General features: G+C 69.9%; 53 protein-coding genes and 3 tRNA genes (2 of these 56 running past the window's edge). 27 read left to right on the top strand and 29 right to left on the bottom strand.

Annotated features, from left to right (window positions below):
- On the top strand, positions 1 to 1,093 hold the 3' portion of the coding sequence (locus tag DN771_RS30070) for a plasmid pRiA4b ORF-3 family protein (protein ID WP_205528597.1). Its footprint begins 35 nt before the window's first position; only the last 1,093 of its 1,128 coding nucleotides appear in the window; the start codon falls outside the window, past its left edge; the stop codon is at positions 1,091 to 1,093.
- On the opposite strand, the gene DN771_RS14590 is transcribed toward DN771_RS30070, so the two are convergent.
- The gene (locus DN771_RS14590) at positions 1,064 to 2,041 is read right to left on the bottom strand and encodes an aldo/keto reductase (RefSeq protein ID WP_116998276.1); all 978 of its coding nucleotides are present in this window, start codon (positions 2,039 to 2,041) and stop codon (positions 1,064 to 1,066) included. The genes DN771_RS30070 and DN771_RS14590 overlap by 30 nt on opposite strands.
- A 222-nt stretch (positions 2,042 to 2,263) precedes the next feature.
- Here DN771_RS14590 and DN771_RS14595 point away from each other — a divergent pair, with 222 nt between their 5' ends.
- From DN771_RS14595 to DN771_RS14610, 4 genes are all read left to right on the top strand, one after another.
- On the top strand, positions 2,264 to 3,076 hold the full coding sequence (locus DN771_RS14595) for an alpha/beta fold hydrolase (RefSeq protein ID WP_116998277.1): 813 nt from the start codon (positions 2,264 to 2,266) through the stop codon (positions 3,074 to 3,076).
- A gap of 147 nt (positions 3,077 to 3,223) precedes the next feature.
- The gene (locus DN771_RS14600) at positions 3,224 to 4,042 is read left to right on the top strand and encodes an alpha/beta hydrolase (protein WP_116998278.1); all 819 of its coding nucleotides are present in this window, start codon (positions 3,224 to 3,226) and stop codon (positions 4,040 to 4,042) included.
- Positions 4,039 to 4,851 (top strand): MBL fold metallo-hydrolase, encoded by an 813-nt coding sequence (locus DN771_RS14605; protein WP_116998279.1) that lies wholly within the window; start codon positions 4,039 to 4,041, stop codon positions 4,849 to 4,851. Before DN771_RS14600 ends, DN771_RS14605 begins: the two co-directional genes overlap by 4 nt.
- Positions 4,852 to 4,921: 70 nt before the next feature.
- Positions 4,922 to 7,645: a helix-turn-helix transcriptional regulator gene (locus tag DN771_RS14610; RefSeq protein ID WP_116998280.1), complete on the top strand. Its 2,724-nt coding sequence runs from the start codon at positions 4,922 to 4,924 to the stop codon at positions 7,643 to 7,645.
- 33 nt (positions 7,646 to 7,678) lie between these two features.
- Here DN771_RS14610 and DN771_RS14615 read toward each other — a convergent pair whose 3' ends face one another.
- Positions 7,679 to 8,488: an alpha/beta fold hydrolase gene (locus DN771_RS14615; protein WP_116998281.1), complete on the bottom strand. Its 810-nt coding sequence runs from the start codon at positions 8,486 to 8,488 to the stop codon at positions 7,679 to 7,681.
- Positions 8,489 to 8,622: 134 nt separating this feature from the next.
- On the opposite strand from DN771_RS14615, the gene DN771_RS14620 reads away from it, so the two are divergent.
- Positions 8,623 to 9,531: an alpha/beta fold hydrolase gene (locus tag DN771_RS14620; RefSeq protein WP_116998282.1), complete on the top strand. Its 909-nt coding sequence runs from the start codon at positions 8,623 to 8,625 to the stop codon at positions 9,529 to 9,531.
- 125 nt (positions 9,532 to 9,656) lie between these two features.
- On the opposite strand, the gene DN771_RS14625 is transcribed toward DN771_RS14620, so the two are convergent.
- Entirely contained in the window at positions 9,657 to 10,436 is a 780-nt protein-coding gene (locus tag DN771_RS14625) for an AraC family transcriptional regulator (RefSeq protein ID WP_205528598.1), read from the bottom strand.
- A gap of 54 nt (positions 10,437 to 10,490) precedes the next feature.
- Here DN771_RS14625 and DN771_RS14630 point away from each other — a divergent pair, with 54 nt between their 5' ends.
- The 3 genes from DN771_RS14630 to DN771_RS14640 all read left to right on the top strand — a co-directional run bounded on the left by DN771_RS14630 (position 10,491) and on the right by DN771_RS14640 (position 12,892).
- Positions 10,491 to 11,459, top strand: coding sequence for an ABC transporter substrate-binding protein (locus DN771_RS14630; RefSeq protein WP_116998283.1), 969 nt, complete (start codon positions 10,491 to 10,493; stop codon positions 11,457 to 11,459).
- Positions 11,459 to 12,259 (top strand): (2Fe-2S)-binding protein, encoded by an 801-nt coding sequence (locus DN771_RS14635; protein ID WP_116998284.1) that lies wholly within the window; start codon positions 11,459 to 11,461, stop codon positions 12,257 to 12,259. Before DN771_RS14630 ends, DN771_RS14635 begins: the two co-directional genes overlap by 1 nt.
- A 90-nt stretch (positions 12,260 to 12,349) precedes the next feature.
- Positions 12,350 to 12,892 carry a nitroreductase/quinone reductase family protein gene (locus DN771_RS14640; protein WP_227462359.1) on the top strand — a complete coding sequence of 181 codons (543 nt, stop codon included), beginning with the start codon at positions 12,350 to 12,352 and terminating at the stop codon, positions 12,890 to 12,892.
- 150 nt (positions 12,893 to 13,042) lie between these two features.
- Here DN771_RS14640 and DN771_RS14645 read toward each other — a convergent pair.
- Positions 13,043 to 13,128: transfer RNA gene (locus DN771_RS14645), tRNA-Leu, on the bottom strand.
- 230 nt (positions 13,129 to 13,358) lie between these two features.
- Here DN771_RS14645 and DN771_RS14650 point away from each other — a divergent pair.
- The 7 genes from DN771_RS14650 (at position 13,359) to DN771_RS14680 (ending at position 23,032) form a co-directional block, all read left to right on the top strand.
- On the top strand, positions 13,359 to 14,159 hold the full coding sequence (locus tag DN771_RS14650) for an FhaA domain-containing protein (RefSeq protein WP_227462360.1): 801 nt from the start codon (positions 13,359 to 13,361) through the stop codon (positions 14,157 to 14,159).
- A 54-nt stretch (positions 14,160 to 14,213) separates the two neighbouring features.
- The gene (locus tag DN771_RS14655; protein ID WP_116998287.1) at positions 14,214 to 14,708 is read left to right on the top strand and encodes an FHA domain-containing protein; all 495 of its coding nucleotides are present in this window, start codon (positions 14,214 to 14,216) and stop codon (positions 14,706 to 14,708) included.
- Entirely contained in the window at positions 14,705 to 16,279 is a 1,575-nt protein-coding gene (locus DN771_RS14660; protein ID WP_116998288.1) for a SpoIIE family protein phosphatase, read from the top strand. Before DN771_RS14655 ends, DN771_RS14660 begins: the two co-directional genes overlap by 4 nt.
- A 21-nt stretch (positions 16,280 to 16,300) precedes the next feature.
- Positions 16,301 to 17,707, top strand: coding sequence for an FtsW/RodA/SpoVE family cell cycle protein (locus DN771_RS14665; protein WP_227462355.1), 1,407 nt, complete (start codon positions 16,301 to 16,303; stop codon positions 17,705 to 17,707).
- A gap of 105 nt (positions 17,708 to 17,812) precedes the next feature.
- Positions 17,813 to 19,309, top strand: a complete 1,497-nt coding sequence (locus DN771_RS14670) for a peptidoglycan D,D-transpeptidase FtsI family protein (RefSeq protein ID WP_162941964.1) — start codon at positions 17,813 to 17,815, stop codon at positions 19,307 to 19,309.
- Between the two features lie 367 nt (positions 19,310 to 19,676).
- Complete coding sequence (gene pknB, locus DN771_RS14675; protein ID WP_116998290.1) at positions 19,677 to 21,677, top strand: Stk1 family PASTA domain-containing Ser/Thr kinase; 2,001 nt, start codon at positions 19,677 to 19,679, stop codon at positions 21,675 to 21,677.
- Positions 21,678 to 21,679: 2 nt separating this feature from the next.
- The gene (locus tag DN771_RS14680) at positions 21,680 to 23,032 is read left to right on the top strand and encodes a class II fumarate hydratase (protein ID WP_116998291.1); all 1,353 of its coding nucleotides are present in this window, start codon (positions 21,680 to 21,682) and stop codon (positions 23,030 to 23,032) included.
- Positions 23,033 to 23,197: 165 nt separating this feature from the next.
- Here the strand turns inward: DN771_RS14680 and DN771_RS14685 are convergent, their stop codons facing one another.
- Positions 23,198 to 23,758, bottom strand: coding sequence for a DinB family protein (locus tag DN771_RS14685; protein ID WP_116998334.1), 561 nt, complete (start codon positions 23,756 to 23,758; stop codon positions 23,198 to 23,200).
- A gap of 42 nt (positions 23,759 to 23,800) precedes the next feature.
- Entirely contained in the window at positions 23,801 to 24,391 is a 591-nt protein-coding gene (locus tag DN771_RS14690) for an anthranilate synthase component II (protein WP_116998292.1), read from the bottom strand.
- 62 nt (positions 24,392 to 24,453) lie between these two features.
- On the opposite strand from DN771_RS14690, the gene DN771_RS14695 reads away from it, so the two are divergent.
- Positions 24,454 to 24,783, top strand: a complete 330-nt coding sequence (locus DN771_RS14695) for a cell division protein CrgA (protein ID WP_162941965.1) — start codon at positions 24,454 to 24,456, stop codon at positions 24,781 to 24,783.
- 63 nt (positions 24,784 to 24,846) lie between these two features.
- Positions 24,847 to 25,113, top strand: coding sequence for a hypothetical protein (locus DN771_RS14700; RefSeq protein WP_162941966.1), 267 nt, complete (start codon positions 24,847 to 24,849; stop codon positions 25,111 to 25,113).
- An 86-nt stretch (positions 25,114 to 25,199) separates the two neighbouring features.
- Here the strand turns inward: DN771_RS14700 and DN771_RS14705 are convergent, their stop codons facing one another.
- The 3 genes from DN771_RS14705 to DN771_RS14715 form a co-directional block, all read right to left on the bottom strand.
- The gene (locus DN771_RS14705; RefSeq protein WP_116998295.1) at positions 25,200 to 26,366 is read right to left on the bottom strand and encodes a thiolase family protein; all 1,167 of its coding nucleotides are present in this window, start codon (positions 26,364 to 26,366) and stop codon (positions 25,200 to 25,202) included.
- Positions 26,367 to 26,490: 124 nt separating this feature from the next.
- On the bottom strand, positions 26,491 to 26,946 hold the full coding sequence (locus tag DN771_RS14710; protein ID WP_116998296.1) for a MarR family winged helix-turn-helix transcriptional regulator: 456 nt from the start codon (positions 26,944 to 26,946) through the stop codon (positions 26,491 to 26,493).
- A 4-nt stretch (positions 26,947 to 26,950) separates the two neighbouring features.
- The gene (locus DN771_RS14715) at positions 26,951 to 28,228 is read right to left on the bottom strand and encodes an NAD(P)/FAD-dependent oxidoreductase (protein ID WP_205528600.1); all 1,278 of its coding nucleotides are present in this window, start codon (positions 28,226 to 28,228) and stop codon (positions 26,951 to 26,953) included.
- Positions 28,229 to 28,257: 29 nt separating this feature from the next.
- On the opposite strand from DN771_RS14715, the gene DN771_RS14720 reads away from it, so the two are divergent.
- The gene (locus DN771_RS14720; protein ID WP_116998297.1) at positions 28,258 to 28,695 is read left to right on the top strand and encodes a PaaI family thioesterase; all 438 of its coding nucleotides are present in this window, start codon (positions 28,258 to 28,260) and stop codon (positions 28,693 to 28,695) included.
- Entirely contained in the window at positions 28,692 to 29,513 is an 822-nt protein-coding gene (locus DN771_RS14725; RefSeq protein ID WP_116998298.1) for a TrmH family RNA methyltransferase, read from the top strand. Before DN771_RS14720 ends, DN771_RS14725 begins: the two co-directional genes overlap by 4 nt.
- Positions 29,514 to 29,549: 36 nt before the next feature.
- Here the strand turns inward: DN771_RS14725 and DN771_RS30075 are convergent, their stop codons facing one another.
- The 5 genes from DN771_RS30075 to DN771_RS14750 form a co-directional block, all read right to left on the bottom strand.
- Complete coding sequence (locus DN771_RS30075; RefSeq protein WP_205528601.1) at positions 29,550 to 30,233, bottom strand: peptidoglycan-binding domain-containing protein; 684 nt, start codon at positions 30,231 to 30,233, stop codon at positions 29,550 to 29,552.
- Entirely contained in the window at positions 30,230 to 30,805 is a 576-nt protein-coding gene (locus DN771_RS14735) for an RNA polymerase sigma factor (RefSeq protein WP_116998299.1), read from the bottom strand. The genes DN771_RS30075 and DN771_RS14735 overlap by 4 nt, the downstream gene beginning before the upstream one ends.
- 273 nt (positions 30,806 to 31,078) lie before the next feature.
- Positions 31,079 to 31,151 (bottom strand) — tRNA-Ala (locus DN771_RS14740).
- 66 nt (positions 31,152 to 31,217) lie between these two features.
- Entirely contained in the window at positions 31,218 to 31,409 is a 192-nt protein-coding gene (locus DN771_RS14745; RefSeq protein WP_116998300.1) for a hypothetical protein, read from the bottom strand.
- 11 nt (positions 31,410 to 31,420) lie between these two features.
- Entirely contained in the window at positions 31,421 to 32,077 is a 657-nt protein-coding gene (locus DN771_RS14750) for a hypothetical protein (RefSeq protein WP_116998301.1), read from the bottom strand.
- Positions 32,078 to 32,131: 54 nt separating this feature from the next.
- On the opposite strand from DN771_RS14750, the gene DN771_RS14755 reads away from it, so the two are divergent.
- The 3 genes from DN771_RS14755 (at position 32,132) to DN771_RS14765 (ending at position 36,064) form a co-directional block, all read left to right on the top strand.
- Complete coding sequence (locus DN771_RS14755) at positions 32,132 to 34,243, top strand: molybdopterin-containing oxidoreductase family protein (protein ID WP_162941967.1); 2,112 nt, start codon at positions 32,132 to 32,134, stop codon at positions 34,241 to 34,243.
- Positions 34,244 to 34,319: 76 nt separating this feature from the next.
- Complete coding sequence (locus DN771_RS14760) at positions 34,320 to 35,570, top strand: magnesium transporter MgtE N-terminal domain-containing protein (protein ID WP_116998303.1); 1,251 nt, start codon at positions 34,320 to 34,322, stop codon at positions 35,568 to 35,570.
- The gene (locus tag DN771_RS14765) at positions 35,570 to 36,064 is read left to right on the top strand and encodes a DUF1003 domain-containing protein (RefSeq protein ID WP_116998304.1); all 495 of its coding nucleotides are present in this window, start codon (positions 35,570 to 35,572) and stop codon (positions 36,062 to 36,064) included. The genes DN771_RS14760 and DN771_RS14765 overlap by 1 nt, the downstream gene beginning before the upstream one ends.
- On the opposite strand, the gene DN771_RS14770 is transcribed toward DN771_RS14765, so the two are convergent.
- Entirely contained in the window at positions 36,039 to 36,533 is a 495-nt protein-coding gene (locus DN771_RS14770) for a winged helix-turn-helix transcriptional regulator (RefSeq protein WP_116998305.1), read from the bottom strand. The genes DN771_RS14765 and DN771_RS14770 overlap by 26 nt on opposite strands.
- Positions 36,534 to 36,573: 40 nt before the next feature.
- A complete protein-coding gene (locus tag DN771_RS14775; protein ID WP_116998306.1) occupies positions 36,574 to 38,841 on the bottom strand; it encodes a molybdopterin-dependent oxidoreductase in 2,268 nt (755 codons plus the stop codon).
- A 150-nt stretch (positions 38,842 to 38,991) separates the two neighbouring features.
- On the opposite strand from DN771_RS14775, the gene DN771_RS14780 reads away from it, so the two are divergent.
- Positions 38,992 to 39,954, top strand: coding sequence for an ABC transporter substrate-binding protein (locus DN771_RS14780; protein ID WP_193615372.1), 963 nt, complete (start codon positions 38,992 to 38,994; stop codon positions 39,952 to 39,954).
- Between the two features lie 25 nt (positions 39,955 to 39,979).
- Here DN771_RS14780 and DN771_RS14785 read toward each other — a convergent pair whose 3' ends face one another.
- The 3 genes from DN771_RS14785 to DN771_RS29540 are packed head-to-tail and all read right to left on the bottom strand — an operon-like array spanning position 39,980 to position 41,641.
- Complete coding sequence (locus tag DN771_RS14785) at positions 39,980 to 40,519, bottom strand: pyridoxamine 5'-phosphate oxidase family protein (protein ID WP_116998307.1); 540 nt, start codon at positions 40,517 to 40,519, stop codon at positions 39,980 to 39,982.
- A gap of 34 nt (positions 40,520 to 40,553) precedes the next feature.
- Entirely contained in the window at positions 40,554 to 41,477 is a 924-nt protein-coding gene (locus DN771_RS14790) for a saccharopine dehydrogenase family protein (RefSeq protein WP_116998308.1), read from the bottom strand.
- A complete protein-coding gene (locus tag DN771_RS29540; protein ID WP_162941968.1) occupies positions 41,474 to 41,641 on the bottom strand; it encodes a hypothetical protein in 168 nt (55 codons plus the stop codon). The genes DN771_RS14790 and DN771_RS29540 overlap by 4 nt, the downstream gene beginning before the upstream one ends.
- Before the next feature lie 83 nt (positions 41,642 to 41,724).
- On the opposite strand from DN771_RS29540, the gene DN771_RS14795 reads away from it, so the two are divergent.
- Positions 41,725 to 41,801: transfer RNA gene (locus DN771_RS14795), tRNA-Ile, on the top strand.
- A gap of 122 nt (positions 41,802 to 41,923) precedes the next feature.
- On the opposite strand, the gene DN771_RS14800 is transcribed toward DN771_RS14795, so the two are convergent.
- From DN771_RS14800 to dnaA, 10 genes are all read right to left on the bottom strand, one after another.
- Complete coding sequence (locus tag DN771_RS14800) at positions 41,924 to 43,153, bottom strand: YibE/F family protein (protein WP_116998309.1); 1,230 nt, start codon at positions 43,151 to 43,153, stop codon at positions 41,924 to 41,926.
- Between the two features lie 144 nt (positions 43,154 to 43,297).
- Positions 43,298 to 44,548 (bottom strand): hypothetical protein, encoded by a 1,251-nt coding sequence (locus DN771_RS14805; protein WP_116998310.1) that lies wholly within the window; start codon positions 44,546 to 44,548, stop codon positions 43,298 to 43,300.
- Between the two features lie 278 nt (positions 44,549 to 44,826).
- Positions 44,827 to 46,416 (bottom strand): DUF3566 domain-containing protein, encoded by a 1,590-nt coding sequence (locus DN771_RS14810; RefSeq protein ID WP_162941969.1) that lies wholly within the window; start codon positions 46,414 to 46,416, stop codon positions 44,827 to 44,829.
- A gap of 43 nt (positions 46,417 to 46,459) precedes the next feature.
- Entirely contained in the window at positions 46,460 to 46,852 is a 393-nt protein-coding gene (locus DN771_RS14815; RefSeq protein ID WP_116998312.1) for a pilus assembly protein TadG-related protein, read from the bottom strand.
- 130 nt (positions 46,853 to 46,982) lie between these two features.
- On the bottom strand, positions 46,983 to 49,439 hold the full coding sequence (gene gyrA, locus DN771_RS14820) for a DNA gyrase subunit A (protein WP_116998338.1): 2,457 nt from the start codon (positions 49,437 to 49,439) through the stop codon (positions 46,983 to 46,985).
- A gap of 237 nt (positions 49,440 to 49,676) precedes the next feature.
- Complete coding sequence (locus DN771_RS14825; protein WP_116998313.1) at positions 49,677 to 51,752, bottom strand: DNA gyrase/topoisomerase IV subunit B; 2,076 nt, start codon at positions 51,750 to 51,752, stop codon at positions 49,677 to 49,679.
- Between the two features lie 251 nt (positions 51,753 to 52,003).
- Positions 52,004 to 52,342, bottom strand: coding sequence for a DciA family protein (locus tag DN771_RS14830; RefSeq protein ID WP_116998314.1), 339 nt, complete (start codon positions 52,340 to 52,342; stop codon positions 52,004 to 52,006).
- Between the two features lie 19 nt (positions 52,343 to 52,361).
- Positions 52,362 to 53,435 (bottom strand): DNA replication/repair protein RecF, encoded by a 1,074-nt coding sequence (gene recF, locus DN771_RS14835; protein ID WP_162941970.1) that lies wholly within the window; start codon positions 53,433 to 53,435, stop codon positions 52,362 to 52,364.
- 165 nt (positions 53,436 to 53,600) lie between these two features.
- Positions 53,601 to 54,722 (bottom strand): DNA polymerase III subunit beta, encoded by a 1,122-nt coding sequence (gene dnaN / locus DN771_RS14840; RefSeq protein ID WP_116998316.1) that lies wholly within the window; start codon positions 54,720 to 54,722, stop codon positions 53,601 to 53,603.
- A 319-nt stretch (positions 54,723 to 55,041) separates the two neighbouring features.
- Positions 55,042 to 56,481, bottom strand: coding sequence for a chromosomal replication initiator protein DnaA (dnaA, locus tag DN771_RS14845; RefSeq protein WP_227462356.1), 1,440 nt, complete (start codon positions 56,479 to 56,481; stop codon positions 55,042 to 55,044).
- Between the two features lie 548 nt (positions 56,482 to 57,029).
- Here dnaA and rpmH point away from each other — a divergent pair.
- Both rpmH and DN771_RS14855 read left to right on the top strand, forming a co-directional pair.
- Complete coding sequence (rpmH, locus tag DN771_RS14850; RefSeq protein ID WP_116998339.1) at positions 57,030 to 57,167, top strand: 50S ribosomal protein L34; 138 nt, start codon at positions 57,030 to 57,032, stop codon at positions 57,165 to 57,167.
- A gap of 53 nt (positions 57,168 to 57,220) precedes the next feature.
- Positions 57,221 to 57,521, top strand: the 5' portion of a protein-coding gene (locus tag DN771_RS14855; RefSeq protein WP_240394211.1) for a ribonuclease P protein component. The gene runs 20 nt beyond the window's last position; the window shows 301 of its 321 coding nt (coding positions 1-301); its start codon is at positions 57,221 to 57,223; its stop codon lies beyond the right edge, outside the window.

Below are 57,521 nucleotides of genomic sequence, written 5' to 3' on the forward strand. Positions count from 1 at the left end.
CCGCATCAAGACGTCCGGGGTGGCGACCGACGTTGCGTCGACAACGGTGCTCGGGGACTGGTTCGCCACGGCGTTGTTCTGGAGGCCGCAGGTCGCCTTGCTGGTGAACCAGCGCACGTTCGTGCCGGTGTTCGTACCACTCGCTCCGGCTGCGACACTGCTCGACCGAGTCCCCGCGGCGATCGCCGCGGTGCTACAGCGGCTCGGAGCCGCCGAATCCTTCATCGGCGCCGAGCTCGACGCCATGCGCGAGACGCGGATCGCACCGACGAACGACCGCAGCGTGGTGGGCGTGATGAACGAGTTCGCGTTCCACGGCGAGCTCCGGTGGCACGACGGCATCGGCTCGCTCGAGGATCTCGCCGTCGACCTGGCCGGCATGCCGCTCGGTCCGCTCCGCAACAGGAGCGGTTTCCCCGACCGCGAGCTCGCCGTCGTCCTCGGGATCGAAGACTCTGCCGGCCGGCAACTCCTGCGGGTGGTTGGTCCCGCATCGACCCCCGCGACAGCGACGTCGCGAGTGTTCCAGCTGAAGGTGACGCTCAAGGGCACCAAGCCACCGATCTGGCGGCGCGTGCTCGTCGAGTCGTCAGCGACGCTCGATCAGTTGCACGAGGTGATCCAGGCCGCCTTCGGTTGGTGGAACTACCACCTCTACGAGTTCGAGGTCGGCCGCTCCCGGTACGGCGTCCCCGACCCCGACGGCTTCGACGTCGGACCACCCACCCGTGACGCCCACGAGACACGGCTCGACCAGGTGGGCGGCGTCGGCTCGTCGATTGCCTACACCTACGACTTCGGCGACAACTGGGAGCACACGATCATCGTCGAGAAGGTCCTCGACACGTCACCCGTCGTCTCACTGCCGGCCTGTACCGGCGGCCGCCGCGCCGGCCCACCCGAGGACTGCGGTGGCGTGTGGGGCTACGAAGCCCTGCTCGCGGTCCTCGCCGATCCGTCGCATCCCCTGCATGCCGAGCGGGCCGAGTGGGCGAGCGCGTGGGGAGGCGCCGGCCTCGATCCCGATGCCTTCGATCCGAGCGACTTCGCCGACAACCTCCAGTCACTCCAGCTCGCGCGCTTCGACGACTGATCTCTCGTCGAAGAGGGCACGGATGGTCGCGACGTGCTCCGCGGAGAGACGTGGGTCGGTGACCGCCGAGACGTTCGCGGCGATGTGAGCCGGGGTCATCATCGACGGGACCGCCACGCTGACACCGGTGTCGGTGAGTGCCATGCCGAGCACGACCTCGGCGAGCGTCCGGTCGTCGGGCTCGGTGAGCAGCGTCTGCACATCGGCCGGTAGATGCGGGGCCAGCGTCTTCAGCACCGAGCGCGTCCGGGCAAGGCCGTCCACTCCACCGAACAGGTGGTTGGCGATGAACAGGCGGTCCGACGATCGCGCCACCCGGAGAGCCTGCTGGTTGAAGGGATTCACGTTGGTCTGGACGACCTGCATCCGCTGAAACGTCTCATCGTCGTGGTCGATGAGGTCGGCGGGGCCGGAGAATCCCGTCGCCCGCACCAGGCCGTCGTCGACCAAGGCCGCCAACTCTGCCCTCAACGCGTCGTCCTCGATGGCTTCGGGGGTAGGCCCGTGCAGCAGCAAGACGTCGATGTAGTCCGCGCGCAGCGCCCTCAAGCTGGCCTCGACGGACGGCCGCACGAGCGACGCCGCGAAGGCAGGGGGTGAGTGTGAGGCAGCAACCCGCCGAACCGCCGAACGGGCCCGAGGAACCAGCCTCAACAGCGCGCGCACTGCCGGCTTGAAGGCGGTCAGCCGGTGCGCGGCGGGTCGCGGTGCCTGACCGAACTTGGTGACCACCAACGCTTGCTCCCGCCGGCCGGACAGAAAAGTCCCCAGCAGCGCCTCGGCCTCGCCGAAACCGTAGGACGGCGCGACGTCGAACACGGTCACCCCGTGATCCCACGCCTGCCCCATCGCTCGCAACGAGTCCGCTCGGCCGACCCGCCCGAGCATCGACCCGCAGCCGAACCCCAGCACCGATCCGGTCAACCCCGCCCACGTGAAGTACCGCATCTGAACCCCCACGGTTCGTCCCGCCAACCGAACATTCGCAGCACCGGAATACCCCAACACCCGCGTGCTCAGACCGTAACTCACCCGCCACGTCAGAAGGGGCGGGCGGGGGCGGGCGGGTCGGGGCGGCGGGTGAGTCCGGCCGCGATCCACTCGGCAGGTATGTCCTTGGCGCGACGCGTCATTGCTGTGAAGATTGTCGGACCGGACAAAGGAGGGCGCATGGCCACGGTCTCACGCGCGGACGGGACGACGCTGCACTATGAAGTCGTCGGCGACGGGAATGCTCTTGTCCTGGTCCATGGCTCGTGGGGCGACTCGACGGGGTGGGCCTTCGTCGTTCCGGGTCTGGCTGAGTCCTTTCGTGTGGTGACGTACGATCGGTGCGGACACGGGGCAAGCGGCGGACCGCCGGCCGACGGCACGGTTCACGACGACGTTGCTGATCTGGCGGCGTTGATCGAACACCTCGATCTCGGGCCGGCGCACGTGTGCGGCAACTCGTACGGCACGAACATCGCCCTGCGCCTCGCGATCGAGCGGCCCGAGCTCGTTCGGCGGCTCGCCGGGCACGAGCCTCCCCTGCTCGGTCTCCTCCGGGGTCGAGCCGAGCACGCTGCCGCGCACGATGAGGCGCGCGCATCGTTGGACGCGGTCCGCCAGCACCTTGAAGCGGGCGACAACGCTCGTGGGGCGGAGCTGTTCGTCGAAGACGTGGCGATCGGCAAAGGAATGTGGGCCCTCCTCCCGACGGAGATGCACGACGTGTTCACGGCCAACGGACCGACGTTCCTTGGTGAGCTCCGTGATCCCGATGCGCTCACGATCGATCTCGACGCTCTGGTCGCCATCCCCATGCCGCTGTTGCTGACCGACGGGGACGCCAGCCCGCCGATGTTCGCTCCGATCATGGCTTGCCTCACGGCGTCGCTGCCCGGCGCCCGGCGCCACACTTTCGCGGGCGCCGGCCACGTGCCCCAGCTGACGCACCCCGACGAGTACGTCTCGACCATCACAGACTTCCTCACGGCCTGATCTCAGATCGAGCGCCGCGCGGTGGTGGGACTGCGCGAAGAGTCCGGCCCGCGCCAACTACGCGGATCGCGGGATTCGCACGCGGGCGCTCGGCACGAGGATTCGGATGGTGGCGTCATCGGGACGCCCGACCGAAAGGATCGATTCGTGACCGAGACGCAACCCGACACCATCGTGCTGATCCATGGCTTCTGGGTGACCCCTCGAAGCTGGGAGGGCTGGATCGGACACTACGAGCAGAAGGGCTACCGCGTCCTGGCCCCGGCCTACCCGGGCTTCGAGGTGGAGGTCGACGCTCTCAACGCCGATCCCACGCCGATCGAACAGGTCACGATCCCGGCGATCGTGGAGAAGATCGAAGGCATCATCGACCCCCTCGACTCGCCACCGATCATCATCGGTCACTCGGCTGGTGGCGCGATCACGCAGATCCTGCTCGACCGCGGGCGTGGAGCGGTCGGCGTGGCCATGAACTCGGCGCCGACCGAAGGCGTGAAGGTCGCACCCTTGTCGCAGCTCAAGTCGACGTTCCCCGTGTTCAAGAATCCGGCCAACCGCCACCGCGCCGTCGGGCTCAGCTTCGAGCAATGGCGGTACGCGTTCACCAACACGTTCGAAGAAGATGAGGCTCGCCGTCTGTACGAGCGCTACCACATCCCGGCCCCGGGCGGCATCGTGTGGGGTGGCGTGCTCGCCAACCTCACGCCCGGCCACCAGGACGTGTGGGTCGACTACAAGAACGACGCCCGCCCGCCGCTCCTGTTCGTCTCGGGTTCCGAGGACCACATCATGCCGCCCAAGGTCCAGCGCTCGAACGCCCGCCACTACAAGTCGGACACGATCACCGAGATCCGCGAATACGAGGGGTACGCCCACCTGCTGCCGGCCCAGGACGGTTGGCAGGAGATTGCCGACGACGTGCTCGACTGGGCGGTCCAGCACGTCGGGTCGTCCGCAGCCGCATGAGCGACCTGGCCCTGACCCACATCGGTGGGCCGACGCTCCTCATCGAGGTCGCCGGGTGGCGCATCCTCACCGATCCCACCTTCGATCCGCCAGGACACCGCTACCACTTCGGGTGGGGCACGGCGTCGACCAAGACGACCGGACCGGCCGCTACAACGGCCGACATCGGACCGGTCGACGCCGTGCTGCTCACCCACGATCATCACGCCGACAACCTCGACCGGACCGGCCGCGACGTGCTGCGCCAGGCCGACATCGTGCTGACCACGACGTCCGGTGCCCGGCGGCTCGGCGGTTCGGCGCGGGGCCTCGCCAACTGGGAGACGACCACGTTGTCCCGAGCGGGTCGTCCGTCGCTCGGCGTGACGGCGACCCCGTGCCGGCACGGTCCTCCCCTCAGCCGGCCGATCGTGGGCGACGTCGTGGGGTTCGCGATCACGAGCGCAGCACAGCCCGACGGCGCGTTGTGGATCTCCGGCGACACGGTGCTGTTCGACGGCTTGGAAGAGGTCGTGGAACGAGTGCGGGTCGACGTCGCCGTGCTGCATCTCGGTGGTGTCCGGTTCCCGATCTCGGGGCCACTGCGCTACACGATGACCGCCGACGACGGGCTCGAGCTGTGCCGACGACTGCAACCTCGCCTCGCGGTCCCCGTCCACTACGAGGGATGGTCCCACTTCAAGGACCCAGCGACGGCGCTGCACACGCCGGGCGGGGCACCCGACTCGTTCGACTACACCGTCCTGCCGATCGGCGAGCGAACGTCGATCGGCCGTCTTGGCACGGAGCCCTCCGCCGGCGGCGGCTGACGGCAACCGCCATCTCCGGCGCCATCCTGCGAATCGAGCGGCCTCGGAGCAGCAGCAGTAACGTCCGGCCATGCAACTGCTCGGCCGGGCGAGCGAACGAGAGCGCCTCCGAGCAGTGCTCGACGACGCGCGCGCTGGTCGCGGCAACGCGCTGGTGGTCCGGGGCGAGGCGGGCATGGGCAAGACCGCCCTCCTGGCCGACGCGATCGCGTCCCAGTCCGAATTCACCGTCACTCGCCTCGATGGGATCGAGTCCGAGATGGAGCTCCCGTATGCCGGGCTCCACCGGCTGTTGTTGCCGTTCATTAACGTCGTCGACGAGCTGCCGCAACGCCAGCGCGACGCCGTGCACTCGGCGTTCGGGACCGGCGATGCCCCGGAGGCACCCGATCGGTTCGCAGTCGGCTTGGCCACGCTTTCGATCCTGGATCGCGCCGCCACGAGGTCCCCGTTGCTCTGCGTTGTCGACGACGTCCAGTGGGTGGATCGAGACTCGCTCGATGCGCTCGCCCTCGCCGGCCGCCGCCTCGGCGCAGAGCGGGTCGCGATGCTGTTCTCCGGGCGGGAGGACGTGCAGTGCGCGTCGCTTGACGGCCTCCCGGTGCTCCACGTCGACGGTCTCGCTGCCGACGATGCGGTCTCGCTGGTGCGGCACGCCGTCGACGGTGGGCTGCCCGATCACGTCGCCGCCAACGTCGTCCGCGCGACCGGCGGTACACCGCTGGCGATCATCGAGCTCGGGCGGGCGTTCAGTGCCGACCAGCTGTCGTGGCGCACCATGCTGCCCGAACCACTCCCGATCGGCCCGCACCTAGAGGCCCACTTCCTACGCGCCGTCGCCCACCTCCCCGAACGCACGCAGACCTATCTGCTGCTCGTCGCCGCCGAACCCTCCGACGACTCCGGCGTCGTGAGCAACGCCGCCGCGGCGCTCGGCGTCAGCGGCGCTGACGCTGACGCCGCGGTCGACTGCGGTCTGCTGACCCAGGCCACACCGCCGCTCTTCCGCCATCCCCTGATCCGCTCGGCGGTCTACCGCGGCGCCAGCGCAGCCGAACGGCGGCGCGTGCACACATCGCTCGCCGAGGCCACGGTGCTCGAGATCGACGCCGACCGGCGGGCGTGGCACCTCGCCGCCGCCGCCGAGGGGGTCGACGAGTCAATCGCCTGCGATCTCGAGTCGAGTGCCACGCGCGCCCGAGCACGCGGCGGTCACGCGGCAGCCGGGATCTTCTTGAGCCGCGCGGCCGAGCTCACCCCCGATCGGGAGCGACGGGCAGAGCGAGTGCTCGCGGCAGCGACCAGCCACCTCGCCGGCGGCCAGCCCGCACGAGCCAGGGCGCTGCTGGCCGGCGCAGACCTTCGATTCCAGAACCCCGTGCATCGCGCCCAGGCCACGCGCCTCGAAGGGGCGATCGACTACGCCTCTGGTGACATGCCCCGAGCGATCGACTCGCTCATGCGGGCTGCCCGGACGTTCGCCGAGTTCGACGTCCCATTGGCTCGCAGGACGCTTCTGCAGGCCACGGCCGCAGCCCGGTTCGCCGGCGTGTTCGCGCCGGTCGGTGGCCGTCCCGAGGACATCGCCCAGGCCGCACGGCAGCTGCGCCGACGCGCTGGAGACAGTACCGCGGCGCCCGACCTGCTGCTCGAGGCCTACGAGTCGCTTCACCTGGACGGCCACGCGACAGCACTGCCCGTCCTGCGTCGAGCGCTCCGGGCGGTCGCCGCGGTGGACTCGAACAGCGAAGAGTCCCTCCTCTGGCTCGAGGTCGGGGCGTGGGTCGCCAGCACGATCGCCGACGAGGAAGCGTTGTACACGCTGTCCAAACGCTTGGTCGACGCCGCCCGCGAGCAGGGCGCACTGGTGCATCTGGCTCACGGACTCCTGTACCGGGCGATGTCGAGCTTTCTCGGCGGCGCCCTGCGGGCGGCGCGGATCGACTTCAGTGAACGGAGCGAGCTCCTCGCCGCGCTCGGTGTGCGCGCCGATGTCGGAACGATGATCCTCGCCGCTTGGGCCGGCGAGGCCGACGAGACCCTCGCCCGAATCGCCGACGTGGAGCGCTACGCCATCGAGCACGAGCTCGGATGGATGTTCGTGTTCACCGAGTACGCCCGCGCCATCCTCGGCATCAGCTTCGGCAACTACGAGGCCGCGCTGGCGGGTGCGTCGACCCGCTACAACGACGACTCCTTCCTCGTGGTCATCGCCTACCCCAACATCGTCGAAGCGCTCGCGAGGGCGGGCCGTATCGCCGAGGCCCAAGAGGCGCGCGACGTGTTTGCCGAGCGCGTCGCTGCGATCGGGGGCACGATCGGTCTCGGCCTCCTCGCCCGCCTTGACGGTCTGCTCGACGACGCCCGCGGCGAGCAGCACTTCCGCAGCGCGATTGCGCTCCTCGAGTCGAGCCGCGCCGAACTGCAGCTCGCCCGAACGAACCTGCTGTACGGCGAGTGGCTACGCCGTCGGAAGCGGCTCACCGAGGCTCGTGCACATCTGCGCACGGCGCACGAGGCGTTCACTCAGCGCGGCCTCGCCGGCTTCGCGACTCGCACGCGCATCGAGCTCGAAGCCGCGGGGGAGGTTGTCGGCCCGGCCGACAACGGACCGGCCGTCGATCTCACCTCGCAGGAAGCACAGGTCGCCCGCCTCGCCGCAGACGGGCTGACAAACCAGGAGATCGCCAGCAAGCTGTTCCTCAGCGCGAGCACCGTCGACTACCACCTCCGCAAGGTGTTCCGGAAGCTCGGCATCACCACCAGGCGGAGGTTGCGCGAAGTGCTCGCCTGAGGTTCGCACGCCCTGAATCAGCCGGTCCGGCGGTCAGCCGGTGGCCATGGCAGCGCCGATGATGACGTCGGTGACCGCGTCGGCGTCCGAGATCATCGCGACGTGCGACGTGGGGACCTCGACGGTGACCGAGCCGGCCCGCTCGGCCATGAACCGCTGGGTCGCCGGCGGGATCAGGTGATCGCTGGCGGCGACGACGTACCACGAAGGGATCGTCCTCCACGCAGGCGTCGCGGAGTGGTCGCTCAGAGTGGCCGCATCACCCGGGCGCTGCGTTGCGGCCATCACGGCCGCCTGCTCCGTCGAGAGATCCTGGGCGAACACGTCGTGAAACGCATCGGGGTGCACGTAGCCGTCGACCCCGGTGGGGTGCGGCCGGAAGATCAGCGCCTCCTCACTCAGGTGGCTGCCGGGGTTCATCGCCAGCAGGTCGGCCAGGTTCTCGTCGAGGTCCGGCGCGAAGGCGGCGACGTACACGAGCGCTCGAACGTTCGGGGCGCCGGTCGCGGCGTTCGTGATCACCGCCCCGCCGTATGAGTGCCCGACCAGCACGACCGGCCCGTCGACGCTGTCGACCACACTGCGGATGTACGCGGCGTCGAGCTCGAGCCCGCGGAGTGGGTTGGACGGCGCGAGGACGGGGTAGCCCTCGGACTGGAGGCGCTCCACGACACCGTTCCAACCGGAGGCGTCGGCGAACGCACCGTGGACCAGGACAACTGTCGGCTTCGGCGTCGAGCTCAGGGCGTCGTGTGCTGACGCGGCCGTGGCGACTCCGGCCAACGCCACCAGTGTGACGACGACCGACACGAGTGTTCGTCGGATCGATGGGAAGAGGGACATGACCGCTCCTTGTGTGTTGCCGCGGCGAGTGCCGGGGAGTGGGTGGTCACCGGACGGTGCACCGTTCTCCGGGCCGTTCGAATCCCTCATCTCGCGTAGTCACCTGCTCGGCGCGTGACTACGCGTCGTCCGGGATGCGAGGTGGCGGCGCCCTGTTCAAGGTGGTGACCGAGACCGCCGCAGCGTGCGGCCGTTCCGATCACCTCGAGGAGCATCCAATGAGCTACATCACGACCTCCGACGGCGCGGACCTCTTCTACAAGGACTGGGGGATGGGTCAGCCGGTGGTGTTCAGCCACGGCTGGCCGCTCAACTCCGACAGCTGGGAGGCACAGATGCTGTTCCTGGCCTCCAACGGCTTCCGCTGCATCGCCCACGACCGGCGGGGCCACGGCCGATCGACCCAGACGTGGGACGGCAACGACATGAACACCTACGCCGACGACCTCGCCGCGCTCCTGGATGCGCTGGACCTTCGTGATGCGACGCTGATCGGATTCTCCACCGGCGGCGGCGAGGTCGCCCGCTACGTCGGTCGTCACGGCACGGACCGTGTGTCCAAGGTGGCGTTGGTCGCCGCCGTCCCACCGTTGATGGTCCAGCGCGATGACAATCCGGGCGGCGTACCGATCGACGTGTTCGACACGATCCGTGCCGGCTCCCACGCCGACCGGTCCCAGCTCTACAAGGACCTCGCCGACGGGCCGTTCTTCGGGCACAACCGGGACGGCGCCGACGTCTCGCAGGGCATCCGTGACGCGTTCTGGCTACAGAGCATGCAGTCGGGCCACCGCAACGCGCTCGAGTGCATCAAGGCCTTCTCGGAGACCGATTTCCGCGACGATCTGCGAGCGATCGACGTGCCGACGCTGATCATCCACGGCGACGACGACCAGGTCGTCCCGTTCGAGGTCGGCGGCAAGGCATCCGCCGGGATCATCGCCGGTGCGACGCTGATCGTGTACGAGGGCGCCCCGCACGGCATCACCGACACCCACAAGGAGCGTCTCGGCCGCGACCTCCTGGACTTCGTCAAATCCTGACACTTGACCGTCTCCGCGTCGAACGACGGCCACGCGTGCGGGCACAGCCTCGTGAGGTCCTCGAGATCACGGCGGCATGGCGCCGGCTCGTCCGGAACGTCAGGGTTCGCCGTTGACCTGCAAGGTCATGGCCGGACCGCTGGGCCGCATTCCGCTCGAGCGCCGGCCGCCCACGTCGCGGGCGGCCGACCAGCCGTCATCCTGAACGCCCGCACGAACGCGCTCGGCGTGTGGTAGCCGACTCGTCGTGCCGTGCTCGCGACAGTCGCACCGGCCGCGAGCAGCAGCATCGCCTCGGCGATGCGAAGTCGCGTGCGCCATTGTCCGAAGGTGAGACCCGTCTCGGATCGAAAGACCCGAGCCAGTGTCCGCGAACTGGCGCCGACTGCTCGCCCCCACTCGCCGATCGTGCGCTGATCCGCAGGATCGGCGACGAGCGCGTCGGCGACGGCGATGGCGCGTGAGTCGAATGGCCGCGGCAGGGTCGGAATCGCTGACGACGCCGGCGTGAGTAGGTCGAATGCCAGCCGTACCGACCGGGCTCGGACGTCGTCGCGCAGGCCGGGGCGTTGGTGGGCGTGGAGCAGGAGCGCGGACGCAGCCGCCGGCACGTGGACGAGGACGGGTTCGGCGGCGTCGAGCCGGAAGTCCCTGGCGTCGAAGCGGGTCGATCGGTAGTGCACGCCGGCCGCCCCGTCACCACCGTGCATTCGCTCGCTCGGGACCAACACTCCCATGAGTGGCGGAACGTGCCACAGTCCCTCGTCCGTGGTGACCGTGAACCGACCGGTCGTGTCCCAGAGCAGTTCGTGGCCCCGGTGAACGTGCGGTTCGAACGCATGGTCCTGCCGCAGTACGACGGAGTCGGTCCGGCATCTCGCCTCGACGTGACAGGATCCGAACACAAATCGGCAGCTTACGACAGGCTATGTGGCTGACCTAACACGTAGGGTTCGGCTATGCATCTCCGACGTTGTCTCATCACCTCGTTCGTCACTGCGGCGTTCGTGCTTCCGGCTGCGGCCGGGTCGGCATCGGCGCCGCCGACGGGCGACTCCGGTGGTGCCGCCGGACCGGAGACACGTGTCGTCACCGATGCGCTCGGGGTGGAGGTCGAGATCCCGACCGGTCCACTGCGGATCGTCGTCGCCGACGACATCGCCTTGGGCAACCTCTTGGCCCTTGGTGTCACCCCGATCGCCACGGGCGTCAACACCAACTCGATCCCCGACTTCCTCGGCGACCAGTTGGACGGCATCGAGGACATCTCGACCGCCGACTCGCTCGGGATCAACATCGAGCGGCTCGCCGCGCTCGACCCCGACCTCGTGCTCACCGTCGGCGTCGATTGGAACGAGGACAACTGCAATCGCCTCCGCGAGGTCGCCACCACCTTCTGCTACGCGTACGGCTACACGACGATGGAGGAGATCGAGACGAACATGACCGAGGTCGGTCGCGCGCTCGGCATGGAGACCGAAGCGGCCGCTGAGGTCGCCGAGCTGGAGCGTCGGTTGGTGGAGATGGCCGATCGCGTCGAGAGCAACGGTCTGACCGACTCGCCGGTGTCGGTGCTGAGAGTGACGGGCGACGGCTACTCGGTTCGCTTCGGCACGGTGGAGAGTGCCCTGATGCGCGCGCTGGGGATGGCCCGACCGGAGAACCAGCAGCACTACCAGGACTTCGCGTTCGACCTCAGTCCCGAGAACCTGCTCGACATCGACGCCTACGGCATCTACGTGTATGTCGACACCGACGGCGCCGATACGTATGCACAACTCGAGGCCAATCCGCTGTGGTCCCAGCTCGAGGCTGTGCAGAACGACCGCGTGTGGCTCGTCGACGGCGGCGTGTGGAACGGCATCTCCCTCCCAGCCGCCCACGCGATCTTGGACGACATCGACGAGACCTTCATCACCGGCACCTGATGGACACCGGGCCAGGCCGATGGATCGTCGGTGACGCCGATTCCGTCGCCGCCGACCTCGACTCGGTGCCGGCGTCGTGGCTGGATCGGCTGGTTCCCGTCACCTCGCACGACGACCCCCGCGCCGGATGGGTGTCGTGGCACCGGATCGAGGCCGGCGACGATGCCGTGACACGGCGGTTGCTGCAGGCGATGCGGTCGGCCCGACAACTCCCCGACGACCGGCTCCTGCTCGGATCGACCCTGGTACTCGTGAACGCCTCGTTCGTCGCGCCGATCCTCGCTCTCGCACTGCTCGACCGTCCCGTCGTTCGGCTCCGACCGGACCGGACGGCCGCGCTCGTCTCGGCCGCCGGCAACACCAAGGCGCTGGCCGTCGGACCGCACCCCGAGATCTCCTCCGGCATCGACCCGCCAGGGACAGCGGCGCAGTTGTCGATCACGGAGTACGCCACGCCGCTGATCGAGTCGGTGCGGAGACTGACGCGGCTCCCCCGCCGGGCCGCCTGGGCGCTCGTCGCCAGCGTGGCCACCGAGACGATCATCGACCTCGGGCGAGATCTCGGCGACGAATCCCGGGCCGCGGCGCTGATCGATGACCTCCTCGCTCCTGGCTCGATGCTCGCCCTCGCTCCGCCCACCCGCCACTCCGTCACGGTCGACGGCGTCGACCATCTCTGGTCCTGCCGATCGGTCTGCTGCCTCTACTACAAGGCGCGCGACTACTGCACCACCGTGTGCCCACTCGTCTCGGAGGAGGAGCGGCGGGACGCGATCGCCGACCTCATCCGTACCCGCTGACGGCGTCGGCTCCAGGCAGCGCGGCATCACTGTCGACCCGGCACGGCGACGATCGTCGCCGTGAGCGGTGAGGCAGCGACATTGCCGGTCGTGGTGGGCCGTTGTCGTTCGGGACGTACGTCCCTTCACAGACGGTTGGTACAGCGCGACCGTGGACGCATGGACACGACCGATCGGCTCGATACGCCCAAATCGGCTGTCGACGATGCGACACGTCGACGCCGCGTGCGCTTCGTTCAGCGCTGGATCCTGAACCCTCCGATGAAGGCCGCCACCTGGCTCGGGCTGGTGCCGGGACACGTGCTGATTGAGACCATCGGCAGGGTGAGCGGCAAACGCCGCCGCAACGTCGTCGGGATGCACGTCGACGGCGATGTCGGCTGGATCGTGGCAGAGCAGGGCCGGCACTCGGGCTATGTCCGCAACGTCGAAGCGAACCCACAGGTTCGAGTTCGAGTCCGTCGACGCTGGCGCACGGCGACCGCTGTCGTCGTTGTTGACGATGACCCCCAAGCCCGCCTCGACACCTTCGCCATGGCCCGCCACGCCGCTGCTGTGCGCCGATTCGGCACCGACCTACTCACCGTACGCATCGACCTCGCGCCCGGCGCCGGTCCCGACCGGTCCCGCTGATACAGGCTCACGACGCCGACGCGATCCCACTCGAGATGCTGCGCTCAGCGCAACAGCGAATCGCCGCTGTACTCACCACGCGGAGGCAACTCCGTACCGCAACGATCGCCACCACGACCTTTGCCGGTCCGGGTTCGAAATACGACTGGTTGGTGGGCGAGGGGGGACTTGAACCCCCACGAGGTTGCCCTCACTGGCACCTGAAGCCAGCGCGTCTGCCATTCCGCCACTCGCCCGAGTGGAAGCGCAACGCTACCAAGGCGCAGCGCCAACTCCGACCGGTGTTGCGCGATGAGCCTGAGCCGCAGCAGGCGCTGTTCGGGCTCATCGCGGCGGGCGGGGTCGATGGTGCGATGAGCCACGACAGCGGATGGTGCGGCCGAGGCTCATCGCGGCGACGAGATCACGTGATCGGGCTGCCCTGCCGTCAGCGCTGCCCGCCCCTAGAATCCCCACGTAGATGGGCATGCAATCACTCGAGCGCACTCTGGAGCGTATGGTCGTTGGCGTGTTTTCCCGTGGCACGCGCACGAACATCCGGCCCATCGAGCTCGGGCGTCGGCTGGTGCGCGAAATGGACGACCAGCGCTCGGTCGACGTCAAGGGCCGGCGCGTCGTCCCCAACGACTTCGTGCTCAAGCTCAGCCCCAAGGACTACGAGGGGTTCGCCGAGATCTCCGACGTGCTGCAGACCGAGCTCGTCGAGGCCGCCCGCGAGTATGCCCGCAGCGAGGGCTACCACTTCATGGGGCCCGTCCGCGTCGAGCTGACCGTCGAGGAGACACAGAAGCCCGGTCGCTTCGACGTCGTCGCCACGCTGCGCCAGGCGGCCACCGCAGCACCGGCAGCACCCGCAGCATCGGCGGTGCCCGCGGCGCCGGCATCGGCCGATGCCGCCGTCCCCCCGGCCCCGACCGCCCCCGCCCCCGCCCCGTCGTCCGACGAGCTCGAGTGGAGCGAGGCCGGATCGGCCCCGGCGGTTGCCGTCGAGTCGCGCCTGATCCTGCCGTCGGGCGAGAAGATCCGCTTGGGCGACGTCGTCGTCACGGTCGGCCGGCTGTCGGCGAGCACCATCCCGCTCAACGACCAGAACGTCAGCCGCAAGCACGCCGAGATCCGCCCCAACCGCAGGAACTACGTCGTCGTCGACCTCGGCTCCACCAACGGCACGATGGTGAACGGCACCCGCATCCACGGCGAGACCACACTGAGCGACGGCGACATCATCAGTTTCGGCTCCACGTACGTACGCTTCGAGGCCTCGTAGCCTCTGCCCGAACGGCCGATCCGCTGGAGACGCCGACCCCGCCCGGCACCGCCCATGCGCACCGACCTCGCACTCGACATCCTCAAGATCACGCTGCTGTTCTTGCTCTACCTGTTCTTCGCCCGCGTCCTGTGGGCGGTGTGGCAGGAGGTGCGCACCGACCGTCGGGTGGTGGCCCCGCACATCGTCAACGAGCGGGCTGAGACTCGCCCCGCGCCGGTTCCAAAGGCCCGCAAGGCGCCCAAGGGCAAACGCGGCCGCGTCGGCCGCCTCGTCATCCTCGAACCCAAGGCCCGCCGCGGCGCGACCTTCCCCCTGACCGGTGACATCACCATCGGCCGCGACCCGGGGTGCACCGTGATGATCGAAGGGGACACGTTCGTGTCACAGCGCCACGCCCGCGTCTACCTGTTGGAGGGCCAGCCGATGGTGGAGGATCTCGGATCGACGAACGGGTCGTTCCACAACGGCAACCGCCTCCACGGGTCGCGCCTGTTACACCCCGGCGATCGCGTGCAGGTGGGCTACACCGTCCTGGAGGCGCAATGACCGGCGCGGCGACCGGCTCCACGCAGATGCTCCGATGGGGTCGCAGCACCGACCCGGGACGGATTCGCCAGCAGAACGAGGACAGCCTCCTCACCAACGACACGATCTTCGCCGTGGCCGACGGCATGGGCGGCCACAAGGCCGGTGAGGTCGCCAGCGCGCTGACCGTCGAGCTCCTCGGCCGCCGCCTCGGCGGGCCGACGAGCACGCTCGACGAGGTGCTCGCCGCCGTCGTCGACGCCAACAGCGAGATCTTCACGGCCGCCACGGCCAACGTCGACCACCAGGGCATGGGCACCACGCTCACCGCCCTGTTCGTGATCACGGCACCGACCGTGAGCCCACCGGCCGCGGCACCGCCGGAGTCGGCGACAACGACTGACAGTGCACCGCCGCCACCCCCGGCGTCCGACGCGGCTGGGGCCGACACGGCCACCGACGAGGCCAACGCTCCTGCGGTGGCCGACGCCGACGTTCCCGCCGTCACCCCCACCAACGCCTTCGCCCTCGTCAACGTCGGCGACTCCCGCACCTACCTCCTGCGTCACGGGCGCCTGCGCCGCGTGACGATGGACCACAACTACGTGCAGGAGCTCGTCAACACCGGTCACATCACCGACGACGAGGCGCGCACCCACCCGCGCCGCAACATCATCACCCGGGCGCTGGGCATCGACCCGGCGGTGCGCGTCGACGCCTGGACGCTGCCGATCGTGCGCGGCGACCGTTTCCTGCTCTGCTCCGACGGCCTCTCCGACGAGGTCCACGACACCGAGCTGCACCACATCCTCACCACCGTCACCGACCCGCAGGCATGCGCCGACGAGCTCGTCGCTGCGGCCAACCGCCACGGCGGACGCGACAACATCACCGCCGTCGTGGTCGACGTGCTGGAGGGCCTCGACCCGCCGGCGCCGGCCGAGGAGCTCGACATCGAACCGGTGTGGGCGCAGCCCGAGACGTCGTCGACGTGGGCGCTCGACGACCCGACGCCCACCGAGCCGGCCACCTACGACGACCTCGCCGCCCTCGCCACCGCGCAGGGCGCCAAGATGGCCACGCCGCCCGCCGGCATCCGCGCCATCACCGAAGAGGTGCCGGTCATCGGGCCCAAGCCCAAGCGCCGGCGCGTCGCCGGCTTCATCGGGGGCATCGCCTTCGTCGCCGTGCTCGTCGGCGCCTTCGCCCTCGCCGCCGCCTACGCCCGCAGCGACTACTTCATCGAGTTCGACGACGAGGGCCAGGTCGTCGTGTACAAGGGTCGCGAGTTCCTGTGGTGGAGCCCGACCGTCGAAGGCTTCGGTCAGTACGACATCGACCAGCTCGACGAACGGTCCATCGAACGGATCGACGATCGTCCCGAGTTCAGCGATCTCGACACCGCCCAGCGGTACCTGATCGACAACGTCACGCCGACGACCACAACCACCACCACCACCACCACCACCACCACGACGACCACGACGACGACGACCACGACGACGGTGCCCCGCACCACCACCACCGAGCCGTCGCGGCCCGGCACCTCGACCACTCGGCCCAACGCCACGACACGTACGACCGTCCGGTAGCGGACGGGCGGATCACTCGCCGTGACACCGACGTCGCCGCTCGCACGGTCCCGCCGCCACACCGAGCTGTCGCTCGTGGTCATGGCCGGCATGATCACGGCCAGCGCCTACACGGTCGCGTCCCTCGGCAAGTTCACCGAGATCCCGGCCCGGGTGGTGCCGTTCCTCTTCTCGCTCCTCGCCACCCTGCTGCTCGCCCACCTCGCGGTCCGCTGGTTCGCCCGCGGCGCCGACCCGACGATCCTGCCGGTCGCCGCCCTGCTGCACGGCATCGGCTACGTGATGATCACGCGCATCAGCGACCGCCTCGCCGGCCTGCAGGCGACGTGGAGCATCATCGCCGTGGTCGGGTTCGTGTTGACGCTGGCGATCGTCCAGCGCGCCCCCAACCTGGCTCGGTACCGATGGACGTTCCTGTTCATCGGCATCGTCCTACTCGTGCTGCCGCTGGCCCCCGGGCTGGGTACCACCAAGGGCGGCGCCCGCATCTGGGTCAGCATCGGCCCGGTCAACTTCCAGCCCGGCGAGTTCGCCAAGATCGCCCTCGCCATCTTCTTCGCCAGCTACCTCGCCGACAATCGCCAGCTCATCGCCAGCGGCACGTGGAAGGTCGGCCCGTTCCGGTTGCCCGAGCCCCGCTACCTTCTCCCCGTCGCCGGCGCCTGGGCCTTCGCCGTGCTCGTGATGGTGGCCGAGAAGGACCTCGGCTCGTCGCTGCTGTTCTTCACGCTCTTCGTGGTGATGCTCTGGGTGTCCACGGAGAAGGCGATCTACCTCATCATCGGCGCCGTGTCGTTCGCCGCCGCCGCGTTCATCTCGTGGCGGATGTTCAGCCACGTGCAGGTCCGTGTCGACACGTGGCTCGACCCGTGGTCACGCCGCAACGACGACGGCTACCAGCTCGTGCAGGCGCTCTACGGGCTGGCCGACGGCGGGCTGCTCGGCACCGGCCTCGGGCGGGGCAACCCCCAGATCGTGCCCGTGGCGACGAGCGACTACATCTTCACGTCGATCGGTGAGGAGCTCGGCATGTTCGGCGGCGCCGCCGTGCTGATGGCCTTCCTCCTGCTCGTCGGCGCCGGGTTGCGCATCGCCCTGCGCACCGAGAACGCCTTCGAGAAGCTGCTCGCCGTCGGCCTCACCACCACGCTCGGCGTGCAGGCCTTCATCATCGTCGGCGGCGTCATCAAGCTCATCCCGCTCACCGGCGTGACGCTCCCGTTCGTCAGCTACGGCGGCTCGTCGCTGCTGTCGAACTACGTCGTGCTGGCGCTGTTGATCCGCCTCAGCGACTCGACGGCCCGCCGTCTCCGCGAGGTGCCCGACACGCCCACCACCGCCGAACGCTGGGCCGCCCGGCGTCTCCGGCGTCAGCAGCGCCGTGCCCAGAAGCGCGGCCGCCCGATCCCCGGACTGGGCAGCCTGTGATGTGGTTCAGCGAGCGCAGCGAGCGTCCCGAGGTTCGAGCGGCCGAGGCGTGCGGAGCGCCAGCGGAGCATGCCGTGCGCGCGGCCTGCGTGGCCGAGGAACGCAATGAATAGGAAGATCCGTCAGTTGGCCTTCGGGTTGATGGGGTGCTTCGTGTTGCTGTTCGTCGCCCTCAACTACTGGCAGGTGGGCCGCGAGTCCGATCTCAACGCCGACGCCGGCAACACCCGGGCGATCCGGCGCGAGTTCGGCCGGCCGCGCGGCGACATCATCACGCGCGACGGACGCGTCGTCGCCCAATCCGTCCCCACGCCCGACGGCAGCGACTTCCCGTTCCAGCGCGTGTATCCCACCGACGAACTGTTCGCCAACGTCACCGGCTACTACACCCTCGCCTACGGCGCGACCCAGCTCGAGTTCACCCAGAACGACGTGCTCACCGGCGACACGGCCCGCCAGCGCATCGGCAACCTCGACGACATCGTCAGCGGCGGCGACGGCACGGGCTCGGTGCGCCTGACGCTCGACTACGACCTCCAGCTGCGCGCCCAGCAACTCCTCGAGGCCGGCAACTACGTCGGCTCGATCACGGTCGTCGACACGCAGACGGGCGCCGTGCTGGCGATGTACAGCAACCCGACCTTCAACCCCAACGTCGTCGCCTCGTTCGACACCAACGTGGCCGGCGAGTACCTCGCCGAGCTCAACGATGCCCCCGACAACCCGCTGCTCGCCAACGCCTACCAGGATCGCTTCGCGCCCGGCTCGACCTTCAAGGTGCTCACCACGTCGATCGCCCTCGACGACGGCGTGGTCGACACCAACACCACGTTCCCGGTGGAGAGCGAGTGGGAGCCGCCGCAGACGAACAACCCGATCCAGAACTACAACGGCAACTCCTGCGGCGGCACGCTGGTGGAGGTCTTCACGCGCAGCTGCAACATCCCCTTCGCCCGCATCGCCGTGGAGCACCTCGGCATCAACCGGTTCATCAACGGCGTCACCCGCTGGGGCGTCGGTCAAGCCATCCCGATCGACCTGCCCCGCCCGGCCGCCAGCTCGTTCGGCCCTGTCGACGACCTCGACCAGAACCTGCCACTGCTCGCCATGCGCGGCTTCGGCGCCGAGAGCGTGCAGATGGTGCCCCTGCACACGACGATGATCACCGCGGCGATCGCCAACGGTGGTGTGATGTTCCAGCCCTACGTCGTCGGCGCCACGCTCGACAGCGACGGCGACGTGCTCGAGGTGAACAGTGGCGGCGACGTCTGGCTCACTGCCATCTCGCCGCAGACGGCGGCGACGATGACCGACCTGATGGTGAGCGTCGCCGAGCGGGGTACGGCGTCGTGCTGCATCGCCCTCGACAACGGCATCTCGGTCGCCGCCAAGACCGGCACCGCCGGCCTCCCGCGGGTGGACGGCGAGCAGCGGTCGAACATCTGGATCACGGCCTTCGCCCCCGTCGACCAGCCCCGCTACGCCGTCACCGTGACGATCCTCGGCCGCGACGGCACCGTGTCCGAGCAGACCGGCGGTGGCCTCGCCGGACCGATCGCCAAGGAGATGCTCGACGCCGCCTTCCAGGACGAGACGACATGATGCGTTCCCCGGCCACGCAGGCCGGCGCGCCGGCGACCTCCGCTAGCGCTGCGGCCGCCTACCCCCTCGGACCTCGGGACGCTCGCTGGCGCTCGCTGAACCGGCACTGTCCGCGCGACCGGAATTTCTGCGCTGGCCCGCTGGGCCCTTCGGCCGCCGCGGTTGACGTGTCGCGGGCGACTTCCTCGGGTGATGGCCGCGACCCCGGGCGGATGCGGAACGTCGGTATCCTCAGGCTGCTCCGTGTACCGGCTTCCGAGCCGGGTGGGTCACGGACACTCGAGTACCGAATCACCATGTCCCGACGCGATCCCCTCCTGCGCCTAGGCCCCGCGGCCGCCCAACCGCCGCACCGGCAGGGATCGCGATGAGCACCCCGCCGCCGGTCATCAACGATCGCTACGAGGTGATCCGCCGCATCGGCCGCGGTGGCATGGCCGACGTCTTCCTCGGTCGCGACCGCCTGCTCGACCGCCAGGTGGCGCTCAAGGTGCTGTTCCCCGAGTTCGCCGTCGACCCCAACTTCGTCGAGCGCTTCCGCCGCGAGGCCCAGGCCGCCGCCAACCTCAACCACCCGAACATCGTCAATGTGTTCGACTGGGGCAAGAGCAGCAGCACGTACTACATCGCCATGGAGTACGTGGAGGGGCGCACGCTCGCCGACATCCTGCGCTCGAACCGCCAGCTCACGTCCAAGCAGGCGGCCGAGATCGCCGGCGAGGTGGCCGCCGCCCTCGGCTTCGCCCACTCGGCCGGCCTCGTTCACCGTGACATCAAGCCGGCCAACATCCTCATCGGCACGGCCGGCTCGGTGAAGGTGGCCGACTTCGGCATCGCCCGGGCGCTCAACTCCCCCACCGAGTCGAACCTCACCCAGGCCGGCGCGGTGATGGGGACCGCCACGTACTTCTCTCCCGAGCAGGCCCAGGGCGCCCAGCCCGACCCGCGCAGCGACCTCTACTCGCTCGGCGTGGTGATGTACGAGATGATCGCCGGCCGCCCCCCGTTCACGGGCGAGAACCCGGTGTCCATCGCCTACAAGCAGGTGCACGACTACCCGACACCGCTGAACAAGCTGGTCGCCGACGTGCCGCGGGCCTTCGAGGCCATTGTCGCCAAGCTGCTGACGAAGGACCCCAACGTCCGCTACTCCACTGCCGATGCGGTGCGCGAGGACCTGCGCCGCTTCCGCAACGGCGAAACCCCCGTCGCCCTCCAGGCGGCCGGGGCGGCGCGCAGCACCGCCCAGACGCCGACGGTGGTCGGGCCGGTTACACCCGGCACCGGGCCGGGCAACGGCCACAACCGGCCGAGTCAGCAGATGACCGCCGTGCAGCGAACGCAGGCGGGTGGACCCGGCGGTCCCCGCACCGCGCAGCGGCCCCCCACCGGCAGCCTGCCCCAGGTGGGCTACGACGAGCCGCCGAAGCGCACCGGCTGGTACGCGCTGGCGGCGTTCTTCGCCATCATCGCCCTCGGCATCGGCGGCTTCCTACTGTTCAACACGCTCACCGGCGACGGCGACCCACCCGACAGCCGGGCCCTGCCGAACTACGTGGGCCAGGAGCTCCAGGCGGTCAAGGACGACATGACCAGCCGCGGCCTCGTCCCCGTGCCGATCTCCAACGAGAACGACACCAACGAGAACGGCGAGAGCGCCAACGTCGAACCGGGCCAGGTGTACCGCACGGATCCGGGCCAGGGCGTCGTCATTGCGTCGGGGTCGTCGGTGCGCGTCTTCTACCGCGAGATCGAGACCACGGCGACGATCCCCGACCTGCGGGGCCAGACCGAGGCGGCGGCCCGCGCCGCCCTCGAACAGCTCGGCTTCGTCAACGTCACCGTGCAGTTCGAGGTGAACGACGACGAGCCCGACGGCACGGTGATCGCCACCGATCCCGCAGCCGGCCAGGAGATCCGCGTCACCGACGAGATCACCCTCACCATCGCCCGGGCCAGCGGCGATCCCGGAACGGACACCGAGGCGCCCACCACCACCGCTCCCGACAACCAGGTGTCCGTCCCGATGGTCATCGGTCAGTCCGAGAACCGGGCCCGACAGCTGCTCAGCGACGCCGGCCTGGAGTTCGACATCAGCTACTTCGAGACCCGGGACAACCAGTGGATCGGCAACGTCATGGATCAGACACCGCGCCGGGGCGCCACAGCGCTGGTCGGCGACACGGTGCAGCTCACGATCGGCGTCGAGCCCGACGAGCCCGCGCCCACCAATCCGCCGCAGACGAACCCCCCGCAGACCAATCCGCCGCCGACGAACCCCCCGCCGACGCAGGCGCCCACCACCACGGCGGCGCCGACCACCACGCAGGCGGCGACCACGACCACGACGGTGCCCGAAGGAGGGTGACGATGAGCGGCGACGAACGGCTCTGGGGACGACAGACCGATCTCGCCGTGGGGAATTTCCCCATCGCTCATCGCCCGCTGGACGTGCGGGTCGCCCGCGCCCTGGCCACCATCAAGCGGCACGCGGCCGTGGTCAACGCCTCGCTGGCTGTGCCGGGCGTCGACGCTGACGTGGCCGAGGCCATCGGGCAGGCAGCCCAGCGGATCGAGGCAGGCGAACTCGACGACCAGTTCCCCGTCGACGTCTTCCAGACCGGCTCGGGCACGTCGACGAACATGAACGTCAACGAGGTGATCGCCACCCTGGCCGGCGAGTCGCTCGGTCGGGCGGTGCACCCCAACGACCACGTCAACGCGTCGCAGTCGTCGAACGACACGGTGCCGACGGCGATCCGCATCGCCGTGATGCGCGAGCTGCGTGACGCCACGCATCCGGCGCTGCAGGGGCTCGTCGATGCCCTCGCTGCGCTGTCGGCGAGGACATGGAGGGTCGTCAAGGCCGGCCGGACCCACCTGATGGACGCCACGCCGGTGACGATCGGTCAGGAAGCCGACGCCTGGTCGGGCCTGCTGGCCCGGGCCCTGTCACGGTCGGCGTCCGACCTCGCCGCCCTCGGTGAACTGCCGCTCGGCGGCACGGCCGTGGGAACCGGAATCACCGCCCCGGCCGGGTTCGCCGCCGGCGTCATCGAGGCGATCGCCGCTGAGACCGACCTGCCCCTCCGCCCGACGCCGAACCCGATGGTGCACATGGGTGGCCAGGGCGCCATCGCGGAGGCATCGAGCGGCCTGCGTGGCGTCGCCGTCGCCCTGACGAAGATCGCCAACGACATCCGCCTGCTGGCGAGCGGCCCCGCCGCCGGGTTGGGCGAGCTGCAGCTGCCCGAGCTGCAGGCCGGCTCGTCGATCATGCCCGGCAAGGTGAACCCGGTGCTGTGCGAGTCGGTCAACCAGGTGGCCGCCCGGGTGATGGGCAACGACGTCACCGTCGGCTACGCCGCGTCCCAGGGCATCCTCGAGCTGAACACCTACCTCCCGGTGATGGCCGACGCCGTGCTCGAGTCGGCGACGCTGCTCGGCAACGTGGCCACCGTGTTCGCCGACAAGTGCGTCGCCGGGATCGCCGTCGACGAGGCCAGGACCCGTGGCTATGCCGAGCGTACGTCCGCGTTGGCGACGGCGTTGAATCCGATCATCGGCTACGAGCGCGCCGCCGCCGTGGTGCACACGGCCCAGGACTCGGGCCGTTCGATCATCGACGTCGTCGTCGCCGAGGGACTCCTCGACGAAGCCGACGCCCGCCGCATCCTCGACCCCCTCCGCGCCGCCGGCATCGACCCCGACGCGCCGACCTGACGGTTGGTGCCTGGCACGGTGAGCGAAAGGGCGTGCGAGGCGGAGGGCCGTCCGCTGGTCGCCGTCCCGACCGGAGGGTAATTACCGGACGCTTCGGTGGGGTATTTACCCTCCCGTCCGTACGCGGCGCTGACCGGCCACCCGGCCCGCCCATGGCACCAACCGTCAGGCGTGGTGGGCGTAGAGGTCGCGCAGGAGAGCGATCTCGGCGAGGTGGTGGATCGCCTCGCGGTGGATGTGGAGGACGAGCACCGCGTAGGGCTCCTCGGCGAAGGGGCCCTCGGCCGGACCGACGGGAGCCGCGAGCCCGTCGGCGTCGAGTGATCGCACGCCTTCCACCCACCGTTCGTACTCGCCGTCGAGCGCGGCGAGGGCTCCGTCGGCGGTCGGCGACCACTCGACCGAGCCGTAGTCGATCGGTGCCCGCCCGAAGTGCGAGGCGTTGCGCTGGCCGAATACGCCGACGATGAGATGGCCGAGGCGCCAGGCGATGGTGGTGACCGGCGCCGGCGAGGGTTCGGGCTGATCGAAGTCGATCACCCAGTCGCCGCCACCGTCGGCCAATGCGGTCAGGGCCTCACCCCGCCGTCGCAGGTTCCACGCGCCCGGCACCGGCTCCCAGCGGTATTCCTCGTCGGTCAGCCCGTCGAGGCGGGGCCGGGCGTGCACGTTCCAGTGGAACGTCAGCTGTTCGAGCAGTCGTTCGGTCCAGTCGATGGTGGCCATGGCCCACATGTACCCGTCAACGAGGACGGCGACCGTCCGGGTTCAGGCGGGAGTGCCGGCGCGGGCGAGGAAGTTGCGCAGGAGGTCGTGGCCGGCGCCGGTGAGGATGCTCTCGGGGTGGAACTGCACACCTTCGACCGGGAGCTCACGATGGCGCACGCCCATCACGGTGCCGTCGGTGGCCGTCGCCGTCACCTCGAGCACGTCGGGCAAGGTGTCGGGCTGCAGCGTGAGCGAGTGGTAGCGCGTGGCCGTGAGCGGGTTCGGGAGCCCGGCGAACACACCGACGCCGCGGTGGTCGATCTCGGATGTCTTGCCGTGCATCAGCGTGGCCGCACCGACCACCGTGGCGCCGTAGACATGGCCGATCGCCTGATGCCCGAGGCACACGCCGAGCACGGGCGTGGGCCGCGCGGCAAAGGCTCCGACGGCGTCGCAGATGATGCCGGCGTCCTCGGGGCGACCGGGCCCCGGTGAGAGGAGCACAGCGTCGGGGGCGAGAGCGACCGCCTCGTCGACGGTGAGCGCGTCGTTGCGGTGCACGACTGGCTCGGCACCGAGCTCGCCGAGGTACTGCACCAGGTTGAACACGAAGCTGTCGTAGCTGTCGATCACGAGGACGCGCGGGCTCACGGACTCACCCTAATGACGGGTGGCGATGGGCGGCCCGGTCGATTGCCGTACACTCGCTGGCCGTGGCTCCTCCGAAGCGCAAGACCGGTGGCCGGGTGACCCCGGCCGGCACGCGCCCTGCAGACAAGACTCGCTCGACCTCATCGACGGGCGGCGCATCCGGCAGTGACGGTGGTGACGCCCATCGGTACGACTCGGGTCGCTACACGGCACCGCAGGCCAGGGCCCTCGAGGAGAGCCCGTCGTGGGTGCCGATCCTCATGCTCGCCCTGTTCGCCGTCGGCGCCCTGGCGATCATGGCGCGCTACCTGTGGTGGGACAGCAACATCCCGATGGTGGCGGGCATGGTGTGCCTGCTCGCCGGCCTCTTCACCGCCACCAAGTGGCGCTGACCAGCCCGTTGACGGGTCGCCGACCCGCCGGAGGCTGGGGATACCAACAGTAGGCTGGGGATCGTGCCGGATTTCGGGACGGTCCTGTGGGTAGCCGGTGGACTGCTGCTTGCCGTGGTCCTCTGGAAGGTCGGGATCGGCATGCTCCGATCGGTCACCAGACCCCTCCCAGACCCCCCGCCACCAGGGGAAATGCGGAAAATCAGCGTCCGCTACCGCTGCGACGTCTGCGGCGTCGAGCTGAAGATGACGCTGGCGCCCGACGAGGACCCGCCGCCGCCAAAACATTGCCTCGAGGATATGACCGAGGTCGCTCCGCTGTACGAGTGACCAAAAGTTATCCCCAGGATGGGGATGACGCGGTGGACAAACTACAGCTGTGTAAGTCGCTGAGAACTGGCTGAGAACGTCGCCGGTCAGAGGCGCTCGATGATGGTGGCGTTGGCCATGCCGCCGCCCTCGCACATCGTCTGCAGGCCGTAGCGACCACCGGTGCGTTCGAGCTCGTTGAGCAGCGTCGTCATCAGGCGGGCACCCGAGCAGCCGAGCGGATGGCCGAGGGCGATCGCCCCACCGTTGACGTTCACCCGATCCATGTCGGGATGGATCTCCTTCTCCCAGGCGAGGATGACGGACGCGAACGCCTCGTTGATCTCGACCAGGTCGATGTCGTCGATGGTGAGTCCGGCCCGCTCGAGCACCTTCTTGGTGGCTGGGATCGGTGCCGTCAGCATGACTCGCGGGTCGGCCCCGGCGAGCGAGAAGTTGACGAACCGGGCCCGCGGCGTCAGGCCGAGGGCGGCGGCCTTCTCCTCGGACATGATCAGCAAGGCGGCGGCGCCGTCGGTGATCTGCGAGGAGTTGCCGGCCGTGACCCGGCCGCCCTCCTCCTCGGTGCGGAACGCCGGCTTGAGCTTGGCGAGCGACTCCATCGTCGTCTCCCGCAGACCCTCGTCGACCGTGACGAGCGATCCGTCGGCGCCGAGCACCGGGAGGATCTCCCGTTCGAAGCGACCCTCGGCGGTGGCCTGGGCGGCGAGTTGCTGGCTGCGCAACCCGAAGGCGTCGAGGTCCTCGCGGCTGAGGTTCCACTGGTCGGCGATCAGTTCGGCCGAGATCCCTTGTGGCACGAGGCCGCCCTGCTCGGCGTAGCGGGCGCCGACCGCCGGGCCGAACGGCCAGCCGTACTTGCCGTCTGCGAATGCCGAACCCATCGGAACGCGCGTCATCACCTCGACGCCGGCAGCGACGACGATGTCGTACGCACCGGCGATCACGCCCTGGGCGGCGAAGTGGGCCGCCTGCTGGCTCGAGCCGCACTGGCGGTCGATGGTGGTGCCGGGCACGTGGTCGGGCCAACCCGCAGCCAGCACGGCGTTGCGGCCGACGTTGGCCGCCTGCTCGCCCACCTGCATGACGCACCCCATCACGACGTCGTCGACGATGGCCGGGTCGATGCCGGTGCGCTCGACGAGGGCGGTGAGCGTCTCGGCGGCGAGATCGACGGGGTGCCAGTCGCGCAGGGCGCCGTTCCTCTTCCCCAGCGGGGTGCGGACGGCATCGACGATGACTGCAGTGCTCACCCACGGAACGGTACCGGTTGCCCGTCGCGAGGGCCGATCCGTGCCGCCTGTCCTCGAGGCCCATTCCAAGATTCCTGTACTCCTCCGGTCGCGAATTCGCGACCGGAGAGGGCTGAGAATCAGGTTATGGCGCGTCGTCGAGGTGGTCGGCGAGGACGACGAGGGCGTCGCGCAGACCGGCGACGTGGGCGTCCGAGAGCATCACGGCGAAGTGGTGCTGCACGGCCCGGCGGTAGGTCACGTTCATCTCCCGCCACAGCTGACGGCCGCGGCGGGTCAGCTCGACGGTGATCGATCGCAGGTCGGTGGCCTCGCGCCCGGCGTGGCGCTTGACCCAGCCCTCCTCCTCGAGGCGGTCGAGCCGCCGGCTGAGGCTCGACGCGACGATGCGCAACTCGGCCGCCAGTTGCACCGGCCGGGCCGATCCGCCGAGGCGCTGGAGGGCGGCGAGGACGTCGAACCAGCCGAGCCCGATGTCCCACTCTTCGCGAACGTCGACGTCGATCCGGCGCTCGAGCTCGGCGGTCAACGACTGCATGTCACGCCAGGCCGCCACGCGGTTGGCGTCGAGCCGGGGCACCGAATCACCCCGCTCGGCGAGCGGACTCGGCGAGCCGCTGCTCGTCGGCCAGGGCCAGCGCGTCGGCGAGCGGGGCCCGAGCGGCGATCAGCGGCCGGTACTTCATCACCAGCCGGGGCAGGTTGAGTCCGAGGACGCCCCGCAGGACACCGTCGGCGTGGTAGCCGGCGACGAACGACCGCTCCCCTGGAGACCCGACGAGGACCGTCCACTCGGCGGGCGAGCCGTCGACCGCCGTCGACCGCCCGAGGAACTGGATGCGATGGTCGTACTGATCGCTCCACACGAACGGCACGGTCGCCGACTCGGTGAGCTCGCCACCTGCGGCCGAGGCGAGGAGGTTCGCGGCGGCGAGCGCTCCCTGCTCGGCGGCGTTGGTCCAGTGCTCGATACGCACCTCCTCGGCGAACAGCGGATGCGTCCACCGCACGACGTCGCCGGCGGCGAACACGCCCGGTGCGCCGGTCGCCAACGTCGGCGCCGTGACGATCCCGTCGCGAAGCTCGAGCCCGCTGTCGGCCAGCCAGCCGGTCGCCGGCGAGACCCCGATGCCGACCACCACGGCATCCGCGCGCAGCTCGCTGCCGTCACCCATGCGGACGATCGCACCGGCTGCGTCGTGGGCAACGCCGGCGACGGCGACCGACGTACGGAGATCGACGCCCTCGTCGCCGTGGAACGAAGCCAGGTCGGCGCCCAACTCGGCACCGACGCCACGGATCAGGGGCGCCGCGGCGCCTTCGAGGACGACCACCTCGGCGCCGGCACGCCGGGCCGTCGCCGCCACCTCGAGGCCGATGAACCCGGCGCCGATCACGACGACGCGGACGCCCGGCCGTTCGATCACGGCCCGCAGGGCGATGGCGTCGTCGAGGGAACGCAGCACGTGCACGAACGGATTGCCGTCGGTGTCCGGAAGGCGCTTCGGCTGAGACCCGGTGGCCAGGATCGCTCCGTCGTAGGGCACGTCCCGCCCGTCGGCGAGGACGACCGAGCGGGCGGTCGTGTCGATGCCCGACGCGGGGACGCCGAGCAGCGTCTCCAGTCCCAGCGACTCGAACGCGTCGGGCTGGCGCAGGGCGATGCGCTCGGCCCCCCACTCGCCGGCGAGGAACTTCTTCGACAGCGGCGGGCGATCGTAGGGCTGGTGCTGCTCGGCGCCGACCAGCACGACCGTGCCGGTGAAACCTCCGGCGCGGAGGGCCTCACACGCCCGCAGTCCGGCGAGCGACCCACCCACCACGACGACCCGTTCCAACCGATCGATGCCCGATGCCGTCACGGTCACTCACGATGCCATACCGTCGGGCCATGGAGAGCACCACCAGCCCCCTCGACCCCGAGACGATCAACCGCATGGTGCTCGAGGGGTTCCCGGGCAGTCGCAACCGGTGCGTCGAGGTCGGATCGGACTACGCCGTCGCCCACCTCACCGCCTCGGATGCCGACCTCCGGCCCGGCGGCTACATCTCCGGCCCCACCCAGTTCTCCCTCGCCGATGCCGTCCTCTGGTACCTGGTTTTCGGTGCGATCGGGCGGATGGAGCCGATGGCGCTCACGTCCGAGCTCTCGATCCGTTTCCTGCGCCCGGCGATCGGCACCGAGCTGTGGGCCCGGGCCACGCTCGACATCGCCGGGCGGCGCAACGTGGTCGGCTCGGTGAGGGTCTGGACCGTCGACGAGACGAAGCCGTGCTCGGTGGCCCAGGGCACCTACGCCCTCCCCCACCAACCGACGCCCATGCCATGACCGGCGGTGCCGGCGACGTGGTCACCGATCCCGGCGACCCCCGCCTCGACGACTACGTCGAGCTGACCGATCCGGCCGCCCGGCGCCGGCGCGAGCGCGACGAGCTGTTCGTCGTCGAGGGACCGGTGGCCCTGGGCAAGCTGATGGTGTCGGGCCACCGCATCCGCTCGGTCCTCGCCACGCCCAAGACGGCGGCGCGGGTCGAATCGATCGTCGGCGGTGGCGTCGGCGTGGTCGTCGTGACGCCGGACGTGATGCGGGCAACCGTCGGCTTCGATCTGCATCGGGGCATCGTCGCGGCGGCCGACCGCCGGCCGCTGCCGACCGTGGCCGAGCTGGTGGCCGGGGCCGTGACGTCGGCCGGCGAGGGCCCGGTGCGGCTCGCCGTTCTCGAAGGCCTCAACGACCCCGAGAACCTCGGGCTGATCGCCCGGTCGGCGCGGGCGTTCGGCGTGGCCGGGTTGATCCTCGATCCGACGTGCATCGACCCCTACTACCGGCGCACCGTCCGCGTGAGCATGGGTGAGATCCTCCTGCTGCCCGTCGCCCGGGCGGCGTCGTGGCCGGACGACCTCGACGTCGTCCACAGCGCCGGCTTCACCACCTGGGCCCTCACGCCGGCCGGGGCTGTCTCGATCTGGGATTCCGACGCTCCCGACCGTCTGGCGATCCTGCTCGGTGCCGAGGGTCCGGGGCTGAGCAGCGCTGCGCTCGACGCGGCATCGCAGCGGGTGGCGATCCCCATCGAGCCGGCGGTCGACTCGGTCAACGTCGGGCACGCCGCGGCGATCGCCTTTGCGGTGACCGGACCGCGCTGACGCCGCCATACCGGCATCACGGGCGGCGGAACCGACTCAGGCCGTGGTGGTCGTCGTGGAGCCGGGGAACAGCGCCGCCCACGTCGCCGGCCCGACGAGGCCGTCGACCTCGAGTCCGTGGTCCCGCTGGAACTGCTCGACCGCGGCGCGCGTGGCGGGACCGAAGTAGCCGTCGGCGTTGACGCCGAGGGCCAGCTGCACCTGCCGAACGGCCTCGGACTGGTCGCACAGCCGGAGTGGCGGCGTGGAGTTCGGGCGGTAGTCAGGGCACACCGGTGAGCGCGTCGTCTGCGGTGTTCGGGTGGAGGCGACCGACGTCGACGTCGTGGCGGCGACGGTGCTCGACGCGACGGCCGTGGTGGGCGGTGGGATCGACCCGGCCGGCTCGGTGGACGGCCCCGTCAACTCCGTCGGCGGCGCCGATGACGCAGTCACGTCGGTGGAATCGACGACGATGGCCGGACCGTCCCCGCTCGACGCCGGATCGGCTCCGCCGCCGTCGGTTCCCCCGCGGGCGGCGAACACCACGACACCGACGAGGGCGGCGGCCGACGCCGCGACGGTGGCGATGACCCGGGCGGTGACCCGGCGCGATCGCAGCGACACGACGTTCTCCAGATCGCCCGGCTCGGCGGCCTCCGCCCGCTGCTGCGCTGCCTCGGCGGCTCGGTCGACCGTTGCGCCGAAACGCCGGAGACGTCCTTCGAGATCGGGGTTCATCGTGAGCTCTCGAGCATTCGGCGCAACTTGGCGGCTCCCCGGTTGAGATGGTTCTTGAGCGTGGACACCGGGATGTCGAGCAGCGCCGCGGCCTCGGCGTACGGGTAGCCGTAGGCGTGGACGAGCATCACGGCAGCGCGCTGATCCCGGTTGAGCTTGGCGAGGGCGTCGTGCAGTGCCGGGTCGGGCAGGGCAAGGTCGGCGTCGTGCTCCTCGCGGGGCAGCGGTGGGGTTCGTTGCCACCGCGCCTGACGACGTACCGCGGTCTGGCCCACGCGGTAGAGGTAGCCGACCGGATTGCTCATCGTGGCGAGGCGCTCGCGGTGGGCCCAGGCCCAGGCGATCGCCTCGGCACAGGCCTCCACCCCGAGCTCGACGCCGTAGCGGGCCACCAGCGCCCGGCGCAGGCGCAGCGAGGCATCGGCGACGAACGCCTCGAACGACGGCTCCTGCGGCGGCGGATGGACGAGGATCGGCGGGTCAGGGATGTCCACACGCGGCTCCGCCGACGCGGCCCGGACGGGCGTGGTGCCCGGTCCGATCCGGGCCACGAGAAGGCCTGCCGTGCTCATCAGCAGGTGAGAGCACCGGCGGGCCAGAATCGATTCGTCGATCCTGCGACCCGAGCGGGGGCGAGGAAGCCCCCGGGCTCGTGGAGGCGACAGCCTCCGGCGTTCGAGCGAGCGCCAGCGAGCCGGACGCCACTGGGGCGCGAGCGCCAGCGAGCGGGGGCGAAGCCCCCGGGCTCGTGGAGACGACAGCCTCCGGCGTTCGAGCGAGCGCCAGCGAGCCGGACGCCACTGGGGCGCGAGCGCCAGCGAGCGGGGGCGAAGCCCCCGGGCTCGTGGAGACGATGGGACTCGAACCCACAACCCCCACCTTGCAAAGGTGATGCGCTACCAATTGCGCCACGTCCCCGAAGGGAGCTTTCACACTACCGCCGCGGCGAGCACGCACGTCACGCGCGAATCGGCGAGACCGCGGCTAGTCCTTGGTGGCGATGGCGTTCGGCGTGACGTTCATCTTCGGCTCGTACTCGGCGACCTCGACGATGCGACCCTCACCCTGATACTGCGCCCGCAAGGCGGTTCGGCAGTCGTCACACGGGCCGTAGAAGCGTGCGGCAACCGTGCGCCGACAGCGAGGGCAGGTGATCTCGATGGCCGTGAGCTCCATGCTCGGCGACCCTACCGCTCCCCGCGAGCGGTGATCAGCACCTCCGACCCGATCGGCACGAAACCGACGGCGAGAAACGATCGCAGCGACCGGGCATTGCCCGCCGCCACCTGGGCGAAGCACCAGTCGTCGGGGTCGACGTGCGTCAGGCCGGCGGCGATGAGGGCCCGGCCGCGTCCGGCGGCAACTCGCGACGGGTCGAACAGCTCGACCGACAGCTCGGTGCGACCGGCGAGTCCGGTGCCCACGATGGCCAGGCCGGCATCGTCGCCGAACACCCGCACGCCGGCGCGGTGCTCCTCAGCCCGGTGCACCCGGGAGTGGGCGCGGGCCGGATCGTCGATGGCCAACTCGCGCACATCCGCCGAACCTCCGCCCCGCCCGCGAGCGGCGAGCACCACGTCGGTGGAGCCGACGACGCCCCACGACCCGGCCAGCCACGACAGCAACGTCGGGGCGAACACCCCGCCGAATCCGCCGCCGGCATCGTCCTGCTGCCGTGCCCCGATCTCGGCCGGATCGACGGACGCGAGCACGAACGCGTGGCCCGTGAAGCCGACCACGGCCACGGTCCCGTCGGCGTCGGGCGCGAAGACCTCGGTCGCACCGTCGGCCTCGGGAAAGCGTCCGTGGGCGGCGTCGATCAGGATCGGCAGCAACGGGTGCACGGCCCGGACGGTATCGGCCGAGGTGCCCGTCCACGGCCGCCCTACCATGCAGTGATGACCGCCAATCAGACCGTCGAGGCCACTCGGCCGACGAACGGCGGCGCGACCCGCGTCGTCAGCGGAACATGCCACCACGACTGTCCAGATTCGTGCGGTTGGCACGTGACGGTCACCGAGTCCGACACCGGGCCGGTCGCCGTGAAGATGCGGGGCAACCCCGATCACCCCTACAGCCAGGGCGAGCTGTGCCCCAAGGTCAACCGCTTCATCGACCGCGTGTACAGCCCCGATCGCATCCTCACGCCACTGCGCCGGGTCGGGCCCAAGGGCGAAGCCCGCTTCGAGGCGATCACATGGGACGAGGCCCTCGCCGCGATCGCCGAGCGCCTCCACGACGTCATCGACACGTACGGTCCCGAGGCCGTGCTGCCGTTCAGCGACGCCGGCAACCAGAGCCTGCTGTCGGTGATGGGCATGGACAGCCGCTTCTTCCATCACATGGGAGCCAGCCGTCTCGTCCGTGCCCTGTGCGGGCCCACCGTCGGTGCCGGCATTTCGATGACGAACGGGACCGGTCGCACGCTCGATCCGATGCAGCTCGAGCACAGCCGGCTCATCGTCATCTGGGGAAGCAACACCCGCCTGACGAACCGCCACCTGTGGCCGACCATCGAGGCCGCCCGGGCCGCCGGCGCCCGCATCGTGGTCATCGACCCGCTGCGCACGATCACCGCCGAGGCCGCCGACGAGTTCATCCAGCCGCTGCCCGGCACCGACGTGGCCTTGATGCTGGCGATGATGCACGTGCTGATCCGCGACGGTCTCGTCGATCGGGCGTGGGTGGACGACCACACGATCGGCTTCGACGAGTTGGCGGCCCACGTCGCGTCGTGGACGCCGCAGCGAGCCGCCGAGATCTGCGGCCTCGACGTCGACGTGATCGAGCGGCTCGCCACCGACTACGGCACGATCCGCCCGGCGGCGATCCGTTCCCTCATCGGCGCCGAGCACCACACCAACGGGGCGATGTTCTACCGCACGTTGGCGGTGCTGCCGGCGCTCGTCGGTGCGTGGCACGACGTCGGTGGTGGACTGTCGCGCAGCGTCGGCACGTATCAGGACGAACTGGTCGACGAGGCCGCGCTGTTCCGGTCCGATCTGCTCGCCGGGCGCGAACCGCGTTGGCTCAACATGAGCCGTCTGGGCGAGGCGCTCACCGATCCGGCGCTCGATCCCCCGGTACAGGCGATGGTGGTGTGGAACGCCAACCCGCTCGTCACCGTGCCCAACGCCGAGCTCACGCGTCGCGGCCTCGCCCGAGACGACCTGTTCACCGTCGTCCACGAGCAGTTCCTCACCGACACCGCTCGCTACGCCGACATCGTCCTCCCCGCGGCCACCCAGATCGAGATCACCGACGTCGTGCCGGCCTGGGGTCACCTGTGGATGGGCTGGAACGAGGCGGCCATCCCGCCGCGCGGCGAGTCGTGCAGCAACACCGAGCTGTTCCGCCGCCTGGCCGGGGCGATGGGCTACACCGAACCGGCGCTGTTCGACGATGACGAGACACTGCTCGAGCACGCGCTGGGCGCCAAGGTCGACCTCGCCAGACTGCGCGCCGACGGGTGGGTCCGGGTGCCCTACCCCGACGACGGTCGGCCGTTCGGCAGCGGCGTGTTCCCCACGTCGTCGGGCCGCGTCGAGTTGGTCAGCGAGCGCCTGCGCGGGCTCGGGCAGCCGGCGCTCCCCGACTTCGTCCCGCCGGCCGAAGGGCCCCACGGTGACCCCGAGCTGCGATCGCGCTACCCGCTCCAGCTGATGACGCCCAAGCACCACAGCCGATTCCTCAACTCGAGCTACTCGCAGCTCCCCAAGCACGGGCCGGCCGAGGGTCAGCCGTTCGTCGAACTGTCCGGACACGACGCCGCCATCCGCGGGCTCGCCGACGGCGACCTCGCCGAGGTGTTCAACGACCGGGCGTCGGTGCGCGTGCCGGTGCGGATCGGCAACCGTGTTCGGCCCGGGGTGGTGTCGATCCCGTGGGGCTGGTGGGCCAGCCAGCATCCCGACGGCCGATCGGCCAACGCCCTCACCAACGACACCCTCACCGACTGGGGCGGCGGCGTCGCCTACTCCGACACGCTGGTCGAGGTCCGAGCCACCTGACCGATCCCGAGATAGTGCCTGGCACTATCTCGGAGCGGTCCTCCCTGGTGGAACCCCTGCAAGTAGCCTCCGGAGCGTGGCTGCCGGTGACCTGATCTACGCCTTCCGGGTGATGCGCCTGCCGCTGCTCGACGCCGGCGGCGCCACCGTCGGACGCGTCCAGGACCTGGTCGTCGTGCCCGGTCGTCCGGGGTCGGCACCGCGGGTCGTCGGGTTCGTGGCCGAGAGCCAACGCCGCAAGATCTTCGTCAACGCCAACCGCGTCGCCGAGCTCGCCAGCAACGGCGCCCAGCTGCGCAGCTGGGACGTCGACCTCCATCCGTTCAAGCCCAAGCCGGGCGAGGTGCTCGTCGGACGAGACCTGCTCGATCGCCGGCTCGGCGACGAGACGGTCAGCGACGTCGGCCTCCGCGGCGTCGACCACGCATCGGGGCGCTACTGGGAGATCGCCAAGGTCCGCCTGGTCAAGCGCAACCTGCTCCGCCGCAAGCCGAGCTATCGGCTCGTCGACGCCGACGAGGTGCCCGGCCTGTTCGCTCCTGCGAGCGAGGTGGCCGCCGAGGCCGCCCGCCTGCGCGACCTCCACCCGGCCGAGGTGGCCAACATCGTGCGGGCCCTCCCCCTCGCCCGTCGCCGCCAGATCGCCGCAGCGATGGACGACGAACGGCTGGCCGACGTCCTCGAGGAGCTCTCCGAGGCCGAACAGATCCATCTCATCGGCGGCCTCGACCTCGACCGCCTGCTCGACGTGCTCGACGAGATGGAGTACGACGATCTCGTCGACCTGCTCGGCGAGATGCCCGGCGAGCAGCGCAGCCGGATCCTCGAGGCGATGGATGCCGACGACGCCGACGTCGTCCGCCGGCTGCTGTCCTACGAGGCCGCCACGGCCGGCGGCATGATGACGCCTGAGTTGATCATCCTCGGGCCCACCGCCACCGTGGCCGAGGCGCTGGCCCAGATCCGCGACCCCGACTGGGTGGTCAGCATCGCCGCCCAGGTGTTCGTGTGCCAGCCGCCGTTCAAGGCGCCCACCGGCCGCTTCCTCGGCACGGCCCACTTCCAGCGGCTGCTGCGCGAGTCGCCGAGCACGGAACTGCGCAACTGCGTCTCCAACGACCCCGTGGTGCAGCCCGACGCCACCGACCGTGCCGTCGCCGAGCAGCTCGCCCGCTACGACATGCTCGCCATCGCCGTGTGCGACGCCACCGGGCAACTCCTCGGCGCCGTCACCGTCGACGACGTCCTCGACCGCCAGCTCGGATCGGGCTGGCGCCAGCGCCACCGCAACCTCCCGGCAACCACCAGCTCGACGCGACGCGCCTGATGGTCAAGCGACGCGAAGATCTCACGGCCCCACGCGAGGCCCGGCGCATCGGCATGAGCTACGACGCCGATGCCTTCGGCCAGTTCTCCGAGGGCATCGCCCGCTACCTCGGCACGGCGCGCTTCCTCGTGTGGCAGACCGCCGTCATCATCGTGTGGATCAGCTGGAACCTCGCCGTTCCCGAGCGCATCCAGTTCGACCCTTGGGACCGCGGCCTCGTGCTGCTGACCCTCGTCCTGTCGCTCCAGGCGTCCTACGCCGCTCCGCTCATCCTGCTCGCCCAGAACCGGCAGGAGGCACGCGACCGAGTCCAGGCAGCCACCGATCGCAACGTCTCCGAGCGGACCCAGAGCGACACCGAGTTCCTCGCCCGCGAGCTGGCGGGTGTGCGGCTGATGCTCTCCGACGTCGTCACCGGCGAGGAGCTGCGCGAACAGCTCGCCGAGCTGGCCGCCAAGGTCGACGAGCTCAGTCGGCGTCTCGAGGAGCGCTGACCGTCGCCGCGTAGTTGCGATTGCGCACGATGCGGGTGCGCCGGATGTCGACGCGGGCGCCGCTGTTCTCGTCGACGACGACGGGACGGATCTCCTGCTTGGTCTCGGGGTCGAGCAGGGCGACGGGGGCGACACCGGACCCGTCACCGGGTGGCCACATCCAGTCCGATCCCCAGCGCCACATCGCCGCCAGCACGTCCCAGAACGCCCGGCCCTTGTCGGTGAGCCGGTAGTCGTAGCGGGGCGGGTGCTGGGCGTACTCGACCTTGACCAGCAGGCCCTCCTCGACGAGGCGTGTCAGGCGCTGGGCGAGGATCGGCCGGCTGCATCCGATCGATTGCTGGATGTCGTCGAAGCGTGAGCGACCGGCGAACACCTCGCGCATCACGATCGGCGTCCACCAGTCGCCGACCAGGTCGGTGACCCGGGCGATGGGACACGGCCAGTCGTCGAATCGCGTACGGCGCACGACATCAACCTACTGACGTCGGGCGCCGGTGCCCGGCGACTCACGCACCGGCGACCGGCTCGAGGCGGGCCGGCACGTGCTTGTGCCACGGCGTGCCGGCCACCCAGTCACGGTCCTCGGTCGCCGTCAGCTCGTTGGGCGCCACGCCCGTGGTCACCGGCGTCGCACCGTCCATCGCGTAGTCGAGGCCGAGCCCGTTGGGCAGCGAGATGTGGCCGGCCTGCATCGCCTCGTCGACGTCCGCCGTCGCCACCGCCGAGCCGCGCCGGGTCGTCACGCGCACGGCGTCGCCCGTGCCGATGCCGAGACGATCGGCGTCGGCCGGCGACACCCGGAGGGCACCGGCGGGATCACGCTTGCGCCAGGTCGGATCGCGCAGGATCGTGTTCGCCGTGAACGACCGGCGCTCCCCGGCGGACAGCACGAACGGATACTCCGGGTCGGTCGACGGTCCCGGCTCGTCGGCCAGGCCGCGCAGTTCGGTGAGCATCTCGTCGATCGCCAGATGGAGCCGTCCGTCGTCGGTGCGCAGGCGGTCCCACGCCACCTCGTAGTCGTCCTCGGAGAAGACCACGCCGGACCGCCCGGCCAGGATGGCGTCGAACAGGGCCTCGCCGTCGGCGTGACCGGCGGCGGCGACCGATGCCGGGTAGGTCTGGGCACAGCGGTGGGCGGCGGCCCACAGGGCGGCGGCGGGGGCCGCCCCGTCGGGGAGGGTCGGACCGAGGGCTCGGTAGAGCACGACCGGTCCGAGGCGGCCGAGGTCGGGATCGGCGGCGACGGCTTCGAAGAAGGCGCCGGCGAACTCGGTCCGACCCCGTTCGGCCGCCTCGCGCAGCGTTGCCATCACGCCGGGATCGAGCACGCCCAGCGCTTCGCACAGACGGGCGTGGATCTCGGGCTCGCCGAGCGTGCCGGGGAGCGGCTCCAGCAGCGGTCGGCGGAGGTGGAACACGTTGTGCGGGAACTCGAAGTTGAAGAACGTCGCCTCCCACTTCTCGAACTGCGACGACGCCGGCAGCACGTAGTCGGCGAGCCGGGCCGTCTCGGTCATCGCCACGTCGATCACGACGAGCAGCTCGAGGGCCTCGAGCGCCTCGCGCATGTGTTGGCTGTCAGCGAGCGAGTGGGCCGGGTTGCCGCTCTCGACGAGCATCGCCCGGTACCGCGCCGGATGATCGGCGAGGATCTCCTCGGCGATCACGTTGCACGGCACCAGGCCTGAGATGATGCGGGCTCCGGCCACGGGACTGCGTCGCGACGAGCCCCGCCCGCTGACGGCCGACCCGGCGAGGTTGACCAGCGTGGTCGGCACGTACTGGGCTCCGGGGATCCCGAAGTTGCCGGTGAGCATCCACAGCAACTTGTCGAGGTAGCTCGTGAGCGTGGAGTGCAGCGACATCTGCACGCCGAGGTCCTCGAACACGGCCACGCTCGACGCCGCCGCGATGCGCCTCGCCGTCGATCGCAGGACCGATTCGTCGATGCCGCAGATGGCGGCGTAAGCGGCGATGTCGACCTCACGCAGCACGGCGACCACCTCGTCGAGCCCGGTGGCGTGCTCGGCCAGCCAGGTCGTCGACAGGAGACCTTCGTCGACGTACGCGGCGCACAGCGCGGCGAGGCACCACGCATCGGTTCCCGGCCGGACCTGCAGGTGGATGTCGGCGAGGTCGGCCGTCTCGGTGCGCCGAGGATCGATGACGATCATCGTGCGCGCCGGGTCGCGGGCGATCTCCTTCAGGGTCGTGCGGGCGTGGGGGATCCCGTGCGACTGCCACGGGTTCTTGCCGAGGAACACGGCGACCTCGGCGTGCTCGAAGTCCCCGCGCACCATGGCGCCCATCATGTGGGCATTGACCCAGAACTCTCCGGTCTTCTCCTGGGCGAGGGCGCTGGAGCGGAATCGCGAACCGAGGGCGGCCCTGGTGGCCGACGAGTAGGCACCGCCCAGATGGTTCCCCTGGCCACCGCCGCCGTAGTAGAAGATCGACTCCCCGCCGTGGGTGTCGCGAACGGCGGCGAAGCGGTCGGCGACCTCACGGATCGCCGTGTCCCAGTCGATCTCCTCGAACGTCCCGTCGTCGCGGCGACGCAGCGGTGACGTGAGACGGTGCGTGCCGTTCTGGTAGTGGTCGAGTCGCAGTGCCTTCTCGCACGTGTACCCCTGCGATCCGGGGTGTGCCTTGTCGCCGCGGATGCGCTCGAAGCGCCGTCCGTCCTCACCGCCGAGCCGCACCTCCACGCCGCAATTGCACTCGCACAAGATGCACGCGGTCTGTTGCCACGCCGTCTCCGTCACCGTCATATCCCCTCCGACCTGCCTGTTCGGGCCGATCTCCTCGCCCGCAGCTAGTGAGTTCAATGACAGAATGCACCCCGTGGCGATGTGTCGTCAATGATCGGATCTGCGACGAGAGTTGTTAGGAATACTTACCGTCCCAGTAAGGTGCGCGGCATGATCCGACGTCTCACCTTCGCCGCGTCCGCGACCGCCGCCGTCACCCTCGTGGCCGGAGGCGCCGCCGCCTCGACCCCACCCGCCGGCGACTCGCCGGCGCCCATCGGCCCCCACGTCGTCGTCCATGCCATGGGCGAGACCGAGGTCCCGGCCGACCCCCAACGCGTCGTGGTGCTCGACTCGTCGTTCCTCGACTCGGCCGTCGCCCTGGGCCTGACTCCGGTGGGCGCCACGGAGGGCTTCGCCGGCGGCGGCCTTCCCGGCTACCTCCCAGCGGACGTCCTCGAGGCCGTCGAGATCGTCGGCGAGACCAACGCCCCGCAGCTCGAGTCGATCGCCGCGCTCGAGCCCGACCTGATCATTGGCGCCAAGGTCCGCCATGAGGGCCTCTACGACGAGCTCTCGCAGATCGCGCCGACGGTGTTCAGCGAGTCCTCGGGCGGCAACTGGACCGAGCAGGTGCTCCTGACCGGCGAGGCGATCGGCCGGCCCGACGACGCCCAAGCGCTGCTCGACGCGTTTGACGAGCGGGCCGCCGAGGTCGGGGAAGCGATCGGCGCCTCCGAGCTCACGGCAACGATCGTCCGCTTCCTCCCCGACGAGACCCGGCTCTACGGGCCGGGGTCGTTCTCCGGATCCGTCTTGACGGCCGTGGGCTTCGACCTCGGTGACAAGGACTGGAATGAGTACTCGATGGCCCTGATCAGCACGGAGCAGATCGAGCTCGTCGACGCCGACGTGGTGTTCGCCACCACGTACGGCAGCGGCGAGACGACCAGGCCGCAGTTCGAGGGCCTCTGGGAGACACTCGACGCCGTCGAGAACCGCCGTCAGTTCGACGTCGAAGACGCCGTGTGGATGACCGGCATCGGGGTACTCGGTGCCAACCTCATCCTCGACGACCTCGAGACGATGCTCGGCGACGCGGCCGCCACCACGGCACCGGCGACGACCGGCTGAGCACGCGCCCGGATCGGTCGGCGGGCTACCCGGCGTCGAACGCCGGGAGCCCGTCGATGGAGATGGAGTTCTTCTTCGTGCGGTAGTCGACGAGGCCCTCCGGGCCGCGCTGGGCCGCCCAGTCGCGGAGCTTCGTGCGCTCACCCTGGTAGGCGTACAACGGCACGCTGTAGCCGCAGCTGTCGCTCACCCGGTCGGCGTGCACGATCACCACGGCCCGCGCTCCGGGAATGTCGTCGAACAAGCCGGCGACCCGCTCGTCGTCGACGTCGACGATCTCGCCACGTCCGTGGACCCGCACGATGCGCGGCGGCCCCTCGAAGGCACACCACATCAGCGTGATCCGCCCGTTCTCACGAACGTGGGCGACCGTCTCGGCGCCGCTCCCGGTGAGGTCGAGGTACGCCACCGTCAGATCGTCGAGGATGCGCAACGTGTCGTCGCCCTTCGGCGAGACGTTGACGTGCCCGTCCTCGGCGAGCGGGGCCGAGGCGACGAAGAAGACCCGCTGTCGACCGATCCACTCGGCGACCGGCGGCGTGATGGCTGGGTGAACGGTGCCCATCGGGTCAGTCTGTCAGCGGACGAGCCGCAGACCACTAGGAGGGCACGCCGGTGAATGCCTGCAGCCGCACGCCGTAGCGGAGCACGTCGCGAAGGATGTCGTCGGTGGGGAGGTCGGCGTCCGACGTCGTGACGACTCCCCCGTGCTCCTCGCGCCGGGAGAGGAAGGCGACCATCGCCGCGGCCGTCGCCGCCGTCGCCGTGCCGATCAACTCGGCGATGCCGTTGACCACGGTGACGCGCGCGCCGTCCACGTCGTGGCCGCGCGCCTCCACCCGCAACGCCCCGATGCCACCCTCGGCGTGCGGCGCCGTGAGCATCGGCAGGCGGGCCGTCAGGCGGTCGCGCCGGGTGGCCGACGTGCGCGCACTGACGCGTTCGACCTCCGGGAAGCTCCGGTGCAACAGCACCGGATCGGCGAGCTCGCCTCGGTAGCAGTCACGCGCACCGACGGGCTCGGGAAACCAGCACAGCTCCCGACCGCTGCCCGCCTGTCGCTCGATCCACCGTCCGTCGTGCCAGCCGAGCGCCCACCCGGCGAGCGCCCGGTGATGCTCCCGCGCACAGGCCGGACCGGCGGTGCCGTGCACGGCCACATGGAGTTCGTCGCATCCGTCGAGCCGACCGGTGAGCGACCGGGCGATCAACCCGCTCAGCCCGGGCGACACCGCGGCGCCGACCACCAGCGACGCCCCGCCGTCGCGGGCGGCAGGGTCGAGGTCGAGGAGATCCCGCACGTCGTCGATGGCACCACTCGTGGACACCACGTGCGTTCCGGCGGCGAGCAGGCGGGCGGCGGCCGGAGCGTGCGGCGCGGGCATGGCGAGTACGACGATGTCGGCGGCCAGGTCCCGTGGCAGCAGCCGGAACGACGACGACAGGTTGCGCCGGACCCGCTCCCCGACGACGCCGGCACCGACGATGGCGACCGACGGCGCGTCGACGGCGCGGAGGGTCATCGTCCGGCAGACGGCCGTGGTGTGCTGCCGTCGCCCGAGGAGAGATCGACCGGCTGCCAGCCGCCGTGCTGGGGCGGCGTGCCGCCCCGCCCACGCAGGCGCAGCGCCGAGGCGATCACTCCCGCCAGCCCGAGCGCGGCCATCACCCGACGGACGATCTTCATGGCCCGCACTGTACCGAGCAGTCCCGACCGACGATTCGCGCGTGAGGATTGCCGCGGACGGCGATAGCCTCGTCTCCTGCCCTGGGGCTATAGCTCAGTCGGTTAGAGCGCATCCCTGATAAGGATGAGGTCACAAGTTCGATTCTTGTTAGCCCCACCACAGAGCACTCGCTCACCGCGTCGACCCGCGGCACGACGAGGCGCTTCTCAGGTCCGGGTTCGCGACAAGCGGCCGATCCGGCCACCGCGCCCCGGCGTGAATTCGGAGTAATTCCACGAGCGCTACGGCCGTGGCGACCGCCGACGTTCCCGAAAGCGAGCCAGCCACACCGGGAGCGCTCTCCCATCCTTGGGAAGCACCGGTGCTCCTGGTCGGTAGACGGCCGCGGCCAGTCCAGTGGCGATCGGCACCGACGCGATCAGCCCGATGGAGCCGACCAATGCTCGCACGATCTCGGTCGCGACGATTTCGCGAGTGGCGACCGATCCGACGGACTGGTTCGCCTCGGTGAACAACAACAACAGCGGCAGCGCTGCGCCGACGTACGCCAAGAAGAGCGTGTTGACGGTCGACGAGATGTGGTCACGTCCGACGTCGAGGGCGCTGCGGTAGAGGTGAAGCGTCGGTGCCTCGGAGTCAGCCCGGCGCAGCGCCCCGACGGTGGCCACCTGGGTGACGGTGACGTCGTCCAGGACACCAAGCGACCCCAACACCATGCCGGCCAGCAGGATCCCTCGGGCGTCGATCGGCACACCCAGTGCGTTCAGCATGAAGCTGCTGTCCTCGGTGAGACCGGTGAGCTTCCCCGCTGTCACGAAGACGTCGGCAAGCACCGCCGTCAACACGAGGCTGGCGAACGTCGACAGCAGGGCGACGGTGCTGGCCACGTTGAAGCCGTGGGCCAGGTAGACGGCGATGAAGGCGATCGTGCTCGCCGCCACGAGGGCCACGGCCAACGTGTTGTTGCCGTCGAGCAGCGAGGGAATCATGAAGACGACGACTACAGCGAGGCTGGCGCCGAGCCCGGCAAGGGCGCCGAACCCGCGCAGCCGTCCCAGCGCCAGCACGGCAACGACGAACAGCGTGGTCAACACGAGCAACGGAGTGCGACGCTGATACTCGAAGAACGAGTAGGTGACGGCGCCGTCGGTGGTCTCGGTGGCAGTGACCAAGACCTCGTCACCGGCGCGCAGTCTCGACTCGATGCCCTGCTCCCAGTCGAAGACTCCGCCCCGATCCTCGCCCTCGGTCACCTCGACCACATACTGGCGACACTCGCTTGCCGCATCGTAGGAACACGCACCGACCGTCTCGGACTGCACGGTGGCCGCGACCGGATCCGCCGAGACGAGCAGCGGATCGGCCGAGGCCTTGCCGTCAGTGCGAGGCCACAAGATCACCAGGCCGACCACGGTGATGAGCGCGCAGACCCCTGCGACCGCCGTGAGGATCCGCTCGATCCCCGGCGCCACCCAGCCGTCGGCCGCATGGCCATGGTCGTGAGTGCCCATGCCGCCATCATCGCTGCTTCGCGGGCGGCGATGACGGATGTGCTGCGTGGTCAACGGTCTCACCTCGTGGGCTGGCGGCTGTCGGCCTCGTGGTTCATCGGCGCGGTGCCGGCGAGGCCTCGACCCCTCGCGGCAACCGACCGTTCACGACCCTGAGCCGACGATCACCAGCGAGGCCGGCGCGACGTCGAGGTCGAACGTGCGAGCAGTGCGCAGTCCGTCACTCGTCACCACCTCGACGACGGTGCCGGTTGCCGGGTCGGAGACATAGGCGCGGGACTCGTCGATGGTGATCTTCGGGCTCTCCGGAGAGTAGGACGCGACGTCCTCGGCCACGGCGGTGACCAGCGGCGCGGTGGCCGTCACCTCTCCGCTCGCCGAGTCGATGAGGTGAGCGACACCGTCGCGCGTGACCGCCAGCAAGGCCGAACCGCCTTCGGCGACGGCCAGCGCCAGCACGTCGCCCGGGGATTCGAATCGCGTCGCCGTACCGGTGTGCACGTCGACCGTCACCAGTCCGTCGCCCGCGACGCCCGCCACGAGCGGAACGCCATGAGTGTGGGCGAAGCTCCACGTGCGCGCCTCACCAGTGGCCGCCGCCGGCCAGGCGACCTTCTCTGCGGTCCACCCGCCCTCGCCGCGGCTCACCCAGAGGGCGCCGTCGTCGCAGGCGAACAGCACGCCGTCCTCGAACGCCGCCTCGCCGTGCATCTCCGGGCAGTCCTCCGGGAACTCGGCCTCCACCTCCTCGGCTCCGTGGCGGATCTCGACGCCCGTCGGCAGGTCCTCGGCCGTGGGGCCGGGGACACTCACGACGAGGTGGCCGTCGATCGCGACGGCGACGCCGTGGTGAGGGCCGGCGGTGACAATGGTCAACTCCGGTTCGGCGCCACTCTCGGGAAGCTCGTCCGTGTTGATGGCGGCGATGGTGCCGTCCCCGTCGAAGAAGACCAGCACGTGGTCGTCGTTGGCGACCGTGTGCACCGGCGACGGCCCCTCGATGGTGCCGACGACCGACGGCTCCGTCGCGAACGCATGGACATGGTCACCGTGCTCCTCCACCCAGCTGCCCCCGTCGACAACGGTCACGGCGTTGTCGTCGCTGGCCGTGGCGAACACGAATCGGCCGTCGGTGTAGAGGGTCGAGACACCACCGGTCTCGATCGGCGCGCCCACCGACTGACCACTGAGCAGGTCGATCACTTCGACCCTGCCGGCGACTCCGTCGGAGACCACCAGTCGGGGGGCCGGCTCCTCGAGCGCGGTCGGGGCCGCGGGCTCGCTGGGTGTTGCCGCTTCGGTGCCGGGCGGGGCCGAGGCCGCCGCCTGCGCGCCTGCCCCGACGACGAGCAGTACGGGGGCGAACACCAACCAGCGGCGGTTCGTGCGATTCATGCTGAGTGGACCTCCTGTCCGGGTGCTTCGCCCCGGGGATCGTGCGTCGACCGCCGTGCTCGGCGGACGCAGTCACCATACCAGTAGTAGGAATCATTCTTATTCTGTGGTTGTGGACTTTCTCCGACGCGTGATCGGCTCGGCGGCCCGTTCGCGTCGGCGGCGCGCGTGGGCGCGAGCCCACGTGCGCCCCGTGTGTGGCCCGCCTTGACGTTCCTCGACGAGGCCCAGCGGACGACCTCCTCACCAGCTCGCCGGTCGACGAACCCGCGGTGCGCTCAGCGGCGTCGGGAAGTTGCTTGGGCGACGGGGTTCGGAGCTTGACGAGACGAGAAGCGGCGCATCGGGGAACCGGTCTTCTCCACGACCTCCTCCTCCAGCACGGTCATGCGTACGCCGCCGACCAGATCGGTGATCAGGTTGAACAACGTCGCCACCAGCACGGCGAGGCCGGTGAGGCCGACGGCGGCGAACAGCCCGCCGATCCAGGCGTTGTGGAAGATCTCACCGCCGTTCAGTTCGAACGTCTCCCAGCCGGTCGATTCCAGGCCGCGTTCGATGTTGTCGATCGTGCCGGTCGCGTAGGCCACGTTCCACAGCAGCACCCCGGCGACGAGGGCGATGCCGTAGGCGACGAAGCTGAACACGGCAGCCACCTTGAACACGCTCCACGGATCGACGTGACGCACCACGCGGGTGACCCGCCTGACGCGGGGCCGGCGACCGGCGAGGCGCGGCGCCGGGGCGACGGCAGTCGGTCGCTGCGTGGCCACCGGTCCGGACGGATCGACCGGCCGCATGGTCGTGGTGGCGGTCTGCCCGGTGACCTGCGAACCGCGCGAGGCGCGGCGGGCCGGTTCGGCCGGAGGCGGTGCGCCGGGAGGCGACGGTCGCATGACCCCCGGTGCTGGTGTTCCACCGGCGAGCGACGGGGCCGGCGGCGGCGGCGGGACCGATCCGACGCGACCCGTGACCGGGGCGGGAGGGACGGGTGCCGGCGGCGACTCGGCCGGGACGGCACGCTGCTCACCCGTGACGGGTTCGAACAGGTCGCGCGGTGTGAGCGAGGGCTTGTCGGCTCGATCCTTCGGCGGCGCCGGTTCTGTGGGCGTCGAGGATGACTCCGGAGCCTCGCCCCCTTCTGCTTCTGTCGACGCTGGTGCCGGTTGCGTGGTCTCCGGCTCCTCCTTGGTGGCCGGCGGGCTCGCGTCAGCCCTTTCGACCTCGGCGTCGGACGTCACCGGCGGCGACGCCGGCTCGGCGCGCGCGCCCCTCGTCGAACGCCGAACGGCCGGAACCGGGCCGGTCAGCAGCGGATCGCCGCTGACCAGCGGGCGTAGCACCTCGTGGCTGTCGTCGTCGTGATCATCGTCGTGACCGTCGTCGTGAACGGTGTCGTGACCGTCGTCGTGAACGGTGTCGTGACCGTCGTCGTGAACGGTGTCGTGACCGTCGTCGTGAACGGTGTCGTGATCGTCGTCGTGAACGGTGTCGTTCCGGTCCGGACGATCGTCGTGCCGCTCGTCCTCTCGTTCGGTCGCGCCTCCGTCCGACCGGTCATCGGCGGCGCCGTCGTCGCCGGCGGCGAGTTGGGCCGGCTCGTCGACGGTCTCACCATCGACGATCTCGTCGTCGTCGTCCTCGTCGACGGCCTTCGTCCGCGCTCTGCGCGTGGGGCGCGGCATGACCAGCGACGGATCATCGACCTCGACGTCGAACACGACCGAGCCCGAAGGACGCGGGTCGATGCCCTCGCGTCGCCCGCTGCCGATCGAGCGGCCGGGTGCTCCCGTGGGCAACTTCCGCGCGTCGGAGTCGGATGCCGCGGTGTCGGGCACGCGCTGATCATCGTCGTCGCTGGGGGCCACGAATCGAGTGTAGGCACCGGCCTGCCCCCGAAACTGGGCAGCGTCAGCCCGGCGGTGCGCCGGTGACAGCTCGGCCAGGGTCACCGACGTTGGACGCAGATGCCGTTGCGCGCGCTCGGCCGACGCGCACGGTCACGGTGACCGTCACCCCGTCGGGTGGCCCATCGGCCCACCACTCGACGATGTCGGCGCCGTGTTCGGCGGCAAGCCGCTCCGACGCGGCGCGGCCACCGTCGACACCAGCGAGGGCGGCCGCATCGGCGGCGGTGCGAGCCCGGCCGGCGTCGAACACGCTGCGCCCGAGGTGGGCGATCCCCAGCGTGACGACGACCGCCATCCCCACGGCGACCAGCACCAGTGGTACGGCCTGTCCCTTCGCGTCGATCCACTGTCGGCCGTTGGTCCACCGTGGGGATGGCACTTGTTCGTCGACCATCTCGTCGTTCCTCCTCCAGTGATGGGCGGAGGGCACGCGTGGTGCCGAGCGGACGTCGTGCGACGTCGAAAGCGTCAGCCTAGTGAGGCGACGTGGTGGTGACCCGCCGGCCTCAGGCCGGCGGGCCGGCTCAGGCTTCGTCGCTGGCCAGGATGGGGGCAACCGACGCGACCGTCTGGCCGTCGTCGAGGTTCATCACCCGGACGCCCGTGGCTGCCCGACCCTGCGACGAGATCTGGCGGACCGCCATGCGGATCGTGACGCCGCCCGACGACACGGCGACGATCTCGTCGTCGATGCCGACCATGAACGCGGCCACCACCTCGCCCTTCCTGCCGGTGAGCTTGATGCCGATGACGCCCTGGCCACCGCGCCCCTGACGGCCGTAGTGCTCGAGCTGGGTGCGCTTGCCGTAACCGGCCTCGGTGATCATGAGGATCGCCGTATCGTCGCGAGCGACGTCGACCGACACCACGTGGTCGTCGGTGCGCAGCTTCATACCCCGCACACCTGCAGCGGTGCGGCCCATCGGACGCACGTCGGCCTCGTTGAAGCGGATCGTCATGCCGCGACGGCTGACCATGAAGATGTCGTCCTCGCCGCTCGTCTCGATGACCCGCACCAGCTCGTCGCCGTCGTTGAGGTTGATGGCGATCAGGCCGTCACGACGGCTCGAGTTGTAGGCGTCGAAGGCCGTCTTCTTCACCGTGCCCTTGCGGGTGGCGAAGAACAAGAAGCGCTCGCCGGCGAAGTCGCGGGTGTCGATGATGGCCTGCACCTTCTCGCCCGGCTGCAGCGGCAGCAGGTTGACGATGGGCATGCCCTTCGCCGTGCGCTCGCGCTCGGGGATCTCCAGCGCCCGCAGGCGGTACACCTTGCCGAGGTTGGAGAAGAACAGCAGGTGGGCGTGCGCCGTGGTGAAGATGACGTGGCGCACCAGGTCGTCGGCCTTGAGCTTGGCGCCGCTGACGCCCCGGCCGCCACGCGACTGCGTCTTGAACTGACCCGCCGGCACCGCCTTGACGTACTGCGCCTCGGTCATCACGACGACCAGTTCCTTGTCGTCGACGAGGTCCTCGATGGACATCTCGCCCGAGTCGAGGACGATCTGGCACACGCGCGGCGTGGCGAACTTCTCGCGCACGGCGGCGAGCTCGTCCTTGATCACCTGGCGCAGCACGGCCGGGTCGCCGAGGATCGTCTGCAGTTCGCGGATCGTGCCCCGCACGTCCTCGAGCTCGGTCTCGAGGTCGATGCGCGACAGGCGCGTCAGGCGACGCAGCTGCATGTCGAGGATGTCGATCGCCTGCACCTCGGAGAACTCGAACGGCGCAGCCATCAGGCCATGCTTCGCCGCGTTGGCGTCCTCGCTCGCCCGGATGAGGGCGATGATCTCGTCGATGACGTTGAGCGCCTTGATGCGGCCCTCGAGGATGTGCTCGCGCTCCTGCGCCCGCTCGAGCCGGAACTCGGACCGGCGGGTGACGACCTCGATCTGGTGGTCGACGTAACCCGACAGCGCCTGGGCGAGGTTGAGAGTGCGAGGCACACCCTTCACCAGGGCGACCATGTTGATGGAGAACGACGACTGCAGCTGGGTGAGCTTGTAGAGGTTGTTGAGCACGACGTTGGGATTGCCGTCCCGCTTGAGCGTGATGACCAGCTCGGTCTTGCCCTCGGCCGACCCGTCGTTGACGTCGGCGATGCCCTCGAGGTCGCCGGAGTCGACGAGCTCCTGGATGCGGGCGGCGATCGACGAGCAGCTCGTCTGGTACGGGAGTTCGGTGACGACGATCTCCATCGCCCCCTTCTTCGACTCCTCGATCGTGGCGGTCGCCCGCAGCTTCACGCTGCCGCGGCCCGTGCGGTAGGCGTCGATGATGCCGGCGCGCCCGAGGATGCTGGCCCCCGTCGGGAAGTCCGGGCCCTTGACGAACTGCATGAGATCGTCGGGCGTGGCCTCGGGGTTGTCGATCAGGTGCACGGTGGCGTCGATGACCTCACCGAGGTTGTGCGGCGGGATGTTCGTGGCCATGCCGACGGCGATGCCCTGCGAGCCGTTGACGAGCAGGTTGGGGAAGCGGGCCGGCAGCACCGACGGCTCCTCGGTGGTGCCGTCGTAGTTGGTCCGCATGTCCACGGTGTTCTCGTCGATGTCGGCGAGCATCTCCATCGCCAGCGGGGCGAGGCGGCACTCCGTGTAGCGCGACGCGGCCGGACCGAAGTCGGGGCTGCCGTAGTTGCCGTGGAAGGCGATGAGCGGATGGCGCAGGGAGAACGGCTGGGCCATGCGCACGAGGGCGTCGTAGATGGCGCTGTCACCGTGGGGGTGGAAGCGGGCCATCGTGTCGCCGCTGACGCGGGCACACTTGACGAAGGGGCGGTCGGGGCGGAAGCCCTGCTGCTCCATGTCCCAGATGATGCGGCGGTGCACCGGCTTGAGTCCGTCGCGCACGTCGGGCAGTGCCCGCGACATGATGACCGACATCGCGTAGTCGAGGAACGACGTCTCCAACTCGTCCTGAAGGGCGATCGGCTGCACCGGCTCGAACGGCAGCTCGGACGGAGGAAGGTTGCTGTCAGACATGTGCATTCACCAGATTCGTGGAGGAGACCGTGCACCGCGCGGGATGACGATGCGGTCGGCGGCCGAGATACGAGCGATCTCCGTTGGGGGGAGTTCGAGGGGGGATTCCCCCCTCGATGCGGCGGAAAAGGCGAGCTTGCTCGCCCGCCGCCAGAGAGGACGGCGCGGCGAAGCCGCTCAACGAAACTCGCCGCAGCGAGCGAGGAGCGAAGCGACGACGCGAGCGAGGACGAAACATCAGAAGTCGAGGTTGCGGACGTCGCGGGCGTTGGTGGTGATGAAGTTGCGGCGGCTCTCGACGTCGTCGCCCATCAGCACGCTCATCACCTCGTCGGCGAGGGCCGCCTCCTCCACCGTGACCTGCAGCAGCGTGCGGGTGCGGGCGTCCATGGTGGTGTCCTTGAGCTCGTGCCAGTCCATCTCACCGAGACCCTTCAGGCGCGCGAACTCCTTCTTGTGGTTGGGCCGCTCGGCGAGGAACTCGGCCTTGGCGGCGTCGTCCTTGAGGTAGATCTTCTCCTTGCCGACCTCGGTGGAGAACAGCGGCGGCTGGGCGATGTACACGTAGCCGGCCTCGACCAGCGGTCGCATCTGGCGGAAGAAGAACGTGAGCAGCAGCGTGCGGATGTGGCTGCCGTCGACGTCGGCGTCGGCCAGGGCGATCACCTTGTGATACCGCGCCTTGGTGACGTCGAACTCGTCGCCGACCCCGCCGCCGATGGCGGTGATGAGGGCCTGGATCTCGTTGTTCTTCAGCATCTTGTCGAGGCGGGCCCGCTCGACGTTGAGGATCTTGCCCCGGATGGGCAGCAGCGCCTGCGTGCGCGGGTCACGGGCGTTGATGGCCGTGCCGCCCGCCGAGTCGCCCTCGACGATGAACAGCTCGCTCTCGGCAGCGTTGCGGCTCGAGCAGTCCTTGAGCTTGTCGGGCATGCCGGCACCCGACAGTGAGGTCTTGCGGCGCACGGCGTTGCGGGCGTTCTTGGCGGCGAGGCGCGCCTGCGCCGCTGCCTGGGCCTTCTTGACCACCCGGTTGGCCTCGGTGGGGTTCTCCTCGAGCCATTCGGCGAGCCGCTCGTTGGTGGCCCTCTGGACGAACGACCGCATCGAGACGTTGCCCAGCTTGGCCTTGGTCTGACCCTCGAACTGGGGCTCGCGGAGCTTGACCGAGATGATCGCCGTGACACCCTCGCGGATGTCCTCGCCGAGCAGGTTGTCGTCCTTCTCCTTGAGGAGATTCTTGGAACGGGCGTACTTGTTGATCACCGACGTGAGGGCGGTCTTGAAGCCCTCGAGATGCATGCCACCCTCGGTGGTGGAGATGCCGTTGGCGTACCCGTGGATGCCCTCGTAGTAGCTGGTGTTCCACTGCAGGGCGAGATCGATCGTCTGGCCGTCCTCGTCGAAGTCCTCGAAGCTGCACACCTTCGAGAACAGCGGTTCCTTGCTGGCGTTGAGGTGCTTGACGAAGTCGACGATGCCGCCCTTGTACTGGTACGTGACCGTCTGTTCCTTCTCGGGGCGCTCGTCGACGAAGACGATCTCGAGGCCGCGGTTCAAGAACGCCATCGTCTGGAGGCGCTCGAGCACCGTGCGGGACACGAACTCGGTGCCCTCGGCGACGAACACGGTGGGATCGGGCCAGAACGTGATGGTGGTGCCGGACTTGCGGCCACGCGCCGGCGTGTCGCCGACGACTTCCATCTTGCCCTGCGGCTTGCCACCCTTGGCGTACTCCTGGCGATAGCGCTTGCCGCCGCGATCGACCTCGATGACGAGGCGCTCGGACAGGGCGTTGACGACGCTGACACCGACGCCGTGGAGACCACCGGACACCTTGTAGCCCTCGCCGCCGAACTTGCCGCCGGCGTGGAGCACGGTGAGCACGACCTCGGCGGCGCTCTTGCCCTTGTGCGGGCCGGACGGGTACGGGTCGACGGGGATGCCGCGGGCCTGGTCCTCGACGCGGCAGCCGCCGTCGGCGAGGAGGGTGACGGTGATCTTGTTGCCGTAGCCGGCCATCGCCTCGTCGACCGAGTTGTCGACGACCTCCCAGATCAGGTGGTGCAGGCCCTGCAGACCGGTGGACCCGATGTACATGCCGGGGCGCTTGCGCACCGGGTCGAGGCCCTCGAGCACCTGGATCGCGTTGGCGTCGTAGTTCCCCGACACCTTGTTGCTCGAGTTGCTGTTGCTCGAGTTGCTCGAGGCGTTGCCGGAGGAGCTGGATGCCTTGCCCTTCGGCGTCTCGGACGCGGTCTCCGCGCCGAGGTCGAGGTTCTGCTGGTCGCTCTGCTGGTCGTCACTCGCCACTGGTGGATTCTCGGTTCTCGTCAATCGGTTGGTTCTTCGTCGTCGGTGGGTGGTCCCACGGGGGCGTGCGGATCACGCCGATCGACAGCCCCGCAAGAGCCCTCCTGCCTGCGGCGGGTCCCGGCGCCAAGAGGGGAGAGAGCAGGCGCTTTGCGCGGACCGGGACGTCGCTGGGGAGCGAGGTTGTGATGTGTTCCAGTCTACCAAGGGGGTGCCACGGTCGAGGGGTATGCGGCCCCGATCGGGTGCCCTCAGCGCCGGCGTCGGGCGGCCGCTGGATTGGCCACGCGGACCTCGACGTGGTCCACCTCGACCGCCACCACCTCGCGGAGGCGGGCGCGGATCTGATCGGTGAGCAACCGGACCTGCGTGGCCCACGCCGGCTCGGACACCTGCACCACGAGGCGGTCACGATCGAGGCGGATCGGCTGCACGTGCTGGGCCATCGCCGCACCGACCACCTCGGTCCAGCGGCCGAACACGCCGCCGACGGCCGCCACGCCCTGCGACTGGCGCCGGCCACCCTCCAGCGACTTCAGGACTCGCCCCATCGCCGACGCGATGGCGACCGGATCGTCGGGAGAGCTCACACCTTCATCCTGCCCGACGTCAGGCGATCGCGCCGCCGGCGATGCGGATCACACGATCGGGCGTCGCCGCCTCGGGGATGGCACCGGCGGTGGTGATGACGATCTGGCCGGCCGGTAGGGAGCCCAACAGCGCCGTGGCCCGGTGGTTGTCGAGCTCCGACAGCACGTCGTCGAGCACCAGCACGGGTGTCGATCCGGTCTTCTCGGCCACGAGACGGTGGGCGCCGAGGCGCAGGGCGAGGGCCAGTGTGCGTTGCTCCCCCTGCGACGCATGGGTGCGTGCCGGCAGGCCGCCGATCCGGAGCTCGAGCTCGTCCCGATGAGGACCCACCGTGGACACCGCCCGGCGGAGGTCGTCGGAACGCGCCGCGGCGAGGGCCGCCGCCAGCCCCGTCTCGCGCCACGGCGGCGCGTACAGCAGCGACACGCCCGCTCCCGGCCCGGCCAGGTACTCGTATGAGTCGATGATGTACGGCCCGGCCTGATCGACGAGGGCGGCCCGCGCTCGCCCGAACTGCTCGCCTGTTTCCGACAATTTGGCGTCCCACACGTCGAGCGTGAACTCGGCGTCGGCGTCGAGACGGCCTCCCGCCTGGCGCAGCAGCGTGTTGCGTTGCTTGACGATGCGGTCGAGCTCGAGACGGAGAGCGTCGTACTTCACGGCCAGGGCCACCAAGGTGTCGTCTAGGTAGCGCCGGCGATCACCCGGCCCGCCCTTCACCAACGTCAGGTCGTCGGGCGCGAACACGGTGACGCGGAGGACGCCGAGGAGGTCGCGTATGCGGGCCAGGCGCTGCCGGTTCACCTGTACCCGACCACGGCCGACGGTGGCCAGCTCGGCCTCGATGAGCACCTCCCGGCCGTCGTCGTCGCGAAGCTGAGCCCGCACGATCGCCGTCGAGGCGCCGACGCGGACCAGCGCGTCGCCGGGAGCACCCCGGAAGCTCCCCAGCGTGGCGATGTACGCGAGGGCCTCGGCGAAGTTCGTCTTGCCCTGGCCGTTGTCACCCACCACCACCGTCGTTCCGGCGGTGAGGTCGAACGTCGCCTCGGCGTAGTTGCGGTAGTCGACGAGCTCCAGCCGCTCGATCAACACTGCGTTCCTACAAGCGATTCGCTGAAGCTCACTGGGCCACGCAGGCCGGCGCGCCGCCTCCCTCCGCTAGCGCTCCGATCGGCGACGCGCTCGAACGACGGGACGCTCGCTAGCGCTCGCTGAAGTCCGAAACTCACCTCAGGCCGATTCTGCCCTGGCGCCCTATTCGGAGGAGGACACCCGCAGCGGCATCAGCAGGTACAGGTAGTCGTCCTTGCCGACGCCGCGGAGGACCACGGCCTTCACCGGATCGCGCAACGACACGGTCACCTCGTCGGCGTCGATGGCGTCGACACCGCTCATCAGGTAGTCGGGGTTGAAGCCGACGAGCATCTCCTCACCGTCGTACTTCACGTCGATCTCCTCGACGACGTTGCCGTAGTCCTGATCGCGCACCGACAGCGTGAGCGTGTCGCCGCCGAGGGACAGGCGGACGGCCGACGACGAGTCCCTAGCCATGATCTTCACGCGGCGCAGCGCCTCGAGCAGGGCTTCCTTGCCCACCGTGAGCACGTTGGGGCTCGACGCCGGAACGAGGTTGCGGTAGTTCGGATAGTCGCCCTCGATCAGCCGCGTGGTGAGGCGGGTGCGTCCGCACTCGAACGTCGCGTGCCGAGCGCCGAGCCGCACCGTGAGCTCCTCGTTGCTGCCGAGGATGCGCTGCAGCTCACTGAGCGCCCGGTGCGGCACGAGCACCTTCTGACCGCCGGAGAGGATGCCCGTCTCGGGCAGGTCGCGGACGGCGAGCCGGTACGAGTCGGTGGCGACCATGCGGACGCTGTCCTCCTCGGCGGCGATCAGCACGCCGGTGATGACGCCACGCGCCTCGTCGGAGCTGGCGGCCCGCACCACCTGTCGCAGCGAGTCGGCGAACGCACTCGACGAGAGCGTGACCGCCTCGGCGGCCGGGTCGACCTGGGCCGGGTAGTCGTCGATGCTGTAGGACCGCAGCGAGAACTGCGAGCGGCCGGCGCTGATGGTGACCGTGTCGTCGCCCGGGCCGTCCCCACCAGCGGCGAACTCCACGGCACCCGCGGGCAACGACTTGACGGCGTCGGCGCTCAGCCGGGCGGGAACGACCACGGCGCCGTCGGTGACCCCACCGACCGTCGTGGTGAGACGGATCGACATCTCGAGGTCGGTTCCGGTGACCGCCAGTTCGTCGCCTCGCACCGACAGGTGCAAGCCCTCAAGGACCGGCAGGGCGCCGGTCCGGCTCGTGGCCGCTCGCCCGGCCGTGGCCAGAGCGTCGGCGAGGACATCTCGCTCGCATCGGAACTTCACAGGCGGACCTTTCCCGTCGTCGGTCGTTGAAAAGAAGTAGTAGTCGTAATAGGTGCTGTGGATTGTGGACAACCCACGATCAGCCCAGCGTAGGACGGTTGTCGCTGTCCGCAGCAGTTTCCCTCGTCATCCCCACCGCGCGGATCACGGCGATGTAACTCGGTGGACGAACGGAGGTTGTCCACGAGATGGACGCCCCCTGTCCCCACGCTGTACGGAGCGTTGTTCACAGGCCGAGCTGCTGCGTTACCCGGCCACGCAGGCTGAGCTGCTGCGTTCCCCGGCCACGCAGGCCGCGCGGTCGGGTGATGGGAGACGATCATGATTTCAGCCTCTGGAGCAGGTCGGTGACCTGGTCGTAGATCTGCTTGCGCTCGCTCATCAGCTTCTGGATCTTGTCGACAGCGTGGATCACCGTGGTGTGGTCGCGTCCACCGAACAGGCGGGCGATGCTGGGATAGCTGAGCTCGGTGAGGTTGCGGAACACGTACATGGCGATCTGCCGGGCCGTCACCAGCGGACGCTGCCGGCTCTTGCCCTTGAGGGCGGCCACGTCGAATCCCAGGATCGCGGCGATCTCGGCGAGCAGTTCCTCGTCGGTCCGCGGCCTGATGTTGGTGTCGCCGATGAGATCGGTGAGCAGGTGCTGGGCCAGCTCGGTGGTGATCGGCACGGCGCTGAGGCTGGCGAACGCCGTGACGCGGATGAGGGCGCCCTCGAGCTCGCGGATGTTGGAGGCGATCTTGGTGGCGATGAACTCGAGCGTCTCCGCCGGGACCTGAACGTTGTCCCGCTCGGCCTTGTTGCGCAGGATGGCCAGGCGGGTCTCGATGTCGGGCGGCTGGATGTCGGTGATCAGGCCCCACTTGAAGCGTCCGATGAGACGCTCCTCGAGCGTCGGGATGGCATCGGGGAGGCGGTCCGACGTGACGACGATCTGCTTGTTCGTGCCGTGCAGGGCGTTGAACGTGTGGAAGAACTCCTCCTGGAGGCCTTCCCGGTTCTCCATGAACTGGATGTCGTCGACGAGCAGCACGTCGACTTCCCGGTAGCGGCGCTGGAACGCGGTGTTCGTCTTGTAGCGGATGGCGTCGACGAACTCGTTGAGGAAGTTCTCCGTGGAGACGTACCGCACCTCGTGGTGCTGGTAGTTCTGGTGCACGTAGTGGCCGATGGCGTGGAGCAGGTGCGTCTTGCCCAGCCCGGCCGAGCCGTAGATGAACAGGGGGTTGTAGGTGCGGCCGGGTGTCTCGGCCACCCGCAGGGCGGCGGCGAGAGCGAACTGGTTGGAGTTGCCCTTGACGAACGTCTCGAACGTGTAGCGCGGGTTGAGGCCGGCCTCGTCGAGTTGCGGTGACCCGCCGAAGTTGCCCGGGGGTGGCAGGGTGGCGCCGGGTGTCGGGGCGTCGTTCGCCATCGACGGCGCGCCGAGCGGCTCGAGTGTGGGGGCCGCGCCATCGAGCGTGGCGTGGCCGCTGGCCCGTCCGTCGCCCTCGTTGGCGCCATGGTTGGGGTCGACGAGGATGACGAGCGAGCAGCCGGGCCCGCCGGTCACCTCGTCGAGGGCGTCACGCACGAGCGGGAGGAACCGGGTGAGGATGCGATCGCGGACCTGGTTGCTCGGGACGGTGACCGTGAGCTCGCGATCGTCCACCTTGATCGGTCGGACGTCGGTGAACGTGGAGAACCAGACCGCTTCGGTGAGTTGCGTCCGGAGCAGATCGGCGACCGAAGCCCACACTTGGTTGCCGTCATTCATCTGCATCGGGTACCTGCACGATCCGCGTCTTCGATCCGTGTTCGTTGATGTGACGCGTCGGGTGTCCGGCGCGGGACGTCATTGCCACGCGGGGCCGGATGACCGGTTGCGACTCCGCGACCGCGCTGCGCGATCCACAAGTTACTCACAGGTTGTGGAAAGGGGACGGTTGGCGGAGCCGCCGACGTTACCACGGCCGTGAGGTTGGGAAAACCGGGCGCTGCGTCGATGGTCGGACTCCGGGTCTGAGGGCGTTCGTCGGGTGGGTCGCCACCCTAGTACAGGTCGTGGAGACCGCCGTCAGGGGCGCCGCACGTACTGGTGATGGGTTCGAACGGTGCGTCGGGTGCGGTATTTTTGACAGCGAGGCCGCGGGCGAGGTGGTGGACGGCAACGTTGTGGCCCTTGCCACCAACGCCGTAGCCTTGATGCGTTCCGGTTGCGTGCCGCGTTGCGTTTGGCCGCATCCTCAGAGCGCTGCCGGTCGGTCGCACTTCGTGGTCGACGTCGGCATCGCGGACATCCAGCGTGCAGGCCAGAAAGAGTCAATCGTGAAGCGTACGTATCAGCCCAACACCCGCCGTCGTGCCCGCAAGCACGGCTTCCGCGCCCGGATGCGCACGCGGGCCGGTCGAGCGATCATCAAGAACCGCCGTCTCAAGGGCCGCGCCCGGCTCACCGCTTGATCTGGCGGATCCACGGCCGCAGGGCGTTCGACACGATCGCCCGTACCGGCCGTGTGTCGCGGACGAAGTCCTTGTGGTGCAGATACGTCAACGATCCATCGGCCGTGCCGCTGCGCGTCGGGTTCTCCGTCGGACGATCGTACGGGCGCGCCACGGAGCGCAACCTGCTGCGTCGGCGTCTGCGTGCGATCGTGAACGACGCGTCACCGGCGTGCGGGCTGACCGGAGGCATGCTGCTCATCGGCGCACGACCGTCCGCCAGGGAACTCACGTTCGATCTGCTGCGCGAGGAGACGGAGCGGCTGTTGTCGCTCGCCGCCGGTGCGCGCCGGCCGGCCCCAGCCGCGACCTCCG

Origin of the sequence: Desertimonas flava (genome assembly GCF_003426815.1) — a bacterium.
GTDB classification, from domain to species: domain Bacteria; phylum Actinomycetota; class Acidimicrobiia; order Acidimicrobiales; family Ilumatobacteraceae; genus Desertimonas; species Desertimonas flava.

Bases quoted from the DNA above. Each gene is read 5' to 3' on its own strand.
- DN771_RS14615 (WP_116998281.1), bottom strand. From the start codon at position 8,488: ATGTCCCTCTTCCCATCGATCCGACGAACACTCGTGTCGGTCGTCGTC.
- DN771_RS14630 (WP_116998283.1), top strand. From the start codon at position 10,491: ATGCATCTCCGACGTTGTCTCATCACCTCGTTCGTCACTGCGGCGTTC.
- dnaA (WP_227462356.1), bottom strand. From the start codon at position 56,481: ATGAATGACGGCAACCAAGTGTGGGCTTCGGTCGCCGATCTGCTCCGG.
- DN771_RS29540 (WP_162941968.1), bottom strand. From the start codon at position 41,641: ATGAAGATCGTCCGTCGGGTGATGGCCGCGCTCGGGCTGGCGGGAGTG.
- DN771_RS14660 (WP_116998288.1), top strand. From the start codon at position 14,705: ATGACCGGCGCGGCGACCGGCTCCACGCAGATGCTCCGATGGGGTCGC.
- DN771_RS14805 (WP_116998310.1), bottom strand. From the start codon at position 44,548: ATGAATCGCACGAACCGCCGCTGGTTGGTGTTCGCCCCCGTACTGCTC.
- DN771_RS14745 (WP_116998300.1), bottom strand. From the start codon at position 31,409: ATGGAGCTCACGGCCATCGAGATCACCTGCCCTCGCTGTCGGCGCACG.
- DN771_RS14655 (WP_116998287.1), top strand. From the start codon at position 14,214: ATGCGCACCGACCTCGCACTCGACATCCTCAAGATCACGCTGCTGTTC.
- gyrA (WP_116998338.1), bottom strand. From the start codon at position 49,439: ATGTCTGACAGCAACCTTCCTCCGTCCGAGCTGCCGTTCGAGCCGGTG.
- DN771_RS14685 (WP_116998334.1), bottom strand. From the start codon at position 23,758: ATGGCCACCATCGACTGGACCGAACGACTGCTCGAACAGCTGACGTTC.
- DN771_RS14590 (WP_116998276.1), bottom strand. From the start codon at position 2,041: ATGCGGTACTTCACGTGGGCGGGGTTGACCGGATCGGTGCTGGGGTTC.
- DN771_RS14595 (WP_116998277.1), top strand. From the start codon at position 2,264: ATGGCCACGGTCTCACGCGCGGACGGGACGACGCTGCACTATGAAGTC.
- DN771_RS14735 (WP_116998299.1), bottom strand. From the start codon at position 30,805: ATGAGCACGGCAGGCCTTCTCGTGGCCCGGATCGGACCGGGCACCACG.
- DN771_RS14765 (WP_116998304.1), top strand. From the start codon at position 35,570: ATGGTCAAGCGACGCGAAGATCTCACGGCCCCACGCGAGGCCCGGCGC.
- DN771_RS14670 (WP_162941964.1), top strand. From the start codon at position 17,813: ATGAATAGGAAGATCCGTCAGTTGGCCTTCGGGTTGATGGGGTGCTTC.
- DN771_RS14815 (WP_116998312.1), bottom strand. From the start codon at position 46,852: ATGGTCGACGAACAAGTGCCATCCCCACGGTGGACCAACGGCCGACAG.
- DN771_RS14635 (WP_116998284.1), top strand. From the start codon at position 11,459: ATGGACACCGGGCCAGGCCGATGGATCGTCGGTGACGCCGATTCCGTC.
- DN771_RS14800 (WP_116998309.1), bottom strand. From the start codon at position 43,153: ATGGGCACTCACGACCATGGCCATGCGGCCGACGGCTGGGTGGCGCCG.
- DN771_RS14650 (WP_227462360.1), top strand. From the start codon at position 13,359: ATGCAATCACTCGAGCGCACTCTGGAGCGTATGGTCGTTGGCGTGTTT.
- DN771_RS14785 (WP_116998307.1), bottom strand. From the start codon at position 40,519: ATGGGCACCGTTCACCCAGCCATCACGCCGCCGGTCGCCGAGTGGATC.
- DN771_RS14605 (WP_116998279.1), top strand. From the start codon at position 4,039: ATGAGCGACCTGGCCCTGACCCACATCGGTGGGCCGACGCTCCTCATC.
- pknB (WP_116998290.1), top strand. From the start codon at position 19,677: ATGAGCACCCCGCCGCCGGTCATCAACGATCGCTACGAGGTGATCCGC.
- DN771_RS14610 (WP_116998280.1), top strand. From the start codon at position 4,922: ATGCAACTGCTCGGCCGGGCGAGCGAACGAGAGCGCCTCCGAGCAGTG.
- DN771_RS14620 (WP_116998282.1), top strand. From the start codon at position 8,623: ATGCGAGGTGGCGGCGCCCTGTTCAAGGTGGTGACCGAGACCGCCGCA.
- DN771_RS14790 (WP_116998308.1), bottom strand. From the start codon at position 41,477: ATGACCCTCCGCGCCGTCGACGCGCCGTCGGTCGCCATCGTCGGTGCC.
- DN771_RS14725 (WP_116998298.1), top strand. From the start codon at position 28,692: ATGACCGGCGGTGCCGGCGACGTGGTCACCGATCCCGGCGACCCCCGC.
- DN771_RS14720 (WP_116998297.1), top strand. From the start codon at position 28,258: ATGGAGAGCACCACCAGCCCCCTCGACCCCGAGACGATCAACCGCATG.
- DN771_RS30075 (WP_205528601.1), bottom strand. From the start codon at position 30,233: ATGAACCCCGATCTCGAAGGACGTCTCCGGCGTTTCGGCGCAACGGTC.
- DN771_RS14755 (WP_162941967.1), top strand. From the start codon at position 32,132: ATGACCGCCAATCAGACCGTCGAGGCCACTCGGCCGACGAACGGCGGC.
- DN771_RS14780 (WP_193615372.1), top strand. From the start codon at position 38,992: ATGATCCGACGTCTCACCTTCGCCGCGTCCGCGACCGCCGCCGTCACC.
- DN771_RS14680 (WP_116998291.1), top strand. From the start codon at position 21,680: ATGAGCGGCGACGAACGGCTCTGGGGACGACAGACCGATCTCGCCGTG.
- DN771_RS14775 (WP_116998306.1), bottom strand. From the start codon at position 38,841: ATGACGGTGACGGAGACGGCGTGGCAACAGACCGCGTGCATCTTGTGC.